Here is a 57,671-nt window from a genome sequence, read left to right as displayed (position 1 = left end):
GCATAATTGGTGGGACGAAATTACGTTTGATAATATTAAGTTAGTATGTGCTCCTGCAAGACATTTCTCTGGAAGAGGTATGACAGATAGAGATTGTTCATTATGGTGTTCATGGCTTATTCTTGGTCAAGAGACTAAAATTTTCTTTAGTGGTGATAGCGGTTATGCCCCTCACTTTAAGGAAATTGGTAATAAATATGGTCCATTCGACCTTACGTTAATGGAATGCGGGCAATATGATCCGAGGTGGTCTGCTATTCATATGTTACCAGAAGAGACGGTACAAGCTCATATAGACGTTAAAGGCGAACTACTTCTTCCGATTCATTGGGGTGCTTTTACATTAGCATTACATGAATGGAGCGATCCAGTTGAACGAGTTACGAAAGAAGCAAATCGTTTAGGAGTTCATATTACAACGCCACAAATTGGTGAAACTATTACATTAAAATCTACAGATTATCCGTCATCAAACTGGTGGAGAGAAATTTAATTATAAATAAAAAAGAGCGAACCTTCTTTTAAGGAATTCGCTCTTTTACTGTATTTAAACTTATTTCACTATATTTGCTTTCCCACTATCTAAAACTCTATTTATCGGTACAGAGGTAATATTAATCACTGTATTCATGCTCTTATTGGTTAGTTCAATAAGTTCGTTTTCATGTTTTATTTTATTCAAATCCCACACCATTCCATGAAACTCATTATGCTGTCCACTTACTCTTATAATACTTTTCGTTTTATTTGAAGGCTGTATTTGAAGGTTTATGAATTGATTTCCACTAGTTTCATTTGGCGTGGTTACTTGACTATCCATATGAATCATATTTACACAGTCCTCCAAAGAAAAATTTATAAAACGATTAGCGTTTATCCATGCATTTCCATCTCTCGGTTTTTTTGCTACTAATTTCAGTCCAGTTTCCATTCCTACAACTTTAATGTTTTCAAAGTTAACAAATGAAATCTCGTTTTCTTTTCCACTGGAGTATAATGAAATTCCTGTCCCTTTGTTTGTTTCTGCCCAATTGATAATATTTATATCTTTTATTTGTGTTTTGTTCCAAGTGTTATAGTACTTATTTTTGCCGTCCAAATAGATTACTTCTGAATTGAACTTGGGATCATCGATAGCTATATACGCTCCTTCTATAGAAGCATTTTTTTCTAGTTCAAGAACCCTAAAGTTTCCCTCAACGACAAATTGTGTTCCATAACCGAATAATAATTTCACACCCTTTTTCACTATGATTGGTGACGTGATTTTATATTTCTTATCATCAAGCAATACTGTTTTAACTTTACTAGACTCTGCTTTATTAATAGCAGATTGAATTTTGTTTGAATCATTTTTCCCTTTAAAGTCTTCTACATACAACTTATCATCTTTAGTTAAACCATCTTTATTATTGTATTGATAAAAAGCAAAAGTAATTAGAACTACACCTATGAGTAAAATAATTAGTTTCTTCATCACACTCATCCTCATATAAAATTTATCCTTAGTTACTTATCACACACTATGGCTTTTATATTTAGTTTGTAATTATTTTGCTAATCATTGCAGACTATAATTGATCCGCATTATGAATGAAGTTTATTGAAGTATCCTGCTTAATTAATTCTTCATTCCTATAATCTATTAATTTATGATTGGATAAAACAAAATTGTACTCTAATATCAAATCGTTATGAAGTACTTCAGGTAATAATTTAGGTAACATCTCTCCTACACCGTAATTATAGTCGCTTAATATCCAAGATACACTTTTCCAATCTAAAATCCCTTCGGATACTTTTTTAGGTGTTTCAAATGTAAAGTCATATGGAAGTTCTACTACATAAATATACATGCCGCCAGAGTACGAAGAGTCCTCCCACTTGATAATTCCCTTATATTGAATTTGCTTTTGTTTAACATCTATACTTGTCTCTTCTTTTATTTCGCGAATCGCATTTTCTAACGGTGATTCTCGTGGTTCTATTTTCCCCCCTACCCCGTTCCATAATCCTTTTACAGGGTCATATTCTCTATTTAACATAAGTATCTCTTCATTTCTTTTTATAAAACATAAAGTATGCTTGTACATTATGTGATTCCTTCCTTTTTTAATAAGTTCTTACTGGTGAAATAAGGTGCACTGCTACAGATTGCTCTCCTGCTTCAATCAATATAGGTCTCATTGAGCCACCAAAGCTTAAAGTAATTGTTTCTTCTTTTATTGCTTTCAAGGCTTCAACCATAAAACGTCCATCGAAAGATATATTTAATTGTTTTTCACCTTGAAGCCCATCTATTTGTTGCTTCTCGGATATTTTCCCAACCTGAGAAGCGTTAGAAGAAATCTTAATTGTGGATTCGTTTATGATTTCTAAGTTAACGTTGTTGTTTTCCCATTCACTTGCTAATAAACTTGATCTGTCTACACCTTGTAATATATTTTTTCTATCTATGGTAATAACCGTTTGAAATTCATTTGGAATGAGAGTAGAAATATTAGGATATTTCCCTTCGATTAGTCTTGAATATAAAGTAGTTGTGCCGTATGTAAAAACAATGTGACTTTCTGAAAGATAAATAGAAACGAATTCTAAATTGCTGTTCATTAATTTTAAAAGCTCATGAATGGTTGCGCTTGGTACAATACAATTTGCTTTCATATTAGTAGAAATTAGTGTTTCACATACAGCTAGTCTATGAGAATCAGTTGCAGCGCAAATTAATTTATTATGGTCTAACTTGATATGTACTCCGGTAAGAACGGGTCTAGATTCATTTTTTGCTACTGCAAAGACTGTTTGTTTAAACGCATCAAGCAATTGTTTTGTTTCTATTTGTATTTCTGCATGATCGTCAATTAGTGGTACGTTTGGAAACTCATTTGCTGAAAAGCCATTTAAGTTTAAAGTGATTTCTTCTGACTGTATGGTAATTGTTTGCTCATTCTTACTTTTTATAACTATATCACTTGGCATTTTCTTTATTATTTCAATGAAGTATTTTGCAGGTACAACAATTGTTCCTGCTTTTAAGATAGTCGTAATTTGTTCGTCATCTATGGAACTAGGTATAAATTTTTCGATGAAAATATTCGAGTTACTTGCGATTAAAGTAATTCCAGATTTTTATGCCAGATAATATAGGAATTAAAACTTTTGTCGATATGGCTTTACTTACATCTGAAAGTGCTTGTGTGAAATGTTTGTGATTAACGATAAACTCCATTTTTTCCCCGCCTTACATGAAATGATAATTTTATGAAGATTGATGAATGATTGTTCCGTTAAAAAAGTAAGGTACTGTTTCTTTCCTTTGTAATATATTTAATAAGTGTTTTGGTATACGTAAATGAGGTACTGCTCTATGTAATTCCATCCAAGTAATTTCTTCGATTTCTTTTGGCCTTGATATATATGTCTCTCCGCCGATTATTTCGCCTAAAAAATTAAAGAAAATTGCATGATGTCCTCTCTCTTCAAAAAAGGCTTCGCTAATGTAACAAATACCATTTACAGTTATATGTAATCCGGTTTCTTCTTTCACTTCCCGAATTACTGCCTCTTCTAACGTTTCTCCAAATTTAACTGCGCCACCTGGTAATGTATAATAAGAACCATTTTTCCCTTTGTTTTTTACCATTAAGATCTTTTCGTTCGTATTATCGTATAAAAGTGCATATGTAACATTTACTTTTTTCATCTAATTCCACCTCTAATAATGGGAATTTTCTATCTTTGTTACATTCTACCATTTATTCGTTTTAAAATATAAAAAAGTTAATTGAGTATTTCATTTATCTGCTCTTAGCAAAGTTAATAATCGATAGTCCTTCATTACAAAATAAAAAAGAGCGTATTTTGAAATTGATTATTCAACGTACGCTCTTTATGCTCTAATTGATTCATTTTTGGATTCTATATACTTCATAACCTTTTTTCTAAATAGTATCGATTGTGTCCCTTAGGATTATCTTCACTTACCCCAATTACTTTATATCCATACTTTTTATAAAAATCAGGTGCCTGAAAACTAAAAGTATCTAAATTGATTAACCTGCACTCTTTTTCAATTGCAAATTCTTCAATACGTTTTATTAACTTGGTTCCATAGCCTTCGTGTCTATATTCTTCAGAAACCCACAGGAAATCAACATGTACGTGGTGCCAAAATGTAATTGCAGTTATTCCGCCTACTATTTCTTCATTTTCATTTTTCACTATAAAACTAATTTTTTCTGAGGGCTTTTTCTCTTCATCCGAAATATGTTTTTGATTATATTCAATTACTTTTTCTCTTATATAATCACTATCTTCTTGGATCCATTGTTTTATTATTTTCACTTTAATAATCACGCTCCTTTTATGGTATCTATTCAATTTAATAATCGTAATGTCCTGTCTAACTTAAAAGTTGTAGGTCACTGTTTCAGTTCACTAAAATAAAGAAAAGCCCTACTACATTTCATCTGTAATAAGGCTTTATACGTTGTTCAATCCATTTTAATTAGAGCGTCCGTCAGTTCAACATTTTAATAAAATAATGCAATTGTATCGCTGCGAAAAAGAATGAATATTCCTAAACCAATTAGAACAATTGGAACTATAATATGACTATTTTTCTCAAGTGCTTTAGCTAAAATAGGCGCTCTTATCAATGTGTAGCTAATAAAACACCATATTGCTATCATGGAAAAAAAGATAATTAATGTAACGATATTTGCTTCCAAGGTTTGACTAGCGAACATTGGTATATAAATTGAGATATTGTCAGCTCCATTAGCTAATGTAATCGCAGCTACTTTAAATAATGAACCAGAAGCGTTATCAATGACTTCATTACTTTTGTTAGAACGAAGCGAGAATATTCCTTTAACACCCATATAAATTGGCACAAATCCTAATAATCCGATCCACGATATAGGAATGAAAAAAGAGCTTAAGGAACCAATAATACTTAGAAAAATAATTACACTAAATCCCAAAAATTGTCCAATAACAATATAAAGTTCTTTCATCTTAGTTTTTCCCTGGAAAGTTCTATCTTCTTCCTTGCATACTCCTGTCTTTACTTGTGAAAATAAAACAAGGAGTATAAAAATATCATCAATATTTGTTGTAGCGAATGCCACAACAGAAGAAATTATGGTTGTAACCAATATAAGCCAACTACCTTCATGATAAATTTATAAGTAAATAATGGTCTATAAATGACGTGCACGTTTCATTACAAAGTCGGTTAAATGTAATTTTCTTAATGTTTTTTAACAATATTTTAGTTCCTTTATGAAACGATATGAATATTCTGCTAAACTGCTACTTAGTTCATTAAGAAATAAATAACTTTACTGCTTCTCAAATCATTTCACTTTCAATTAAGTAACACCATTCTTCCTACACAATAAGGAAAAAGGGAAAATCAAATATTTCGTACTAAAAAAGAGCCCTATATGAGGGCTCTTTTTTAGAATTAAGCTACTTTCCGATGTAAATGTTTAAGTTCCTTTTCCTTCTCTGCTTTTGGCGGTCGAATTAATATCGAAATAATGAAGGAAATAACGCTTAAAACACCGATTATAATAAAGGTCGGTTGAAATCCACCAAGTAATGCTCCGATGAATGAACCTGCAAGTGCACCAAATCCGAAACCTTGATAAACAATTCCATAATTTGTACTATGGTTTTTCAAGCCGAAGTAATCTCCGACAATGGCTGGAAATATAGTAATGTTACCACCAAAGCAAAAGGCAACACTTGCTACACAAGCGAAATAAATTCCATAATTTAATGGAATGAAACTTAATGTAAAGACTGACAATCCAATAATAATAAACGTTGCAGAGACAATTTTCATTCGACCAATTTTATCTGATAACGTTCCAAGAACGATTCTACCTACTGTATTAAAAATTGCAATCATGGCGACGGCGTTAGCAGCAGTTGCTGCGCTTAGCCCAACAAGCTGTACCCCAATATCCTTTACCATACCGATTAAATACAGACCGCCCATACACGATGTAAATAGCATAAAAAACAAGAGATATACTTGTTTCGTTCGTATCATTTCACGAGGCGTATAATCATTGTGTAAAGTCTCAGTTACAGTGTTACTTACTGTTGCTTCACGTAAGAAGAACGATCCGGTTAATACTAAAAGCAAAACAATGATCCCCCAATATAAAAACGCTTGCGATACACCAAGACTATCGATAAGACTTCCGTTTATATATCTAAAGATTAAGCTGCCCATTCCATATGCAGAAACAGATATACCAGAAATAAGCCCTTTTCGATTTGGAAACCATTTAATTAAATTAGATAGTGATGTAATATAAGCAGTTCCATCTGCATAACCAACAACGACACCAGCTAATAAATATAGTAATGGTAAGGAAGAAACTTGCGAACTAAGTATTAGGCCGAGTCCCAGTACAATCCCTGCAGTAGCGATAAGTTTACGAAGTCCTAATTTTTGCTGTAACTTTCCTGCAAATAAAGTTGAAAATGATAAAGAAAAGCTTGTTATGGAGAAAGTTATCGCTACCGAATTGAGGTTCCATCCAAACTTACTGACAAGGGGCTGATTAAATAAACTCCATGTATAAATTGTTCCAAGGCCAATTTGAACAATGATTGTACCTAGAACAATTAGTAACGGATTTATAGAATTTTGTTTCATACTAACTGTCCCCTTCTTTTATCATGACATGAATTTTCACAGTTAGTATATCCATCATAAATTGCAAGATACTGTACGGAAAATGGTAATTAAGTTCATATACACAAAAAGACACTCCATTATGAAGTGTCTTTTTGCAGGTTATATACAGATATATTTCAAGAAAGCTTTGTTAAGATAAGACATTTTCAAATGCTTATGTATATATATTACCAAATAATTTCTTACATGTGATGGGACTTAAGATGTATTTTTCATTCATTATATAGTCGGATAAGGAATTAATATTCGATTTCATCAAAGTCCTTCGGCTGAGGTACAGTTTGCATATTAGCTGCGTCTTTAGGATCGCTATAAATCGCATTTTGTTCTGTATTTACATCTTTAATGTCTTGTTTTTTGTTTTTATTTATTTTATCTTTCATTTTCTTTCACTCCTTTTCATTATAGGAGTAATTATGCCCTATTACTGTTACGAAATGTATCAGCGACTAAATTGCTAAATTCACGTAAATAATATAAATAATTATCACCGCCGTAGTTGTATCTTTTATTGTACATTTTCGCAACAACTACATTATATTCAGGTATTACTAAAATAGTCGGTCCTGTAATTCCTAATATTTGATAAGATTCTTTTGGAACTCGTTCACCAAGCTCACTTAAAAGCGCAGGTTCATTTTGAACAAACCAAAATAACCCGTTTTGTGGTAATTCATTATTTATAAATGTAGGACTCTGCAAACTTGTCGCAATTTCTATCACTTCTTTTGGAACAATTTGTTTACCGTTTATCACACCTTGATTTAAATGAAGATTGCCCCAATAAGCAAATTCTCTAGCTGAGACAAACAGATTTTTTTCAGTACCGTCATCTATTGTACCAATTTCGCTGATTGCGATTTTATTTGGATCATCAACAACTGCAACTAAATTGTCATCTTGCTGTATTCTCCATCCTGTTTCTTGGAAATTAGCAGGTTTAAACACACGCTCTTTTAACAACTCAGGAAAACTTTTGCTATATAGCTGATAAATAAGATGGGTCATCATTCTTACATTAATATCTCTATAAGCCCAAGATTGTCCAGGTTCAAATTCACGAAAAATTTTTCCGTCATTCGTTTCTCCTAAACCGTGCGAATGAGTTACTAAATGTCTTATAGTTGTTTTACCAAGTAATACAGGATCGAAGTCTTTAAAATATTTTATCGCTTCATCATCAATAGAGTTTATTTTCCCCTCGTAAAGCGCATACGCTATCATTAATCCTAAATAACTTTTTCTCGCAGAAGCAACGTTGAACTGTGAAGATGTGGTTACTTTTTTATTACTCGATGTATTTGAATGATAGCCACTATAATGCTCTAGTACGATTTTGTTATCTTTTATAATACAAAGTGCTGTTGCAGAACTATGATTTTTTTCTTTAATATTCTCTACCCAAGAAATCAACTTATCATATGTATACAAATAATTCCTCCTTAATACGCATAAAAATTACAACTTGAAAGAAAAGTGCAAAATAGTTCTCACACCTTTCTTTCAAGTGAAATAGCTTTAATTTTCAATACTTAAATGATCCACCAGTTCCAGCAATTAAAGCAACCGAAACATCCTGCACAGCCTACACAACCTCCGCAACGTCCCGCACAACCACCACATCTGCCGCCACATCCTCCACAGCGTCCACCACAACCTCCGCATCCGCCGCAACGACGTGCATCGTCTTGAATGTAGTAGTATGGATATTGACTTTGTTGTGGATCCCAATACACAACATTACCAGTTTGATAATCATTAAGGTTCAATGATTGTAGTTCTTGTTGAAACTGATTCATTATGAAACCCCTCCATTTATAAATATAAATTCCGTCCAAATATTGAAGTTGATAAGTTTTAATAAACAAAGTAGAAACAAATGGCTATATACTTAAATGCGTACATCAACAAAATATGAACTTACACTAGGTGATGTACCTTGTTTTTTAGCCTATTTTCTTAATCTCTTTTTACTGGACGAATTTACTATTAATAGAGGTTTTTAAAAATTACTTATCCAACAGTTTAGTAGTTCATCACTTAATTTTCTTTCTAGTAACTCTTTAACTAAAGGTGCTGGCATGATTTTATAAGTATGTAAAGCTTCTTGATTATAATCTATCCAGTGAAATGCTAAATGAGATTCTTTAGATTTTGGTACGAAATCAATATGTAACTCTTGTGAATCTATCTCAAAAATATGATTGATTTCATGGTGAAGAACTTCTCGATCTTGCCATTGGTTTTCTATGACTCCTAAAAATTGTTTTATACTACAATCTACTCCGAGTTCTTCTCGTAGTTCTCTTATTAATGCATTCTCAGCTGATTCGCCAACTTCAACATGGCCACCAGGTAAAAAATAATGATGGACAATATATTCAGCCACTAACAATTTTTTATCCTTAATCATTAATCATTACAGCTCGTACAATATGATGAAATTTATTTTTCAATTGCTATTCCTCCCATTCATTTATTTTATATTTAATTAAAAAATTCATTTCACACCTTTACTACATCATAGTTAAACGAATAAACGATATACTTGCTCACCATCATAATCATGTCCCAATGATTGAAAACCATAACGTTCATATAGCTTCTTTGCAGAGATATTATCTTTATGTACGGTTAATCTAATTTCTTTACACGCCTTAAACGTATTTTTTATTAAGTATATACTTTCTTGTAATGCCGCTTTTCCATAACCGTTACCTTGCTGCTTTCGATCGATAATAAATCCGTTTATCCAATACATATCAGTTGTTTCTTTTACAACAGCATGCATAACAAAACCAACCATTAGATTGCCGTTGTATATCGCAAATGGTTGGTATTCTACAGCGTCCCCATCTGGTTTTATATATACTTTAGCAAGTGAAACTGCTACAGATGGAACAAATTTCGTCTGATTATCTTTAACTTGTAGTTTTAAAGCATCTTCCCAATTCTCTCGTAACAACCTTTAACTGGACATTCAATATTTTAAACTCCTTTATTAAGAATATATTTACATATTCAACGCAGTGAAATAATTCCCTGTTTCTTGATTATAAAAAACAGGGAATTATCACTTCTAAATAGAATTTATCCAGTTATATCGCTGTACTTTTCACTTCGAATATCTTTCTTTAATGATACATGCGCTATTAAAACTCCAAGTATAGTAATTACTCCACCAACTACTGAAATAAAAGTAGGTACTTCACCTAACCATACCCAAGCTATAAAGCACGCAGTTACTGGAGTTAAATATAGGGAGCTCGTCGCCTCAGCAGCACCAGCATGAGATATAATATACACTAATGCAATATACGGAAGTACTGTTGGAAATAAACCTAAATATATAACGCTCAAATTAACTTCAAGAGGAGCTGCTAGTATTTCTTGATACATTCCCGGTAAGAAAATAAGCATACATACAGTACTAGACAAAATTGTATATATGGTAAATGGTAAGAATCCGTACTTTTTTAAGTAAGATGATTGGAAAACGAAAAATAGGCTTTCTGAAATCGCTGCTAATAATATAAATAATCCCCCGCTATTAAATTGAATAGCCCCCCCCTTGACTAAATGATATGAAAGCAATTCCTATAAAACTAATTACACCACCGATCCAACCATTTAATTTCATTTTTTCATTCATAAAAACAGAAGCAAGTATTGCCGTTACTATAGGTGTTACTGAAATAATTAAACTTGCAGATCCGGCATTTACTGTTTTTTCGCCGTAGTTTAATGCAATGTGATAAATAGTAAACCCTAAAGCACCAAATATAAAGATTGCTGGAATATCTTTTAAACCCGGTAGTCGTAGTTTGTATATACAGGAAAACACTAGAAGTATAAATGAAGCGATTAATAAACGTAGTAAAGTAAGATGCTCAGGTGTGTAAGATTCAAGACCCATACGAATCGCCGGAAAGGCAGTTCCCCAAATTAGAATTGTAAAAGCATGAGCACATATAATTCGATAATTCCATTTTTTATAATTCATATTTTCTCTCCCCCTTCAAACCAACCATTTGATAATTACCAATTATTTCTTTTCATCATATTTAATAGTTGATACAATGTCTTCAACCAGTTATTTATCGTAAAAACCAACCACTTGGTATTTTTAAAGTGAACGAGGGAGTTTTTTTATGACAATTAATAAAAAACCGCCTAAGTATCGGCAGATAATAGACTATATGAAAGAGAAAATTGAAAATGGAGAATGGCCAATCGGAAGTAAAATTCCTAGTCAAAGGCAGTTAGCAAAATTATTTCATGTAAATCGAAGTACTGTAATAACCGCACTAGATGAACTTATGGCAGATGGCTTAATTCAAGGTCAAATCGGAGCAGGAACAATTGTAACAAATAATACATGGTCATTATTAGCAACAAATCCCCCGCCTGATTGGAATGAATATGTAAAGGCTGGTATTCATAAACCAAGCAAGTTAATGGTGCGAGAAATAAATGAAGCAGAAGCAAATAAAAAACTTATCCATCTTAGTAAAGGTGAACTTGCGCCTCAGCTTTTCCCGCTAGAAACTATGCAGTCCATATTGACAAGCGTATGTGAGGAATTAGATTATTTTGGATACGAAGAACAAAAAGGTTTTTTACCGTTACGTGAAGCAATAAGTAAATACGTAAAATCATTCGGAATACATGCATCACAAAGTTCTATATTAATCGTCTCTGGTGCGTTACAAGCATTACAATTAATATCAATTGGTCTTTTGCATAGAGAATCAACCGTTTTACTTGAACAACCTTCTTACTTATACTCACTTCACGTATTTCAATCAGCAAAAATAAATCTGTCTGGTATATCTATGGATAATTACGGTATATTACCTAACGAGTTATTAAAACGAATAAAATATAGTCAGAAGAAAAACATTTTATATTCAATCCCTTGTTTTCAAAATCCAACAGGGATCTTAATGTCTGAAGAGCGAAGAAAAGAAATATTAAATATATGTGAAAAGGAACAGTTACCTATTATTGAAGATGATATTTACCGCGAGTTATGGATTGATGAACCACCTCCAGCTCCTTTAAAATCGAAGGATAAACATGGACATGTATTATATATTGGTAGTCTCTCCAAAACACTTACCCCAGGACTTAGAATTGGATGGATTATCGGACCTGAACCAGTTATTGATAGATTATCAGATATAAAAATGCAAACAGACTATGGATCGAGTTCATTATCTCAAAGAGTTGCTGCTGAATGGATAAATAAAGGTTTTTATGAAGAACATGTAGCGAACGTAAGAATTCAACTAAAAGAACGAAGACAAATAATGATACGAGCTTTAAATAAGTATTGCGCAGACGTTGCATCGTGGGATATACCTAATGGTGAACTTTTTATATGGCTAAAGGTTGTACCTAACATTCCAATGAAAAAGTTATTTTCAGAGGCACTATCAAAAGGAATTCTTTTAAACCCAGGACGTATCTATGAAGAAGAATCCGATCAGTACATTCGTTTATCATATGGATATGCTTCTCCAGAACAAATCACTAACGGTATTAAATTGTTGAGTGAATTAATTCGTAAGCTAATGACATAACAAAAACTCCTCTTTTTTCTATAGAGGAGTTTTTGTGTATTTTATTTACCACAATCTCATTTCCTGCCCCAATAAAATCAGTTCTTCATAAGGATCTCCGTCAATGTGTAATACTTGAGCAAAAGCAGGTTCTGTTTTTAAACCTTTTTCTTTTAAATGAATTACTTCTTCCCTTATATGAGGATGCTGCATTAATATCATGTGCTCTACTATCATATGTCTATATGCATTTTGATTACGCACTGGCTTAGGCTGAGCGAATAATTCAAATTCAAAGCCTTCAAATTCAAAATTTACTTTTATCGATTCTGTATTTTTAATTTTTTTCTGTTTTATTTTGAATCCTTCATAAGAACCATATAAAGATCTCATTTCCTGTTCAAAAACATCAAAGTTATGTACTTCCATTACTATATCTAAGTCAGATTGAAGAGTATCAACTCTTATAGGGATTGTCCCGCAAAGAACGGGACTATACAAAACTAAATCCTCCATTATGTTTAATTTATTCAAAACATCATATACCTTTTGTTGCTTGGCATTCCCTGATTGTAAATATGTAATAGATGTAAACATGGAAGTCTCTCCTTCATTTCACGTAATACTTGACTCACTAAAAATTTGTCCGTTTAAACTCGTTCTAGGAGTACCTTTACTTCAATATATTAAGGTGAATAAACAATATGTTTCAACTTTTCTCCTACATTGCAATACTATAAAAATAAAAAAGGAGGAATTATTATGAGCATTTTTAACATTCTTTTAACCATTCACATATTATTTGGAACAATATGCTTAATCACCGGTATTGTAGCAATGGTTACTCAAAAGAAGAAAGGAAAACATACGGAATGGGGCGAAATATATCATGCATCCTACGTTGTCATCACCATTACTGCAATTATATTATCCATTATAAACTGGGATAAAATTGCATATTTATTTTATGTTGCAATTTTATCTTATGCATTTGCGATTTATGGTTACCTTGCAAGAAAAAAGCGTTGGAAAAATTGGCTCCATCACCATATTAGAGGTATGTTAGGCTCTTATATTGGTGCTGTTACCGCACTATTAGTAAACATCGGTATTCATATTCCTATTATTAATTTACTACCGCCTATATGGTTTTGGTTTTTGCCGACATTAATCGGTATTCCTCTCGTAGTCAGTGTATCAAAAAAATATAAAAAGCGTAGTTAAAATTCATTACATTTTCGTTACTTTCTAACTAATCTTATGAAAAATAACACTCAATATCATATTCTTTCACGTTTGGTTCATTAAACTAACAAAAAGAATCCAATATGTTTATTGGATTCTTTTTAATTTCTTTATCATATTTCATTTCAATTTCAGTTCTATGTATACAAAGATGTTACCATCTGGATGACGAACTATCATTTTCTTACTGGTGGGTACTTGTATTGGTTCAGTAATCATTACACCATTATAGTTTAAGATTATAATAATTAATGTAAAAGCAACTTTTTATAATTCATTCATTTTGCTCCTTTCATAAAAATTCGTATTCGAATCCTCCCGTATTAAATATAAGATATAAGAAATGTACCTATTTCTATAAAAATATTTCTTTAAATCACTCTTTGCACCCTAAAAGAATAAAAAATGATATAACGTTGTCGGAATGAAAAAAGTGGTATATAATAAATATTAACATTACTAGTAATTATTTTAGGTATTCCTAGAATAAAGGAGCGATACATATGAAAATTACTATTTATTTCGGAAGTCATGAAGATCAAGATGTTCGTACAATGGACTGTCATTTAGATGTAGAAGATACAGAAGAAATTGTTTCTGTATCATAATATAAATAATTGGGATGAACCCTCTTCCCTACAGTGTTTAAGGCACCTTTTACAGGTGTCTTTTTTATTGTTTTTTCGTCAAAAACCCTTTACTTTAGAGCGTTTTAATAGTAAAATATAAATATACGAACAAACGTTCTTTTAATTTTAATTGTACATGAAGGGATGATTTTTACAATGGCTCAAGCAAAGCGCAGAGGAAGAAAAAAGCAAACACCTATTATTTCAAATACAGGCTTTATCGGCTCTGTCTTTATTGATACATTGGAGTTACAAAAGAAATCCTATTATTTCGCCCGTAAAAAACTTCAAATTGTTCATCACGTACTAGATGCTCTCTCTGGGGCAACAAGTTCTCTATTTAAAGAACATAATATTTCAGCATATATGTCATGTGTGTATTTACATAAACAAAAGAAAATCGGCTTTGTTCTTTCAACGAAACCATTTGAACAAAGTGACGGTGTTGCTTATTTTGTAAATTATTTAATCGAAAAGAATTTTTACGGTAATCATGACGAAGACGTAGAATATCAAGAAGTATTTAATACTGGTTTTATCGGTGTAGTATTCGCCGATTTATGTAGTATAGATCGTTTTAATTTCGAATTTGAAATGGGTATGTTAACAAAATTAATGAAAGATATGATTATTCCAGTTAAAGAACTCTTTTTACGTCATAATGTTCCAGCCTATATCTCCACTTCTCATTTAGAGGAACAAAACAAATTAGGTTTCGTTCTATCTGTAAAACCGTATGATGAACGTGCAGAAGCAGATTTATATTTTGAGGCGTATTTAAAAGAGCGCGGGTTATTTATTGGTGATGAAGAAAATGATATTGATAAGATTGTTATTAGAAAAACAGCAGAATTACGATAGCTAAGCGCAGGATAATGATCCTGCGCTATTTCGATATTATTTAATTACCTTCAACACTATAACCTTTTGAATGGATTTCTAAATTCAACTTATTTGAGTAAGCCTTATTCAAAATAAGAAATACGATCCCTCCTCCAATTGGAAGCGTGTAGGCTGGAATATAATTTAATAATAGACCTGATAATGCGAGTGCTATCGGCTGCATCATTTTACCTATACTTAATCCAATACTAAGCACCCTTCCCCTATATTCATCTGGAATCTCTTTTTGCATAAAATAAATTAAAGGGATATCCATTAATGCTATCATTAGTCCTAAAAAGAACATAATAGCGCAATACATAGTAACAAATACAATATTATTCACTTCAATACTTTTAAATAGAACAGGGACACCTGAAACTATCATAAAAATTGCCAGCATAAAACTTATTTTTTTCAATAGATAGGAATAAGAAAAACGATCAGTTATCTTTTTTACTAATATTGCACCAACTATCATACCTATCGGAAAAGTCCCTTGAATCATACCAAATTGTTTAGAACTAAGATTGAGAACTGTATTAATAATGTATGGCAATGGAACAGTTACAGCAAATCCTAGGAAAAAATTAAGTGAAATTAAAATACTAAACGTATTTTTTAAGCTTTCCCGCTCCATTAAGTAAGTGTATCCCTCCTTTATATCTTTAATAAAATTAATTTCTCTAATTGAACATTCCTCATTTATGTATTGCTCGCACAACTTAAAGTTTATAAACAATATGGATATAGCAGAAAGGATAAATGAAATACCGTTAATCATTATAAAAGTTTTCATATCAAAGACTGCAAAAACAAAGCCCCCTAACATAGGCCCTAGAATTAAAGATATAGAGTCGATAATTTTACTTATAGAGTTAAGACTCATTAGTCTCTCTTTAGAGACGATATTTGGTTTTGCAGCCTCTAATCCTATTCCAAAAAATGTTGTAAATACTGTCATAAGAAAGGTAGTAGTATAAATGATGAATAAGTTTAACCCATAATAGCTATTTAATATATAAACCGTTATTAATAAGCATCCGCTTAGTACATCCATACAAACGACGAGTTTCTTTTTATCAATCTTATCAGCAATTACACCTGCAAATGGATTCATAACAATCATAGGAATCGTTCCTAAAATAAGCGTAATCGCGAAATTTAAAGCAGATCCAGTTATTTGTAAAACATATAATCCTAATGCGAAACTATAAATAGAGCTACCGGATATTGATACTGTTTTTGCAATTGAATATAAACAAATATTTCTTCGTTCTTGGTTGCTTTTTTTATTTTCTATATGTAATCGTAAACTTGCCATAACTTTTCCCCCTGCCTAATTTGTGTTACGTACATTGTAAGTTCTTGGGTCAACCCAATCGCAATATGTACTATTTGAATAGTTTTAAGGGAAAATAAATAAAAGATGGGGTTAACCCCATCTTTTTCCGAAAAATGAATATGTATAAATTTCTTCTCCTTGAACAAAGAAATTCTCGTACTTTCCGCCTCGTTTCAAATAATCTGAAGTACTTTCATCAATCGATTGAAACTGTAGATTTTGGATTTCTTTCGTTACTTTTGAAATTGTAAAATTTGCCCGAAAGTTATTTGTAATTTGGCTATTTGAGCTGAAATTTTTAAATAAAATAAATAAACTTAATAAATAACAATCCGTTTTAAAAAGCGGATTTAATTCGTGAAGTAAAAAATTCTCATGCTCAAAACTATAATTGCTTGTACCAGAATGATCAATTACAATATCAACAGACCGATTTTGAATAGGGATGTTCAAAAAATCCGCACAGATAAAGAGAATATTTCTTCTCGGATTTCTTCTCGCTATTACATCTTTTAAAAATATAAGTTTATTGAAATCTCGATCCACTGCAATGTATAGGCAATCTTCTGGTAGTTCTTCATAAATGTTTCTCAAAAAGAATCCAAGTCCCGAACCTATATCCAGTATTAATTTGTTATTTAAATCTAATTCTATTAGTTTCTTTTTCGCCCATTCACCTTCTCTATGCATATTTTCCAAATATGCATTATCAGTTTCATAAATATAATCCGAAATAGTATCTTCAAGTGACGTTTGCTCATTTACTTTGAATAATTTATCAGCAGTTATAATTCCTGAAGTAATATTGTATTCTTTACCACAATTACAAATTAACTTCCCCTCTGTAATTTGATTGTTATTAATAATTCCATCTTGAAGAATTAGTTTTTCATTACACTTAGAACATGTAAGTAAATGTAATACACTTAAATCTACCCCTATAATTGAATTAGAAGTTTCATTTGTTAATGATAAATCATGTAACACTCTCTTTAACTTATCCCGTTTCTTCTCCAAAATTTCTATTTCCTGTTCCATCTTGTCATATTTCAGTTTAAATAATGATTGGTAAAAAGTATCTTTTTCGTAATTCATAGATTTCGCTAAATTTTTATAAAAAAATAGTCCTTTAATTTCATTCAAGCTAAATCCTAGATCTTTGTAATGTAAAATAAGTTCTAAATCTGTTTGACAATACTCATCAAAAAAATAGTGTCCTCCCTTTTTTTCAGGAATAATGAGACTGAGATCCATATAATGTCTAATCGTATCAATACTTATGTTATTTACTTCTCCAAACTTACCGATTTTCATAATATCCCTACCATTTAAATATTTTTTTATATAGATTTCTATTTTTATCTTTAAAAATCCTTTCACCTTTTTTATCAACATTATTTACGGAATGAAAAAATGGTATTATTTATATTGGTGTGCCTAATAATATAACATGTAAATTTTGGTTTTATGCATGTCAAATTATGAGTATCAAAATTATTAAACCTCAATAGATTTATTATTTTCTACTTAATGAAATGTACCTATAAATGGACATTATAGCATTACTTTATTGAACTATTAGAGTAGGATTCTGTAGAAGATTACATAGGGGTAAAGTGATATGTTCTGTATTTTAAGTTGTATAATGTTCACATAACGTCTCATTATCAGTAGCAAGGACAAGGAGGAATCTTCCCCTTATAAGGGAACCTCCTTTCTTAGTTCTATCGACCTATGCATTTTTTTATACATTCCTATCCTGGCACGGTTTTAGGGTTCTTTTTTGTTGTTGAATCAACAAAAAACTGTATTAAATCTTGCATACTCCTAAGGGTCACTATATATGTGTTAAGTAATAATACAATTGTTTAATTACAAATAAAATTGTTACATTTACAATAAAGGTGTTTAAAAATGTCAGTCATTTTATTCGGTTAAAGGGACAGTTTCTTGAATAATAGAAAGGGATATTCATAAGTAAATCGAAGTTAATTCAGAAGCTGTAATTTAGTATAGCATCGGGACGTACTACTCAACATTAAGGAGGAAATCGATTATGAGTGACACACAGACATTACGAGGATTAACCACAGTCAGTTTTTGGACGGATGATCTAGCAGCGGCAAAGAAGTGGTACGCCGAACTGTTGGGCATCGAACCTTACTTCGAACGTCCAGGATATACCGAGTTTCGTCTTGGTGATTACCAGCATGAGCTGGGGCTGATTGATAGCCGCTATGCGCCCGATGGTCCAGCGACCGGACCGGCCGGTGCTGTAGTGTACTGGCACGTCGATAATGTAACAGAAACTTTCAAAAATCTGCTGTCTATGGGAGCGAAAGAATACGAGGCACCCACAGAGCGTGGCGAGGGTTTTATTACTGCTTCCGTGGTCGATCCCTTTGGGAACATCTTAGGGATTATGTACAATCAGCATTATTTAGAGGTTCTGGGTTCGACTAGAAAAACGTAACTTCACAGTTCACCGAGGCTTGGTAAGTTGCACTGTGGAGGATAGCGATTATTTATGCAGATATGCAGTTGCAGCTGTCTCGAGTTATGTGATGCTTACCTCAATTGTTCGAAATTCTGCTACTACTCTGGAGACGAAAAGAACAAGAAAAGTGAAAAGGGTTTCACGAGGTAATAGTAAAGGACTATTTTAGAATAGAGCACGTTTGTACAATAACACTTAGATTTAAACAACTTTATTGTTGCATTTTTAAGTGTAGTAAAGTATTTCACATCAAAAATTAAAAGACTTTATTTTAACCCCTTCTTAAAGTCAGAACGGGGTTATACGTGTTTTAGATATTAAAATTAAATAACGTTATTGTCATTTTACAATATGAACGCTACGTATTCGACTTTCTCAATGACCAACATTACTTAACGTGGTAAAATAGTATTCGGATGGGAATCCAATGTTATTAAAATTAAAGTGGTTATCAAGTCGGAGGAAGGCACCTTAGGGTGTCTTTTCTTTTTAAAATATATAAGCGCACCATCCCTTTCCTAATAGAGGCCTCCCCTCATACCTCCTTACAGGGAGAATGATAAGGCTTTTTTATTTACCCAATTACCAAGCTCTCATATGTTTTAAATAGTTACAATACATGTATTGCTTCAATAACATATGATTATTCTTAAGAATGTCATTGAAATGTACCAATAGATGTTAGTGCAGCAAAATAAATTGTGTTATGATGTGAGCAAATATAAAGCTATCTAACGGAGGGATTCATATGCCGCATGTTGTGTTTCGTGGAATTACTACTGAACAATTAAAAAGCATAAGCAAGCCATTAGTAGAAGAGCTTGCAGAGATTTGTGAGTGTGGTACGGATAATTTTACCTTAGAACTACCAAGTTCTACGTTTGTATTCAATGGAGAAGAAATAAAAGCGTTTCCTCTTATTGAAGTGAAATGGTTCGAGCGTGGACAGGAAATTCGTAATCGATTTGCCAAGGCCATTACTACATATGTAATGAATTTTGGACTTCCAGAAGTAGAGGTTGTATTTACGGTTTTCACAGAATCAGCGTATTATATTAACGGGAAGCATTGTGCAAGTTAGAGCTATTTGAAAGATTTTTGTAACATTTATAAGGGGTAGAACCACATCGCTATCAAGCTAAGCTTATGTAACTTCAATATATAAGCGAGATTGTTTCTTTTTTCGAAAGTCTATATGTAGATGCTTTAAAGATTTGCATACGAAATAAACCCTGATGGGTTTCCTTTTTTGAATTAAGCCGCTTGATTATCAGACACAGTACAATTGTAAACGACACCTAATATATCAAAGACTGTTTTCTTCTCATACCTATGAGATTTTCGCCCGTTTTGCTGTAGGAGGTTGAACAGACGAATTAGAATCTTTGATAGCTCTTGGGTGTCTTTCTGTATAGCTTGGAAAAGAAGAAGGAGTTTGTCCTGGTTGAAGAGAGTTCATTACAACCTCCATATCTATCTGGATATACTCTGTACCTTCCTTGATTCGGCCATCTTGAAAATAATCAGGGTTGGGATTTTTTTGATAAATACGTGTATTCGATTTGATACATGAGATATAATAAGCCTTTTTCTCTTGTATATGTTGAAGATCTTTCAAATGAAAATAACCTAAATCTCGGATACATAAATCATTCGCTGTTACAGTTGGGACACACAGGGAACCATAGGTTCGATCATGTTGTTTACCTGGACCTGTATGAATATGAAGGAACTGTCCACTTAATAAATCATACTCAAGCTGAATCTTTATTCCCGCTGTATGACTGCATCCTCCTGCACCTGGATAAACGAATGAAAAAGGATCTGGAAGTTGAAATGCAGTTGTATCTAGGATGCGAATACCCTCCTGGTAGCTTCATGAGATGTAATAATTGGCGTTTAAACTTAATTTCCAGTAAATAGCCTTTTTCAACTAACAGAGGCGTTAATTTAATATCCAAGTATTGTTCTAATTCTTCAGTGTTACCTTAATCTGTGTGCCAATTTCAATATTTTTTGTATATCCGAAAAATTATAACATATCATTAATTTATGTAAGACTATCACTCAAAAATCACCAGTCCAAAAAGGACGCTTGTGAGAACGTCCTTTTTTATTCCTTTAGAAGGTAGGTTACCTTGTTTAAAATAGCTTCAATTTGTTGTGCATTTTTACTATACATTTCACTTGCCGTTTTTGATTTCGTTTCTAAAGAAAATAGTTCAAGATCAGCATGACATTTTTTTAAAGATGCTAATAATAAAGGTTTGTTTTGAGGAGAAGGCATTTGTAGTTTGTCATTATAAATGTCGATAGTAAGTTGTCCGTATGAATCCACTTGACCGAGAAAGACATTTTCAATAACAACACCGAGCTTTTCTAGTTCGGAATGCAACCAAGCGCGGTTATGCCCGCTTGCTGAAAGAGGTTCATCTAGTACATTGCCATCCATAATAACAGTTTGTGTTTCCTTTTTATTTGGCACTTTCAAGCCAATATCTTTTGCTGTTAGTGGTTGAGATTCTTTCTTTAATAATACATTTAATTCTCCGCTTGGTTCTAAGACAGCAAATTCTACTTCGGATATACTAAAAGCTCCGTTTCCTCTGAGAAGTTCAAGTAATTCATCACTGGTATACTTTTCTTTCTTTAAATTATCCTCAAGTATTTTTCCATCCTTTATTAAAACTATAGACTTACCTTCAAAGAAATCTCTCGCGGCTTTGTTTTTTAAGGAAAGAATTCCTACGAAAAAAGGTACCGAAGCGAAAATAAGTATGGCAAAGACGCCATGGAAAATTTTTTGGTTTAACCCCGTAGATACTTGAGCGGCGATACCACCAATTGTCATTCCAGCTACGTACTCGAAAAAGGAAAGTTGAGAGATTTGCCTTTTTCCTAAACATTTTGTGATAGTAAATAAAACAATTAATATGAATATAGAGCGGAGAATGACAAGTGCCCATTCGGGTAGGTAAGACATAGTAATTTCCTCCAGTCTACTTAAAACCCTTTATATTGAGGTTCTTCAGGTTCTAATACAGAAACCCTATCCTTTAAATCAGCAATGCATGTTTTTACATTTTTCTGGTGCCGTTGGAGGTACATTGTTATCACTAATTTAAATAAGTCATTTATTTAGTAATCTCTACCATAATTTAGTAGTTTTTTGCTTTATTAAAGTGGATTGTAACCACCAATCAAAAATATTTTTTATCCTTATTAACCTAATTAGCTAGAAGAAAATAGAAAATAAGATTACTCAAACATACAAACACCACTGTAAGTGGTGCTTGTATGTTTGAGTAATTATTTATTGAGGTAACATATAAACCATTAATGTTCTATTAAGTTGGATAAAGGGATTTCTTGTTCATTATTAGGTTCATTAAGAGGATATATTCTAGCTGTTTCATTATTTTCAGCCACATTTTGAATATAAATTGGAATTCCATTATACGTTACATTAGCCATGACTGGTGAAGCGGCAATCTCTTGTGCTCTTTGTTTGTTCATTATAATGACCTCCTTTTGATTTGTAACAGTCATAATATTTACTTCAAACCACTTAAGTATTCTTATTACTTAATAATAAGTAAACAGGGAGCAAGTTTTAATAATTAAGGGATTGGCTACATTTCTGTAGTTTATTCCAAAATATATCTCAAGAAAAAGTTACTTTAGTAAAAAAATGTGAAAGATTATGTACTGCGATTTATCAAAGATATCGTCAGAAATGTTTCAAATCTACAAAAAATATTTTTCTATATACATTTATAATCCAGGTAACAAAAGAATTAAATAAATATGAAGTATTGCCAATAACTATACTGGTTAAGATTCCCATAAAGGCACTTCCTATGATATCAAATGGATAATGATGCCCTAGCCAGATACGTGAGAACCCTGTCAAAATTGCTAAAAACCACATGATCGATCCAAATAAACGTTCACGAAGTAAGACAGAGGTTGCTAAGGCAAATGCTACTGCGGTATGTTTACTAGGAAATGAAGAATTATTCTTTGATGGAATAAGTAAACGCACACGGTGTATAACAAACGGACGAGGTTTAAAATAAAAGAACTGGATAAAACGATTTATACATAATGAAAATACTACTGATACCCCTGCAAATAAAATAATTTTTTTATAAGAATTGTTTCTAAACCACATTAAGGCTAATAAAAAAATGTACAGGAATCGAGTCTTTTGTGAAATAACTATCATAAATGTATCTATGGTTGAATTACGACCAGCTAGACGATTGATAGCCCTAAACATTTTGTAATTCATGCAGACGCTCTCCTTTGTTTTTGAAATGTTTATATAAATATAATGCCCTCACAAAAAAGAAATATGTAGTGTGCATGTCCTTTCTTATTATTCTACTCGGTATAAATAGATAAATAATATATAGTTGCAAATCGAACATGTTTAACGTGATAATGCTCCTTCTACTGGTTATGTACATTTTTAGTTTAGACACAAAAATTTATAGAAAGCACACTTCCCTATATTCTCTTCGCATTCTTAACTTGACATTGATATAGAGCTACACCTTTTAGAGCAGTTTACGCAGGCTGTAAATGTTATTCTTATTTAAAAATAATAGTTAAGTTTAGGTACGCGAATCATGCTGTGAATATAGCTATTTTCTTTGTGAATATCTACTAGGCAAGATCACTTTCCTTATTAAAAAAGCTGTTCTTAAGTGTAAACTAAGGCAAACAGTTCTAAATACTCTGTATACGAAACTACGATTTTTCAAATACTTTAAGTAGAAAGTCTTTCAATAGGAGTGAAAAAAGTGATAAGAGACAAAAGTAAAATGATTCATCTATTTTTATTATTAATTTTTACCACAGTTTTTATATGGTCCGTTATTAAGCCTGCAAGATACTCGACATGGGCAGCGGAAGCTATTCCTGCCGTTCTCGGTCTAATCATTATAATTGCAATATACAATAAGTTTCGCTTTTCCACTCTCTCTTATATCATAATTGCAATACTAGCCATTATAATGTTCATCGGTGGTCATTACACATACTCAAAGGTTCCACTTTTTAATTGGATAAAAGATGCTTTTGATTTAAATCGGAATCACTACGATCGATTTGGACATTTGATAAAAGGTTTTTTTACAATTGTGATAAGAGAAATATTATTACGGAAAACTCAACTAACCGAAGGTCCTTGGTTAGTTACGATTAGTATAAGTATTTCGCTTGCTATTGCTGCATTATACGAAATCATCGAATGGTTAACTTTTAAAATAGCAAAGGGAGGAAAAGGGGCAAAAGACTTTTTAGGTATGCAAGGCGATATATGGGATGCACAATGGGATATGTCACTTGCCTTAGTAGGGTCGATTCTTGCGTTACTCACCCTTTCGACATTACATAACAGATTATTAAAAAAGAAGTCATAAAGTTCCAATCTAATAATACATAACTTTTCATCTCCTTTTTGAATTTTTTATAAAACTATTTTGCACATTTCAGTAAAAAACACTTAGGTAATATTAGGAGATTCCGATTTAAAAATCAAGAATTATTAGTATAAGTTGGCATCATAAATTTCTATAAAATATCGCATCATAAATTATGTGAAATTGAACCTAGTGTTTCTTTTTACGATTTTTTTACAGGGGGGGACAAAAATGAATATTCTTAACTTTTTGATTTCATTATTCAATTCTAAAAAAATAACCCAACAAATGTTTGAGTTATTAGGAAATAAAAAGAAGAATAATAAAGAATGGATTTGGGCTTCTTTACTAGGATTAGGAACAGTTTTGGGATTATTAGCAACACGTAATTCAAGTATGATGAGACCTATGAAACATACGTTCCAAGGTTTTCAAAATAAAACAAGAATATTTATTCCATCCAAAGTAAACTTGGCAAATATAGAGTTTGCTGATGAAATTAAGCCTATCACACAGAAGAAACAAAGTAATCCAAACTAGTAACTGTTACTATTAAAAGACAACAACCCTATAAAAAGCAGATAGCCGGTTTCTTGTTTTACAGGAAATCGGCTAATCTGTTTTAATACGTAAAATTTTCTTTTTTGGATATGGTGATCCGAATTAATTTTTCAACATCCCCACTTGTTAATTGTTATGTATCTTCCTCTAACTCATACCTTCATTGTCCATTAGGTTCATGGGGTACTTTTTTAAATCTTCACTTTTAGAAATCCCCTATTTCCACAATTTCATTTCTAATTGATTTACTGCTAATCATAATTTTTTTAAGTTAGAAACAAAACTTATACCGTTATCCTTTTTGAAAATATAAATTTCAAATCCCCTTTAGGATTTGAGATAATACTTTATGATTTAAGAACTTCTTTAAGCACCTTAGAATGAGTACAAACAAACTGCTCAATCATTTGATTTAACTCTGTAGCCGCTTTTGTTGGTATTTGATGTTTTGCACCAGTAATAAATCTTAATTCATTACATGGCAATTCTTCATGTAGTAAGTTTGCATGACTATAAAAAGTTTTGTCATTTTCTCCATAAACCAACAACACAGGTAGATGAATGTCTTTAAGTTGATTGGTACAATTATATTGCAAACTGTAGCGATAATATTGTTCAATATTTTTGGCATTACCTTTCCGAGCTTCTCAAAACATTTTTTTGAATAATTTATTTGTATTTGAATTCCCCCAAGAAATGGAAAATGCTAAAAATGAAATTGCTCTTGCTTTCGCCAATTGGACACCAAGAGAAATCTTATTTTTTAAATAGCCTTGACGCACTTCTGACATTCCACCTATTAGAATCCCACCTAAACTATTTTCGGGATATGTTAATAAAAATTCCAAGGCAACTGAGCTTCCTATTGAATACCCACATACAAAAGACTTTTTTATTTCCAAATAATCCAGTAAACTCTTCATATCTTTAGCAATTAGTGAATACGTAATTGGCTGACTTGAACTCTAACTGTTGCCATGTCCTCTAACATCAAAAGCGATTACTTTAAAATTTCTAGATAATTCTTCTAGTTGATATTCAAAATTTTCACAAGTAAGTGTAGGTGGGTGGATAAAAATGATAGGCGTCCCTTTTCCTTTTACTATGTAGTAAAGGTTACACCCCTCTACATCTAACTTTGGCATGTATTCAATCACCTTAACAATTTATAATCTCTTAGTAAAAGCTACTTATTTCATAAGTATTTCACCCTTAATAATTTGTATAAAAAGAAAGAAATATACTCCCTTTCTCTTTTGTTAAAGGACTCAATATCCATTTCCCTCTTCACAAAACATAAAATGTTTAAAAAAGTTCATTTAATCAACGAAACATTCTAAACATTTAAGACAGATATATAGCTGTTTCGCTAGTCACTTTTGGAATAAAGCTTTTAATATTTTTTATTCCTGCATAGCTCTCCTCAACTCGCTTATACTATAACTGTAACTTAAGCTTAATGAATTAAAGAGAAAGCGGATTTGTTTCTTTGATATAAAAAAGGCACTTACTGAAAAAGTAAATGTCTTTTTTGAATGAATTAAAATCAAATAGCGTACATACTTTGCATGAATTACTTACGTTTTTCTGCTTGTAGACTGTTTCCCTTTGCGTCTGTCATCTTGAACGAATTGTCTTTAAAGGAATCAACCTTGTAGTCTACTGCTACTTTTAACTGGCTTGTATCAATCTTATTCCCGTTTTTTACAACTTCTTTCGCCGTTAAAGATACTTGGTTTTTTTCTTGAGTGTAGAACCAGCTTCCTTCCATATGGTTTTGCTCATAGGGTGTTTTACCTTTGTCATCATAAGCGATATATGTACCATCCTCAAGAAACTCAACTGCTTTGATGAATTCAGAACCTTCATAGCTGCCCCATTCCCCTACTAACTCTTTACCACTTATTGATAGTTGCACATCTTTATTACTAAGAGTAGAAGTATCAGAAATTGAAAGACTATCAGTTTTAGAGTCAGAGTTATCCTTAATTTCATTCGTTTTACCTACTATCGCATCTTGAATTGGCTTGTAACCAGATACCCAAAGTTCAGAACCTTTTTTTAGTAAGTCTTTTGACTTTACTGCTTTATCCTTAAGTTCTTTCTCGTCTGCTTTCTTGTCTGATGTTAATATTTCTTCTTGAATCGAATATGCTTCTTTATAACAATCTACTGCTTTTAATATGTCTTTATGGGCATCTCGATACTCTACTGGCGGTTCAATAGTATCAAACTTCTTAATGATTTTCTGTATATCCTTTACTTGTGCTAATATTTTCTTAGATACTTCATTATCACTGGTTGTTCTATCCTTTGCTGTTTCAGACATTTCAGTGACTTTCTGCAAGAATTCGGTAGATATAGCTGTTATTCGATCAGGATACTTGTCTTTCGATAACTTCTCTTTTGTTTCTGCTTTTGATTCCACTTTTTCTTTCGGCTTTGCATCTGTTTTCTCAGATCCACAACCTACTAATAGCATAAATGGTACTGCAAGCGTAACTAGTTTCTTTACTTTCATATTAACCCTTCCCCCTTAAAACTAAAAAGATACATACCTATGCATATATAAAGATATATCTTTTATATGCTGTTGGTTAAATTTGGATGAACGAATATTATTTTATATTGAAAAAATAAATACGTCAAAATTATTTTACAAAAATTATAAAAATCATATGATTTATTGATTGCTGGCAATTTATATATATATTAGTAAGCTAATGAAACAAAGCCCCCCTAAAAAAGAAAAATGTGTTTCTATCTGTAAATTTATAAGAAGGATGACGGTTTTATTTCTATTTGTATGTGTGATTTCCTTTAGAATTTTAAAGATTCTCATCCCCAATACCTTACAAGTTATTGCTACAGATCTTGGTTTTGTACAAAAAATCGCTAACCCCCCTTTCATACGCATGGAATATACAGGGATTTATAACTTAATATAGAACATAAAAAGGAGAAGTTTATATTGTAAATAAAGGGACATACATATGGAGTTAGAATCAGTTGTTAAAGCAATTTTTTGTTAGAAAATTTAATTGGTAACGTTAACAACAGTAATGGGGGAGTAGAAAATGAAAATTGCAATAGTCTGTTTCGATAACTTTACTGATATAGATGTTTTTCTACCATGGGATTTATTAAATCGTGTACGTTTAGTTGGCGGTATTTCTGATTGGAATGTCCAACTATTAGGAACGGAAAAAACTCATATTTCCATGTCTGGTTTGCGTATTCCGATGACAGGAAGCCTATCTGATATTCCATCTGCTGACGCTGTAATATTTGCAAGTGGTAAGGGTGTACAAGATTTATATAAAAATTAAGAATATCTTCATAGCATTCATGTAAATCCTCAAAGACAATTAATAGGATCTATGTGTTCTAGTTCACTACTATTAGGAGCTAAAAAATTGTTAACTGGCAAAAAAGCAACTACATATCCATCCGCAGTAGAACAACTTAAAGAATTTGGTGTAGACGTTATTGAAAAAAGTTTCGTAAATGAAGGAAATATTTCAACTGCTGCGGGTTGTTTTGCTGCTCAAGAACTCTCAGCTTGGATTATAAGAACCCTAATTAATCAAGAAATGGTTGATATTGTACTAGAAACTGTTCAACCAGTAGGCAAAGGGTTATATTTTTAATTTCAAATCAAGTCAAGGGATTGTGCTTGCTCCCTAAAGCGATAAAATAAAATTTTTGTTTCGAGTTAACACAAATTTCGTTCTAAAGCGCTATAAAACTTCCACCTGATGGCGGCGTGGTGTGCACCATTTTTAAATAAAAAAACCCGCGAATTATTCACGGGTTTTCTTCTTAATAACTAATTGCTATTGTACCTTCACCTGCATGAACCGCAAATGAAATTGGTAATGGATACAGTTTAAAATCCATTTCTGGGAATGATTTTTTAATATCTGTAATCCATTCTTCAGCTCCATCTTTATCGTTAGCATGGAACATATGAAGTACTCTTGGTAACTCTTTTTCAAGTTCATTTTTAATGTATTCTCGACATTTTTGGATTTTGCGAACTTTCTTTTCAAGTAAAAGTTCTCCACCTTTTACTTCTAATATTAAGTTGACACTTAATAAACTTCCAAGTAAAAATTGAACTCCCTTTACACGTCCACTTGCATAAAGGCCTTTTAAACTTTTCGGGAATACGTGGAAAGGTCTTCTTTTTTCATCTACTAATGTTTTGTGTATATCTTGTAAAGTCATACCATCATTGTATAACGATTTCGCTTTTCTAATTAGTTCATCCATTGGATAGCTTGTTGTTTCACTATCTAATACCGTTAATGGGAAACCTGCCATTTCTGCAGCTAATTTCATGTTTTGATAGGTTCCACTTACTTTTCCGCTAATAGCAACTGCAAATCCCTCTTCATATTCTTCTTTGCACTTCGAAAATAAATCTACCATTTCCCCTATGTTAGGCTGTGATGTAGTGACAGTTTTACCTTCGTTCACAGCATTATAAACGCGCTCACGCACACCTTCTTCACAATCTTTGTACGACACACCATCAATAATAACTTCAATTGGGATAACAAAGTTATCTCCTTCTGTTGTAAAACTCGCAGTTGTACTATCAGTAATCCAAGCAACACGCTTCATGTTGTTCCTCCCTTAATTCAATTCCTCTTTTCTAATTTTTCTATATATTTATGTTATGAAAAGAGAATATCCCTGTAATAGTAACAGGACTTTATTGTTTTGGCTATAGTAGATAGATGATAAATGTGAATATTTCTTGTCTTTTTCACAAATTAAAAAGAAAATCAAGAAATTTGCTCGATTTTCTTTTTATCATACATTATTTAAAAGTTTCATTATCTAAAATCACAACATAATCATTTGTTAATCGTCCGGCTTCTTTCGTATAACTAACAAGTCTTTGTACATTATCACAACTAAGTTTTGCTCCCCATACAAGTAGTGGTACACCAATAAAGTCAATATGAAATCTTCTAGAAAACAGACCGCCAAAAGTCATTGGTAAAGGCACTGTTGGTGATGTATTAGAAAAAATAATCTTTTCATGACTTTGATAATGCTTTTGCAGAATTTCTCCTAAATGCTTCATCGCAGGTACAACGACTTTTGATGCGCCGCATCCAATTGTATAAACCGGGTTACCATTTTCATCTATTCCATGAAAAATAATTTTCCCCATATCTTCAGTTTTCAATTTATTAAAGTATTCTACATTTAATATTTCTTCTTTTGTTAGCTTGCGATCCGTTGGTAATTTATTTAAATGATAAGCTGCAGCGAGTGCAGTTGAATGTGTTCCGCCGAAATCTGTGTAAATGAATATCATATTATCATCCCTTGTTATAAAAGTTCAATGTTATTTAGTATTACCGTTCACAGCATTGATAAACAAGTGATGAATGTATTTACACTTTTTTGTTAGTTTATTATATGTTTTTCGATTATACTACCATCTATTAATTACGTTACATAATGTAATAGTTATTAGTATTATTTACAAAAGTAAACAGACGTATTTTTGACTCGTACGTCTGCTATCATCTTTATTCAAAACAAATATATCCTTTAACCCGTATGAATTGTTAACTAAAATACTTTTCAAAACAAAAACAATCATGAACCCGTTTAAATTGTTTTCTTATGTCTTCTTTATTTTCACCTGTATAATGAGCAAATGTTTGAACTGGATATAACTGATCTATATTACTTTTCATTACACCTTTCATCTCGTCAGTATGATCGCTATATACGTGTAAATAGGAGTCTACGTTTACAAATCCGTTCTTTTCATACCATCCATGAACTCATAAATTGTCCCTAGTCCATGCTTCCAGGCGATTTAGGTTATGTTCTTTTACTAACTTTTCTGCTTTATATAATAGTTGATCACCAATTGTCCTTCTACGAAAATCCGGATGAACTGCAATATGCCAAATCATACCGCCAAGGCCAGTTCCTCTTGAACAAACTGTACGTTCTTCTAATTCATATTCGATATCTATTAAACCCACAATTTGATTTTCATATACAGCTACTAATTCAATAGCAGGATGTTCATATTTTTCTTTCTCTCTAAACACATTATCGTAATAAGCTGTATCTAAAAAAGATAACACACGACAACGTACCCAACCGGTTTCATCCTCTTTTTTATACGCTCTAATTTCTATATCCATATAATTAAAAAGCTCCTTCTATTTCTTTCATTAATTTTTCGGGTCCCGCCCCTTTATTTGACGGAATAACTAATGTAATTCCTAAGTCTGGATATACGGCTGAGCGAAAACTGACGCCTGGATCATATCCCATTACATGATATTTAAATACCTTGTTATCTCTTGTTTCAATCCATACTCCATAGCCGTAAGACTGATTCTTATTTACTTGAATGTGAGGAGTTAAAAGTATTTTTGTATATTCTCGGCTTATGATTTCATAGTTAAATAACGCTTCCCAGAACTTCAGCATGTCTGGCGCAGTAATAAAGGCTCCACCATCAGAACCACCTTTTATCGGAATAGAGTAAGCATTTGTTCTCCATGTCTGGCTAATTTCATCTTGTATATATCCAATTGCTGTGTGTCTTGGTAATCTATCTAAAGAAAAATAGCCAGAATCATTCATATCGATTGGTTTAAATATGTTTTTTTCTATATACTCCGTAAATGTAAGTTCTGTCTGTTCTTCGATTATTAATCCAAGTATGATAAACCCTGCATTATTGTAGTGAAACTTACTTCCTGGTGCAAACATCATATCTCTGTTTTGAAATAATGGTAAAAAGTCTTTTAAACTTTTTAATAGATACATAGGAGTTTCTTTCCAAAGATCCTCAAAGTTATCCAAAATACTTTCATCAAAATAATCTGGAATACCCGAACTATGCGTCAGAAGGTGATGTATTGTAATATCTTCATTGAAATTTGGGAATTCAATACTTAAACAATCTTTTAACTTTGTATGAAAAGTAATTATACCCCTTTCAACAAGTTGACAGATTCCAATTGCTGTGAAGATTTTACATCCCGAGGCAATTCCGAATCTAGTTTGTAGTGTATTGTTTATACATTCATTTCGATTTGCATAACCAAACGCCTCTTCATAGACTAAGCTTTTTTCCTCTTTCACTAAAATTACCCCTGAAAAATCTATATGCCGATGTATTTCTTTTACAATATTGTCTATTTGATCTTTTGTTTTCATTATAAAAATCACCCTTGTTCATCAATATTGTTCACCCTTCTTATATTTCCATGTATAGGAGGGTGAACCCTCCTATATAACACCGTAAATTCTAAAACTATTTCGAATGTATTGACTCAGAAGAATGCGCCTTAGAATGTAAAGGCAATAAAGTAAACACACACAATATGATAGTAATAAGTAGCATTACTAAAGATCCTATAATAACTACAAGTTGTATAGAAATAAATTGGGTTGCAACTCCAAACAAAATCGTAATTAAAATGGTGATACCTGCAATAAATAAGCCATATATGCTCCCAATCCGTCCCATTATATGGACAGGGACATTATTTTGATAAAAAGTGTTAAACCCTGTATTTGCATACGCCATAGAGAAAGATAAAAGAAAGAATCCAATTGCAGCCATTAAAAACTCATTTGAAAAAGCATAAATTATATAACCGATTGCGATGAATACTGATCCTATTCCAATTAAAAATGAAGGTGTTAATTTTTTTGATAAAATTGTATTTGTTATTGCTCCTAAAATAAAGCCGGCTCCAGCGATACTAACTAAAAAGCCATATTCACTATCTGTTAACAATAAAACTTCTTTTGCAAATGACAATTCAAGTGAATCAGTAGCGGCCACTAAAACCATCATTCCTTGAAATAAGAAGTACACAAAAACGATATATAAAGATTTTTTACTGAAATTTAAAACGATGTTCCAATCTTTTTTTAGTACAGCTAAAGATAACTTATCATTTGAGGTAATAATATCAGGTTTTTTCTCAAGATTAGGTAACAGTAATGTAATTACTCCTGATAAGAGAAATGCTATAGCATTCATATATATAGCAAACTCTGATGTATTTGCTATTAACAATGCTCCCGCTATCGATGGACCAATTACAGAAGCACCAGATCCTATTAAACTACGCAATGAGTTGAAACGTTGTCTTTTCTCAATTGGAATTAATTTAGTCATATATGTCATAGCAGTTGGTTTATAAATCGCACTGGCCATACTTATAAAGAATACGAACACATAAACCATCCAAAGTGATGGAAGTAAAGGTAAAATAGCGATAAATACCGCGCGATATATATCGAGGTGAATCATTAACTTCCGTTTATTTAAACGATCAATCATACTTCCTGACCAAGCGTTTGTAAATAAAGCGGCTAATGGTTTAATTACATATAAAGTAGCAACTGCTAAGGCTGAGCCACCCATATGATAGACAAGTACATTCAGTGCTATTAAGTAAATCCATGCCCCTAAATTCGCAATACCAACTCCGAACAGTAGTAATAAAGGATATTTCCAATTTTTTAGTAAGTTTTTCATTTTAGGCCTCGCTTTCCAAATTGTTTTAAACCAATAAAAAAATCCCACCCCCAAGACTTTTAGTCTTAGGGACGAGATTTATCATCGCGGTGCCACCCTAGTTTGTTAATATGTCACCATATTAACCTTATCAGGTACTGCATTTTGATTCATGCTTATACCTTATCTCTATAACGGGAGCTCCCGTCACACCATCCCCTAATAATAGGTTCCGATGCGCTGCTCAGAGGCTTGGTTCAATAAAGAATTTTTACTCCTTTTCAGCTAAATGGAGCTCTCTGTGAAAAATTCATTTTATTTACTCTTCTCTTTACCGCATTTATTTTTTCCATATTATCACAATTATTTTTAACTGTAAATAAAAAATAATCAGATATTTAGTGATACGTAACTGTTAATTCTCTTATTTATTATTTTTTTCTAAAAATTACGGTGCGTGAAATTACTTACATCTATAAAAAAGAGCCTATTGTATATAGACTCTTTACATTGCCCAAATTAATTTGTATTCGCCTCTGCTAACGGTTGTAATGGTGGTTCTAATTCTAGTTCTAATATATCGCCTTCTTGTATATCTTGTCCCTTTTCAATGCTTTGACTCGTTACATAGCCTGTCCCTGAAGTTTTTAAATCTAATTTTAATAGTTTAGAGAAATACATAACATCACGCATGGACCAACCTTTTAAATTTGACATTTTGGGGTTGCTTCCTAATAAAAATATACGATCCCCTTCACTCATTACTTCACCAGACTGCGGATATTGTTTTTTGATTTTTTCTTCTCCTAAAATTATCGGCTGGAGTTTCTCTTTTTTTACACTATTCTCTACTGCATCTATTGATTGGTTGACATAATTTTGTACTTTTAATTGAGATCGTTTCGTTGCATCTGTCATTTGTTGTTCTGTAAATGGTTTCACTTTTAAATATTCAAGGCTATTTTTGATAACTGGTTTAAATATTTCAGCAAGCGGCTGAGCTCCATACTCGTCTCCCTTTAACTTTGGCTGCTTAATAGCTAAGTATACAATTAACTCTGGGTCATCAATCGGAGCCATACCTAAAAATGAAAAAATATAATTTTCTTTCCCTTCCATATATCGTCCATTTTCAGGATTCGGAATTTGCGCTGTTCCTGTCTTACCTCCAATTGGATAACCATCCACTTTATACATTGTACCGGTCCCTTTTGAAGACGTAATAACACGTTCCATTAAGTCTCTTACCTTGTTCGCTGTCTCTTTTTTTATCGGATTCCCAATTTCTTTCGGTTGATTTTCCATAATAACTTGTTTGTTTGTTGGATTTACAACTTTGTCAACGATATATGGTTGCATCATTTTCCCATCATTTGCTATAGCAGTAGCAGCTTGGATTAATTGAATAGGAGTTACTGTAGAACCTTGTCCAAAAGAAGTTGTGATTTGTTGAATTTGTGTACTTAATAATAAAGTATTTTTACTTTCACCAGGTAAATCTATTCCGGTTTTTTGGTTAAATCCAAATTTATTCATATATTGCTTAAATTTATCGGGTTTTAATAACTGATCTTCTAAAATAGAAAAAGCTACGTTTGATGATCTTTCAAAGCCTTCATCAAATGTAATAGATCCCCATCCAAATCCACCATTATGATCTTTTATATCCGATGAACCAACGGAATATTTTCCGGATTGAAAATATTCTTTCCCGTTGTATACACCTTCATTAATTGCAGCAGCTAACGTAAATATTTTCATTGTTGAACCTGGTTCATATGCATTTGCGATTGGATCATTTAAAAAGTATTCAATATCGCCTTTATTAGGATTAAAACTGGGTTTACTAGACATTGCTAAAACTTTCCCTGTCTTTGGATCCGCTATGATTCCTACTAACATGGAAGGATCATAGTGCTCTTGTGCCTTATTCATCGATTCTTCTAAAAAACTATTAATTTGTTTATCAAGCGTAAGGTAAACGTTATTTCCATTTTTAGCGGGTTCTATTTTCCCTATATCATTTGTAAGCGGGATACCTCTTCGTGCTCCTACATATTCTATTTCCCCATTTGTCGAGCGCAAATATTTATCCAAACTTTTTTCAAGTCCAAATTTCCCTTCTGTATTTCCTTTATCGTCTGGTCTAGCAAAACCAAGTATATAAGATGCAAAATCTTCATTCGGATACACTCTTGCTTTCTCTGACATAAAAGATACACCCGGGATTTTTAATTTTTTAATTTGTTCTTTCTTTTCTCTAGATAAATTCCGACCAACTTTTCCAATTTCAACTTGCGTACGCCCCTCATGAAAATTTTTTAGCACATCTTCTTTATCAATTTCAAGCGCATCTGCTAATTGCCCTGCGGTTTCATCTTTATTTTTCACTTTATCTGTTCCTTTTAAATTCACAACAACACGATACGTTGTGGAATCTTGGACTAGTACCTTTCCAGTTTGGTCATATATTGTGCCACGATTTGCTTCCAAAACACCATTTTTATTATGTTGTTCAGTTGCAAGATCCTTGACGTTTACATTATGCACGACCCCTACTGCTTGAATATAAAATATACGCAAAATCATAGTAAGAAACAAAATAATAAAAGCAACCATAAAATACCGCGCGCCTTTATTCGTTTGAAGTTTATGCATATTTCGCTCCTTTCTTTATTAATTGATACATGCACAGATGCGCTTTCAAATAAGTAATTTTTGCTTTCGATACTATATGTTTCGAAGTTTTCTTATTAATTCCTTTAAAACAATGTGAAACTAGTTATTGTTATTTTATTAAAATACTTAAAATACAGTACGTGAAATTTAAGAATATTCATTCTTTTTACTCTTACTGCCTAACACTCGAATTATTATTGCAAGCAATCTATTCACTTGTATACAACAAAAAATCCTCCTCTGGATTTCCAAAGGGGGATTTTTTTCCTAATCTATAAAAGGCTAGTTATAAAATTTAAGCTACATGGTTATATTTCTCTAAAAAAGGAATTCGTTTCGCTACGAGTGCATACACCTTGAAAACAAGTTTTGCAATTGGTTCAAATATACGTTTTTTCTGCAACAATAAACTGCTTGTTATAATTGTTATTACAGCTGCACCCATTACATCTAAAGGGAAATGAACACCTACATACAAACGTGATATACAAACTAAAACCGCCCATAAAAGTGCAATATATCTTAACTTTTCTCCTCTAAGAATAAAAATAAATGCAATCGATAATACAAGTACAGAATGATCACTAACAAAAGATGAGTTTTCTGCATGTGGTACTAATTGATTCACATCATATGATACAAAAGGACGTGGATGATAATATACTACATGAATAAAAACATTTACTAGTAATGCAATTATCACTGAAAGTGTCGTATACAACACTGTATATTGTTTTCTTATCGCATTCTCTTTCTTTCCGTTATGAAACCATAAGATAAACATGAATAGAATAGCCACATATGCAGCGCTATTTGTAGTAGCAATCATTACCTCATCTAAGAGCGCAGATGTACCTGCTATATTGTTTATCCATTGAAATACTGTGTAATTCACATTACTCTCTCCTTATAATTTCTTGTTTTACTTGAAATAAAGATACAAGTTTACTTGATTTACACAGTATACAACATTTACACACATTTAGATTTTCACTTTACTATTTTTCATTTGACAATTATGTAACTATTTATATGGATTAAAGATATATATAGTTGAAAAAGCTTTTAAATCAAATGATCCACAAACTATAAGTGTGTATATTACATAACATATCCATATAAAAACATTGGTTATTAAATCATATTTTTATTCTATACGTAGAGCGATATTACCGAACTGTTCTCCCTGTTCCATACGGCTCAACGCTTGAATTACTTCTTCTAACGAATAAACTTTATCCATAATTGGTTTAATCTTATATTTCTCTATAAACTTAATCATTTCATTAAATTCCTCACGGCTACCCATAGATGTTCCCATAATATCAATTTGATTATAAAATAACGCTCTTAAAGGCAATTCTATTTTATCTCCTGAACTTGCACCAAAATTAACAATTCTTCCATTTGGTTTCAATACATCAAAATAGTTTAAGAATGTTGCTGGACCTATACTATCGATTATTAAATCTACTTTCTCTCCTTGTAAAATCTCTTCCCAATTTCCAGAACTATTAAAAGAAAAGTCTGCGCCATATTTTTCTGCAAACTTTCTTTTGTTCTCAATCCTTGAAGTAACACTTACTTTTGCGCCAATTGCTTTCGCAAATAACATGGCAAATGTCGCTACACCGCCGCCTATTCCCGGAATTAAAACATGTTCTCCACATTTCAATCTACCCTTTGTAAAAAGTGCTCTAAATGCAGTTAACGCCGATAAAGATAATACGCCAGACTCTTCCCAAGTAAGATATGACGGTTTTGCTACTACATTTTCAGCTGGCACAATCACATATTCAGCAAACGTCCCATCTCTCGGTCCACCTAGCACCTCTGGTAACTCTGGTACTTCGGCAATATTTTCCCATCCAATGCTAGGATTTATAATAACCTTGTTATTTAATAATTTTTTTGAAATACCTTCTCCGACTTCTGTAACAATTCCTGAACCATCTGACCCTATTACTAACGGCAGATCCATTTCTTTTCTATTGTTTATAATAAATAAATCCCTATGATTTAATCCTGCAGCTTTTAACTTTATTTTTACTTCACCAGCATTAGGATTTGTTTCAGATAAAAATTTATATTCTAATCCCTCTGCCCCTTTTTTATATTGATGTACAATTGCTTTCATTGCTTAATTCCCCCTTAATATTTTCAATGTACTAGAAATATCGAAATAAATAAACTAATCTGTCTCCAATAATTAGAAATAATGTATATCGTTATGACAAAATAAAAAATCCCTTCCTATAAATAACGTAGGAAGGGATTTTAAAAATTTTTCAGATAAGAATCTGTAATATTAAATTTTTTGAGTTTTGGCCAATTCTAATATCTTTTGAATAAACGGCCCTTTTGCACTTGTATATGAAACTCGATCAAAAGGATATGTAGCTGCAAGTTTCTCTTTTAATTCTCTATATTCATTACGTGCCCATTCATGTTTTGTTAGAAAGTCTCGAAATAAAAGATTATTTTTCCATTCGTCACTATTATAAATATAAACGTGCAAATGATGGGTACCCGCTCTCCATTTTCCCTTTCTAAAAAAGCGCCAATTAGTTGATTCCTTTGGTACATACTCATATCCAATTTTTAATAGATCACCAATCCACTTTTCGATAATTTGCAAATCCGTTACACCAATCATCATATCAATTAGGGGTTTCGCTCCTAATCCTTGTACGGATGTGCTCCCTATGTGTTCAATAGCAATACATTCTCCTCCGAATAAAGAAATAAATTTCTCCTTTTCTATTAAATACTCTTCATGCCACTCTTTTTCATATGGTTTAATAACGATTTGTTGTTCCATTTTATTCACCCTTCTATAAGTACTCATCATTATATTTATAAAATTCCATGTGAGTAACATAGGATTTTTACAAAATATGTCGAATACTGAAATATACAACTTAATTATAATAAATGTGAGGTATATTATGGAAGCTAAACCAGTTGAAATTCAGTTGAATCAAATAACATTCCAATTAAAAGAACATCATAATTTTGATTGGCTATTGAAATTAGGAACCGTATTTGCAGTTTTTGACCAGCAAGATTCAGGTAATATAAGTTTTGGTGTAGAAAAAAATGGGCATAAGAAATTCATTAAATACGCAGGGGCACAAACAATTGCATACGAAGGAACAATGAACGACGCTATTGAACGATTAAGAAATTCAGTTTCCCTATACGAGGAATTAAAACATGACTCGCTTATAAAACTAATTGAACATTTTCCAGTTCAATCTGGATATGTATTGATTTTCGATTGGTTTGATGGTGAATGTCTTCATTCACATTGGAGTTTCCCGCCTCCTGAGAAATATAATAATCCAAAGTCTCCATTTTATAAATTTAAGCATTTATCTGTTATGAAACGAATTCAATCCTTAAATTCCATTTTTTCTTTCCATACGTATGTCGAAAAGAAAAACTATGTAGCAATAGATTTTTATGACGGTAGTATTTTATATGATTTTCATACAAATGAGACGAAAATTTGTGATATTGATTTATATTCTAAAAAACCATACGTAAATAAAATGGGAAGATTATGGGGTTCCTCGCGTTTTATGTCTCCTGAAGAATTTGAGCTAAACGCTATGATTGATGCGAAAACAAATGTATTTAATATGGGTGCAATGGCTTTCACAATTTTAGGGGGTGGAAAAGATCGCTCCTTTACAAAATGGGAAGCAAGTATGGATTTATATGAAATAGCGTATCGCGCTGTAAATGAAAACCGAACTGAACGATATGCATCAGTTGAAGAATTATATGAAGAATGGGTAAACGTGGCAGATACTAAAAAAATATAAACCTATATTATTTAATCAAATATATATATTATACTATAATCATGTATAATATATATGAAAAGGAAATTCAAAATAATGAGGCAAATATTATGGACTTTGTTTATATTAATCAAAACGTATTAAATAATCTTCTTTACATTTTAATTAGTATCTTTATTTTTTATTTTATATATGATAGCGGGCACTATTTGAAGAAATATAAAAAACTACTTATTATACTTTGTACGAGTATCCCTCTTATTTTATGTATGCGCTATCCTATCTATATGGATGAAAATTGCATTCATGATTTAAGACAAATACCAGTTATAATAGGTACACTTTATGGTGGCTTCCCTGTCGGTATCATATTGTTTGCTATTTTATTAATTACAAGATTTTCATTTTATGGATTTAGTATGTTAACAATACTAGTTTATGGCACAATGTTTATCATTACAGCATTCGCATCCGCAAAATTTAATACGTATAATAGAAAAATCAAAGTAGCTTATACAATGTTTTTAACATTTTTTCTAGGAATATTTACAACTGTAATTGTATTAACTTTATCAGATTTTGAAGTGAATAATTTGTACATTATTTATTTCATAATATTACCAACTACTTTAATGTTGTTTGTAGTTTATTTTAATGAAGTTTTAAAAGATGCAGTATGTATGCGATCGAAGTTGATTAAAATGGAAAAAATGGAAATCGTCAGTCAACTAGCTGCCAGTATATCGCACGAAATAAGAAATCCCTTAACTGTTGTAAAAGGATTTACTCAACTTTTAAAAACACCAAATTTAACTCCAGAATCAAGAGACGAGTATATTAAGCATATACTTGAAGAATTACATCGTGCCCAAGGAATAATTGATGATTATTTAACGTTTGCCAAACCTGCTTCAGAAAAATTAGATGAGATTTCAGTAGAACAAGAGTTAAATCGAGTGATTAATATGATCTTACCTTTATGTAATATGAATACAATACATATTACAAAAGATTTCTCTACGGCAACAATAGTTGGAAATAAACAGCACTTTCAGCAATGTTTTTTAAACTTAATAAAAAATGGTATTGAAGCAATGCCTAATGGTGGCACTTTAAATATCTCCTCATCTATTAGTAATAATAAAGTTATAATACGAATTGAAGATAGCGGAATTGGTATGTCACAAGAGCAAATAAATCGATTTGGCGAACCGTATTTTAGTACAAAAACGAAAGGTACAGGTTTAGGTACAATGGTTGCTGTTAAGATTATTGAAACGATGCAAGGTAGTTTAAAAATCCGAAGCGTTGTTAATAAAGGTACCACTTTGACAATTACATTCCCAAAATGTAATCAGAACTCATCTGAGAACAAATAAAAAAGGAGCATAATTGCTCCTTTTTTATTTGTTTCGATACATAAGTATCTTTTATGTTTTTTTAGTTTACATTTGTGGAGACTAATTAAAAATTAGTACCCTCCGCCCCAGCAGCTGCATCCAACGATAATTAACAAAATAAATAATACAACTAATAAAGCGAAACCTCCACCAAAACCACAAGAACCACCGTAACTCATATTTTCTCCTCCTTTTGGTTTGAAAACTAATAGGTAGTTGATCATTTTAACTGGTTCGTATTATACATTATGTAAATATCCCTTTTTTGAGCATGTCTATATAAAAATAAGTAAAAGCACTCATTTGAGAGTGCTTTAAAATGGATACCAAAAGTTTTGAAATACATGTAATTTTAAATATACTGCAACAATTAAAATAAAAACACCTACAAATAAAGCAAAGAAATCCCCACTTTTCGCTTTATTTGTATAAAACCACGTACGTGTATCTTTCTTTCCAAATCCTCTTAAATCCATTGCGTTTGAAACGGTATCAATTCTCTCTAGAGAATGAATAATTAAAGGCCAGAAAATTAAGACACGGTTTTTCATGCGAATCCATAAACTTGCTTCTCCTTTTTCAAAAGCTACTCCTCTCGCCTCTTGCGCATGTTTAATAACTTTATATTCGGACTGAATATTAGGTATATAACGTAATGCAATATTTATTGCATATGTAATCTTATAATGAATTCGAAATTTACTTAAGCTACTCACGAATTCGCTTGGATCAGTCGTATAAATAAAAATAAGTGTAAATGGTAATAACGTAAAATATTTTAATGAAAGTGTAGCTGCATAAAATAATGTTTCATATGTAATTGTTGCATATCCAATATGCACAAACGAAGTATATGATTCGGTTAATTCAGATCCATGGGTTGGTGTAATAAATAAAATCATGACAGAATTTAATAAACTGAATGTAAATATAACACTAAAAACAATAAAAATTTTACGGAGTGGAATTTTAGCAACTATAAGTCCCATGCATCCAATCAAAAATACAACTAGCAATACGCGAAAATCAAAAAATAAAAAGGTAAACGTCATACAAAAAATAAATAATAACAATTTCACTGCTCCATCCATGCGATGAAAATATGTACTATACATCTTCCTCCCTCCTAATAACATCAAAATAAAGTTCTATAAACCTTTCAGGATATGCAATCCCACTAAATTTAACTAGTTTGAATAAAGAACTTTCCCTTAGGTTCGCTCTTTGTAACGTTTCTGGATGCCCTAACACAATAGACGCGGTATTATTCGCAATAATTTTCCCTTCATATAAAACTATCGCTCTGTCTGTATATTCCAATGCGAGATTCATATCGTGTGTGATCAAAATAAACGATATTCCCTTTGCAGCTAATTTTCTAATAAACGACATAAATTGTTTATAATGATAATAATCTTGTCCCGCTGTCGGTTCATCTAACATGATAAGTTTCGGATTTGTTGTTAGTACAGATGCAATCGTTAATCTCTTTTTTTGTCCATAACTTAACGCCTGAATTGGCCAATTTCGAAATGGATACAAACCACAAACTTTTAACGCTTCTTCCGCTCTAAGCTTAATTTCTTCCTTTGAAAATTTTTTTAATTTTAATGAAAACGAAACCTCTTCCATAACAGTAGGTTGAGTAATCACATGATTAGGATTTTGCATCACATAAGATATAACCTCACCGCGTTTACGAATAGACCAAGAATTAATATTTACTCCATCAATTAAAATCCTATCATTTTTTGTTTTGTTTATCCCTATAAGACTATGAGCTAATGTTGATTTTCCAGCTCCATTATGGCCTAAAAGTGCTACTATTTCCCCTTTATATATAGAGAAATTCACATTATCTAATACTTTTTGTTTATTAGAATATGAGAATGACAAATTCTCTACTTTCAATAATTCTTTTTTTGTAGGAGTGTCTTTACAAAAAACTTGCTTCTCCATCCACTCATTTATTACGCCACTAACACTTTCCCTATGAAGATTTTCAAGTGGGTATATTACGTCATTATTACTATCAAAATGTAATCTCTTTAATACTTCTATATACATAGGTTCTCTTAAGCCTATAGATGGTAATATATTTGACGCTAAAATCTTTTCAGGTGTCCCAATCGCAACAATTTCACCTTCATCAATTAAAATGATTTTATCTAAATCCAGGTTTAACATTTCTTCTATTCGATGTTCAATAATTACAATTGTTTTATTATATTGTTTATGTATATCTTTAATTAGTTGTATTGTATGTATGGCGCTTAGCGGATCTAAATTTGCTAACGGTTCATCGAACAATAATATATTAGCATTTGTTGTTAACAGACCTGCTAGAGAAACAGTTTGTTTTTGCCCTCCTGATAATTCATGTGGACTTTGTTTATGAAAAGCATGCATCTTCACCTTTTTTAATGAATCCGAAACAATCTTTTTCATATCATCTTGATTTACACATTCGTTTTCTAAATAAAATGCTACATCTTCTTCTACTGTAAGGCCAATAAATTGAGCGTCTTGATCTTGTAAAATTGTTCCTACCTGTTTACTCTGTTCAAAAATACTCTCTTTCCTTGGATCTTTTCCGGCAATTAAAATATTACCAGTACTAATTCCTTCATAAGAAAATGGAATTAGCCCATTGATACAATGAGCTAACGTTGATTTCCCTGAACCACTTCGTCCAGCAACTAGTACTTTTTCTCCAGGATATATATGAAATGAAATGTCTTTTACAGTAGGCTGTGCTGTATGCTCATATTGAAAGCTGAATTGTTCAAAAGAAATAATTGGTTGCATGTTAACATCCCTACTTTTCAATTTTTAAATGTGTATGTTTCTTATTAGATTTAGCTAAACCTATTGTAATTGGCAATCCAAGAACTAAAAATACAATAACATCAGCAATTGTTGCTCCTAATACTTGTATAACAATTTTGTCAAACGGTTCTCCCATCACAATAATATCGAATGCCCCAGCAAATATAATAGCTATGACAATTCCAATTAACCCAGTAATGGCTAAATAAGAAATATCTCCCTTATTATACGTCCCGTTTTTCACACTAAAGCCAACTCTTTTTTGAATGAGTCCCATTGCAAATCCGATAATGCCTGAGCTAATAACCCATCCCCACCAAATACCCCATCCAGCGATCGTATCTGTTACGGTATGACCGATAAGACCTATTAACAGTCCTGCAACTGGACCAAATAGAGCTCCAAAAACAGTTAAAATAGCTAATGCGGGTTTAATAAATGTATTTGGCGCAATAGAAAATCCCCAAAGTCCTAATATCCCATATAATGCTGCCCCAATTCCGATTGCTACTACTAATTTTGTTGATAATTTGTTCATTACAATTCCCCTCTCATATTAGTCAACTTTTATTACTCTATATTTATTTTGAAAATGAATTATGCATCGACACTCCCTTTCTATACAACAAAAAATGACCTCTTATATAAGAGGTCATTTTCTTTCACGTTCAAGAATCCTCTTATCTTCCAAAAAACACATCGTGTCCTCTGCGGAATTAGCACCTTCCTATAAATTTATATAGGGGTTGCTGAGGTTTCATAGGGCCGTTCCCTCCACCTCTCTGGATAAGTATTAATTTGTAATTCGTATTATGGCACTAAGAATTGTAAATTTCAATACTTTTCTAATTATTTTTTATTTAACGGTACATTCAAATCATTGTATTCTTATCGGAATTATGAAATAATAAGTTCAAAATAGTTACGGGAGGAATGCACGATGAAAGTAATCGGTTTAATTGGTGGACTAAGTTGGGAATCTACATCGTTATACTATAAACATATTAATACACTTACACTCTCTCAATATGATCAAAATGCAAAGCTTGTTTTATATAGCATGGACTTTGGTGAGGTAACTACTTTATTACAAAATCATCAATATGAAAAAGTGAAAAACGAATTAGTCACAGTTGCAAAAAAAGTTGAAAAATCTGGAGCTGAATGTTTATTAATGTGTTCTAATACGGTCCATTTATTTGCTGAAGAAGTAGAAAGTGCAATATCCATCCCGCTTCTTCACATTGGTGATGTAAGTGCTAAAGAAATGGTAGAACAGAATATAAAGCGTATCGGACTATTGGGTACAAAACAAACGATGGAACAAGACTTCTATAAATCACGTCTAGCAAACTATAACATTGAGACAATCATTCCAAATGAAGAGGAAAGAAATTTTATTCATCACGTTATTTTAAATGAATTAAGTAAAGGAATTATTTCAGAAACCTCAAAAGAAAAGCTATTACAAATTACAAAATTATTAATTCAAAATGGCGCAGAAGGAATATTACTAGGATGTACTGAAATCCCTTTGCTTATTTCACAAAACGACCTTACTGTTCCTGTGTTTGATACTGCTTTTTTACATGCAAATACTGCTGTGCAGTTTGCGGGATAACAATATACAAGCATAAAGGTAGAACCTCTATGCTTGTATATTGTTGACACTATTTACTTAAAAGAGATTCAATAACTGCAATGGCTTCTTTTGGACCACCACATTCTAAAAAACTATCATTAAGTTTTCGTATACCATGTTTATACTTTTCATTTGAAAGTACGTTTGTTACCGCTTCTTTCAAAGTTTGCACATTAACATACTCTTTTAATAACCGATGCGCTGCTTCAAGCTCAGTTAACCTTTGTGCTATCATTGGCTGATCTTTATCATGTGGAATTATTACAAATGGGACTTTAAAATATATAGCATCGTGTACGCTATTCATGCCGCCATGTGTAATAAAAACATCTGTTTCACTTAATATTTCTGATTGGGGTACGTATGAAGCAATTATAAAATTGTCTGGCGCTTTTTTAATTTTAGAACGATCATTTCTATCACCAATTGCCATTACAACTATCCCATCAAAATCTGAGAAAGTATCAATACAAGTATTAAAGAATGGTTCGAGTCCTTCAAGTAGTGTTCCCATTGAAATGTAAATAACTTTCTTCTCTTTAAGCATTTCAAATGGAAACTCTACATTTGTTTTACGATTTGAAATACTCGGCCCAATAAAAATGTTATTTTCTCCAAACGAATTGCTATTAGGTTGGAAATAACGACTTGTGTACACGAGAGAAATATCTCCCTTATTATGCATAAATTGAAGATTATTTTTAGGTTTTACGCCAAATTCATGCTCCATTTGATATAGTAACTTTTCAGAAAGTTCATCGGGTTGGAATTGTATTTCTGCATTTGGATGAAAAGGTAACGTCTCTAAAAATTCTGGAGGAATTAAAAATATAGGAGAAGAAACTACACCTGGTATTTGTAAATACTCCTTTACTAACTCTCCAGCACCAAATATATCATAAATTACAAAATCAAAAATTATGCTTTCACATAATTTTTTCGTAATTTCTAATATATATAAAGAAGTTTGAACATGTACATGAAAGAAAGAATTCAACCCATATGAAGTTTCAGTATCAATAGAAATCTCCTTTAATAAATCTGGATGGGTATAAACAGTAGCTCCCAAATCTTCAATTCTGCCTTTAAAATGTTCTGTTGTAATATAATGTACGTGATCACCCCGTTCAATGAAGGCTTTGACTAAACTTAATGTAGGATTTACATGTCCCTCTGCTGGAAAATTAACCATTAAAATATTTAGCACTTCTTTCTCACTCCTTACATTTCAATTCACTTATTAAGCATACTGTAATTATTACCGTCAATCTTCCCCTAATAGTCCCAATAAACTTGCTACTTTAGATTGATAAATAATTGTCCGTCATTAAATTAAAAAAGGCATCTACATAAGTAGATGCCTAACCGTGATAAGGAGTGTTCTGTGAGGTTAGAATAAGCTTTTCAGCTTGTCCTATGCTATCAATATATGATTTATTTTATAAAACGTGAATAATTGATAGAATGATTTTACCTCTCTATCACCCATTTTGAATCTATCCCTAAATAAGACGACTCTAGTTTCTATAACATTTCATATATTTTAATCTTCTTTAGAGCTATCTATTTTTGTAGTTTCTCCAGTCAATCACTTATTTTTCAATTCAAAATAAGCATCTAAAATTTCTTTTCCAATATCAGAATTAATACCAGATTTATCATTAATAACCCACGGTACAACTACAGAGAATGCTACTTCAGGATTATCATATGGTGCATATCCTGCTAACGTTAAATTATAACATTCTCTTCGCTCACCTTTTTCATTTCTTCCAATATCACTTTCTCCACCGTATACTGTCTGTGCAGTCCCTGTTTTACCTGCTGGTTTATAAGATGCTTTTTGGAACGCCCTTACACCTGTTCCATCACCTTCTTGGAACACTCTTCTAAATCCTTCTTTTACTTGATTTATATATTCCACTTTCATATCTATTTTATTTAAAACGATTGGTTCTACTGAATGCACCACTTTACCAATCTCATCTTTTTGCGACGTTTGCTCTCTTACCTCTTGAACAATTTGTGGCTTCATTCGATATCCACCGTTTGCGATTGTTGAAATATACTGTACAAGCTGAAGTGGCGTATAGGTGTCATACTGGCCAATTGAGTAGTCTAGTAAGAAACCAGGTTGATTATCTTTTTTACCAATTTGTCCAGCTGTTTCATTCGGTAAATCGATACCCGTTGGAACACCTAATCCAAATTGCCTGAAATAATACCTCATTTTATCAAAGTACTCCTGTTTAATATTTAATGAACTATTTTTCACATAATCCACACCTGCAATTTTTAATGCTGTATGAAACATATAAACGTTTGAAGAGACTTGTAACGCTCTTAAATCATCAATATTTCCAAACTCTTTCCAAGACTTTTTTTCCTTAGTTCCTTTAAACTTCATAGGTGCATCATAAAAATAAGTACCTGGTGTTATAGCTTTCGTTTCAAATCCAGTTAAAACTGTTGCACCTTTAACTGTTGATCCGAGCTCATAAGAACTAGTCATTGTGCCTAAAGCATAGTCTTCAACTTCTGTTTTTCCGTCTTTTTCTACAAGTCTTTTCCCAGCCATGGATAATACTTGTCCGTTTTTCGGATTCATCATCACCACGAAAGCACGGTCTAACATGGATTCTGATCCTTTATATGCCTTTAATATTTTTTCTATACTTTCTTCTACTTTTTTCTGTAATTCCATATCTATTGTTAAAGTTAAATTCTTACCGCTCTTTCCCTCAGAAACTGTTTCCGTTCTAATTGTATTACCTTGTTTATCTGCAACGCTTCTTACTTCTTTTTTTGTACCATGAAGTGCATCTTCGTATTGCTGCTCGATATAACTTTTTCCAACTCTATCATTTCGGCTATAATCACGTACCAAGTAGTAATCTAATCGTTCACTTGGTAATCCTTCATCGGAATTAGAAACATTTCCAAGAACAGATCGGAATAATCCATCATTTACATACACTCTCTCCCAATCAACCGATACGTCTACACCTGGGAGATTCGCTAAACCTTCACTAATTATAGTGAATTCCTTTTCACTAACATCTTTTTTAATAATTTGAGGAGCCATTCGATAACCAGAAGTCATCTTACTTTTAATAGCTAACACCTTTATATCTTTATTTGTTAATTCCTGAAGATTTTTATCTGTTACACGCTTCCTTTTTAACTCTTCTATTTTTTTATCTAAATTTTCCCCGGTAATATCTTTATCTCTGAACTTATTTATTTCTTTTTTAGATACTAATTTTTCGGTAAGTTTCGGATTTAATTGCATCCAAAAATCTTTCTTATCCGTTTCAGTTAGCTTATTTATATCTTCTTGCGGCATTTCAATTATGTCTGCAAGTTGTCTTGCAGTTTTTAATATCTCTTCTGATTTTACACCTTTCATCTTTGTATATGTAATTGTACGTAAAGATTTATTATCAACTACTGGATTCCCTTCTCGATCAAATATTTTTCCGCGCGGAACAGAAAGACTTACGGTTGCATTTTCTCTCTTCTCTATTTCATTTTTATACGTTTCTCCATCGATAATTTGTACTTTACCTAACTGTATGATCATGGCAGAAAATAATAAAAATACACAAAAAAATAAAATGTTTAACCGCATCGGTATTGCTCTACCTCTTGTTTTCTCTTGTTTTTTCACTTCGTCTTAATCTCCTCCTTACAACATTTCAAATAATATTTGGTTTCTATATTAAAAGTAACGTGCGACTTCCATACATTACCTTGTACAAATATTAATATAATGTTTAAAACTTAATAGAAATTAAAACAAATCTAAAGAAAAGGTAAAGTTTACTAAATTAAATGTAAAAATACCCAATACCCAAAAACTAAGCTTTTGGGTATTGGGTATTTAGTAATTTAAGAATTAATAATTGGACGCATTGATTCGAATCTATCATCATAATTTGATAAAGATTTTTTACTCTGAGCTTTTGGCAAATAAATATTCACTGTTGTCCCGACACCAACCTCACTCATAATACTTATTTTCCCTTGATGACTTTCAATAATTTTATAACTTAGCATTAATCCGATACCAGTACCTTTTTCTTTCGTACTATAAAATGGCTCACCTAATCTCTTAATTCTTTCTTCAGGTATCCCTATTCCTTCGTCAATTACATGAATAATGACACCCTCATCGTTTATCTCTTTTATATGAATTGCAATTTTTCCACCATCCGGCATAGCTTCGATTGAATTTTGCAAAATATTAATAAATACTTGTTTTAATTGATTTTCTGAGCATTCAAGGATTATATCTTTGGAATCTGTATATAATTCAACTTGAATATTTGTCATAATTGCTTTTGTATTTATTAATGATACGACATTTTTAAATATTTGATAAATATTTTTCTTTTCGGTACTTATTTCATCTGTTTTAGCAATCGACAAAAACTCTTGCAGAATTGCTTCTATTCTTTCAATTTCAGAAAGCATTAGATCAAAATATTTTTCTTGATCTTCTATATTAATTTGGAATAACTGTATAAACCCTTTAATGACTGTTAATGGGTTCCTTACTTCATGAGCTACACCAGCAGCTAATTGACCGATTGCTGCAAGTGTATCTGATTTATTTAGCAATTCTTCTGTCTTTTTCCGCTCTGTAATATCCCGTACAATAATCATAATTTTATCATGCAATAACGGTAAACATCTAGCTTCAAAGAAATCGATACTTTCATTAATTGTAAGTGGATATTCAATAATTGTATTTGTTCCTTTTTCTTTCACTTGACAAATTGCTTCTTGAAATTTTTGTGCTACTGTAGATGGTAATACTTCGTAAAACTTTTTTCCCATAAAAGCTTCTGCGGGTACGTAAAATTTTGTAGGGGATCCTGCTTTATAATCAATAATTGTTCCATCATCTTCTGTTAAGAAACATAAATCTGGTAAAGCCTTAAAAATTAATTCCAATTCAGACGTTTGTTGTTTTAATTTCTCTTCTATTGCTTTTAAATGTGTAATATCTACCCCAACAGCCCAATAACTAAATCCACTTACAGGAAACTGTTCTGATATATTGGACCACATTATCGTTTTAATTTCACCATTTTTACATGTTAAGCGCATTTCCCAATCTCTAAAGTTCTTTCCGCGAGTCAAAAATTTCTTTTGTATCTCGTGACGATAATTATGATCAGGATACAGTAATCGAAGTGCGTTTGGATTTCCAATTACCTCTTCTGCAGTATAGCCTGTCACAATTTCACATTCGCGATTCCACAAAACAAAATCTCCATTATAATCAAGTGCATCAACCATAACAGGCATGTTTTGTAAGATTGTATGTAGTTCCTCCTCTTTTCGAGAAAGTAACGTTGTATTTTTACTTTGGAATCCTTTCATTACTCCATCTATAATTAGATTTGAAAGCATTTCAAAATATTTTTGACAATTGAAAATTTCACTTTTGTTTGACCATACTACAAAAGATCCTAAATATTGATTGTATATGAAAATGGGGATTTCAATTTTGGGAAGTTTACATATTTTCGTCTCATTTATTCCAAAAGAAAATATACATTCTTTTTCAGCATCAAGAAGTTGATGTGATATGTTGGTTAATTGATAAAATTGTTCTGCCATGGTTTCTATTGTACTCACATCAATAAGTTCCATTAGCCGCGCATTCATTCTTTTTTCACCTCAATATGTAAAATTAATACAAATTCAAAATTTATACTTCTCCATTATACGAAGAATGTGCCATTAGGTATATAGCTGTAGAATAATTATTCGAACAAATTTTATTTTTCAATTAAAAAAGAGAGGGATTCACATATAAAATGAAACTTTAATCAGTATGCATTTTGTTCATCACATATCAATTCTGATTTGACGAACAACATAAATCGCGCCGACATGCATACTTATAATTTTGATGTTAGAGTTTTACGCACCGATTGTTGCAGTATAAAAATACAAAAAATATAAAGTTCATAAAATTTTCACAATTTTTATGAAAAATATAAACATTTATTCCAATATATTCTATATAATAAAATGTAATAAGGCTTCTATGAATCTCATAGAATACCTTACCCCTAATAAAAAGAAAAAAGAATCTATGTAGATTCTTTTTTCTTTTTTTATTACATTACATATTTATATAAAGCATGTGCAACACCATGTTCTTCATTTGATAAGGTTTCGTATTGACACATCGCTTTTATTTCTTCGACTGCGTTCCCCATTGCAATTGATATATTTGCTTTTTCCATCATTGATACATCGTTTAGCCCATCACCTATCGCTACAGTATTTTCAACTGGAATATTCAGGTGTTCTGCTAAAGTATATAATCCATTTCCTTTTTGGGCGTCTCGGTGATTAATCTCTAAATTATGCCAATACGAAGATGTAATGGCTAAATCAGTATTATGCAGAAACGTTTCTTTTAACTTTTTTAATTTTTCTATATCATAAGAAAATGGCAAAAGTTTATGCACATGTATATCTGTTTCTACAATCGGTTTACAGCTTTCGGCACTATGAAATGCTGTATGTTCAAGGTATAATGCTGCAATCGTTTCTAACTCTTTCAAGTCGATATTTTCATTTGAATTCTTCACATATTCGATTTCATTACGTACACTTTCTACTCCATATTCCGGCACGTACACACCTTTATCAGTATAAAGCTGATAATATAACCCATTTTCTTCAAGATAGTGCACAATCTCAAGTGCTTGCATATTTTGAATTGGATATCTCTTCATCATTTTTTTATCTTTATATATAAGCGCGCCATTTTCGGCAATAATTGGACACTCTAAATTAACTTCTAACAATAATCGCTCAATGTCGACGATAGAACGTCCAGTACAAATTGCTACAACATGACCTGCTTCTTGACATTTTCGAATTGCCTCTGCATTCTCTTTACTAATCATTTTATTCCCCGAAAGAAGAGTTCCGTCTAAATCAATTGCAATTAATTTCATTATTTCTTCACCACTTTCTATATATACACGCGTTCATATTAAACGAAAGGTATCGTTTTCATACTTATTTCGTGAAGTACTCCTTATTTATAATTTATGAAAAGCGTTTCAGGTCAAGAAATAATTATAAATAAAATCCAAAACTTTTTAAAAAAAGCTTTGGATTTTAAACTATGAATTATAACTAATATATTTTGTCTCACACATGTACACATTCTTTTCTTCAGTTGGGACGAATACTTTAAACTTTTCCAAACGTTTTCCGTAAACATGAATTGTGATAACGCTTTCACTTTTTCCTATTTCAAGAATATGACAATCAGCTGGTGGAATTACTTTATCTGTTTCTCCTTCTCCCAAATAAAGATTTCCTGTATGTGTTAAATACACAAGTGAATTTTCAAGTTGCTTCGTTTGTATAAAGTTCTGCACCATTATCCTTCCTGTAAAAACGCCTTCTACTCCCCATGTACCATCATGATCATGTAAAGGTGTAGATTGGCCGTCTTTCCATACGAGAGCTAATACTTCGAAACGCTTTAAAGGGTCTTCATATAGCAAGTGTCGTGCATATTGAGCCGAATTCGCCTTCTGTTTCTCTATCGGAAGCCATGTTTTCTTTTCTAAAAGTTCTTCTAGTAACTTTTCAATGCCACACACTATTTCTTCTTCGAATAAACAATTTTCCATAAGATCTGTAACACCTTTAATAAACTTTTGAAATGATTTACTTCCATTACAAGTCAACATAAGAATCCTCCTCTACATTTTATACAATTCCATATTAAGGTAATTTTATAAAACTCACAATTGAGAAACAAAAAACAAGATGCAAATATATACATCTTGTTAAGATTTTTATTTAGCTTCCAATCGAATAGGTAAATGTTTTAATGTTTGTTCATTTTCCAATATACATTCTTCTAAACAGAAGGATGAAGATAACTCTATTTTTTCAAAAGTCTTTATAAAAGTACTTAATGCAATCTCAGCTTCTAAACGTGCAAGTGGTGCCCCTAAGCAAAAGTGAGGGCCCTTACCAAAGGTTAAATGCTTTTCATTTCCTATTCGGTGTATATTAAATTTAGATGCTTGTGAAAACTTTTTCTCATCTAAATTTGCTGCGCTTACCCATGCAACAATCATTTGATCCTTTTTCATAAAAGGTCCAAATATATTTGTGTCCTCTGTAATTCTCCTAGCTAATGTAACTGGAAAGCGATAGCGTAATACTTCCTCAATTGCTTTCGAAATTAATTTAGGTTTTTCTCTTAATTCTTTATATGTTCCAGGTGAGTCCACTAAAAAGCAGTAGAAACTATTAATAATTAAATTTGTAGTTGTTTCATTACCAGCGGCTAATAAACCTAAAGAAAAAGTAACAATTTCTTCATCAGTTAATCTTTCGCCTTCATATTCCGCTCGTATTAAATCTGAAATAATATCGTCGATTAAATGATATCTTTTATCTTGAACGATTGGAAGAAGATATGCTTTAAATGCATTTAACGCAATTCCTTTTTCTACATCCAAATCGTTAAATTTTTCTTTACTATACGGCATAAATAAAATATCCGACCATTCTTTAATTTTTTTACGGTCAGTTGTTGGCACTCCTAATAAATCGGATATGACGGTAACAGGTAAAGGTGCAGCAAACTCTTCAACGATATTAACTTCACTATATTTTCCGATATGTTCTACAAGTTCATTTGCGATAGACTGTATTCGAGGTTTCCATTGTTCTAAACTTCTTGGAGTAAATGCTTTAGAAACAATAGAACGTACATTGCGATGTTCTGGTGGATCAGTAGAATTGATGTTTATCCTAGTTTCTAAAGGTGGGATTGCAAATTGTCTTCGTTCCCTTCTACTTGAAAATAAGCGATAATCCGATAAAACTCGATTTACATCATCATATAAAAAAACATTCCATACATCCTGCTCCTCATCATAATGAACCGAATGATTATCCCTCATAAATTGATACCACTCATATGAATTCCACAATTCTTCTTTTGTTTTCAGCTTTGAAATTTCATGAACTAAAATCACATTTTCAGGCGAAGTCATAGTTCTTTCCTCCCTTTTCTTTTACAATAAAAGTGATAGGTCGGTAGTTCAAAGTTGTATAATCTAACATATGTTATTTTAACATATACTAAAGGAGATTTTTCATTGAATAACTTGAGAAATATATAAGGAGGATTTTTATGTATGTTGATATTTTATTACTGGCAGAATTAACTTCAGGGCCAAAACACGGTTATGAAATAAAGAAAAATATCCAAAATCGGTTAGGAGAGAATTTTGAATTAAATCATAATATGCTTTATCCTTCTCTTCGGCGTTTTGAGAATATGGGGGCTATAACGAAAAAAGTACATACACAAGTCGGAAAACCAAACCGAAATATGTACGACATAACAGAAACCGGAGAAAAAATGTTTTCTGAAATGTTACGCGAGTTTCCCGAAAAACTCGCGACAAACAATGCAGAGTTTCTTGTTCGTGTCGCGCTTTTTGAAAAACTTGATTGCGAAGCTAGAAAAGAAATTTTAACAATGCGCCAAGACATACTACATAAACAGCTTACTGCTATTCAATCTTTAGATATTACCTCCTCTTTTATTACAGAAATCATTGAATTTAGTAAATCACGTATTGAACATGAATTACTCTGGATTACATCACTTATGAAGAAAATATGAAAAAATAACAAGAAAAGTTAAAAATAATGAATGAAAATGAGATTTATTATCAATACTATAATTAATAAAAGGGCAACCACGATTTGGTTACCCTTAAAAAAATTTATACTTCTGGATCAAAAGTTTTGCAATCTGTTTCTTCCGTTGTAGATGCTTGTTTACCTTTATGACTTACAACATAAATTGCATCTGCACTACATTTATTGCCGTTAGCCCAAAATTTACAGTTGTTTACTTCACATAAAACGTCTTGTGCCATAGTATCACACCTCCTTGTTCTATTATCATTAACAAAATTCGGAGGTATGATACTCTTTGTTATGCATTTTTTATTCCCTTTTTAGCTTTCTTAATGGCTCTATATTCCCTTGTACAATAGCACTTATATTTTCAGTTATTTTTTCAATATCAAAATGCCACCATTGAATTTGCAATAATTCTTCTATTATTGTATTTGTAAATCGTTCCTTTATTTTATTTGCAGGGTTTCCACCAACAATTGTATATGGTGCGACGTCTCTAGTCACAACAGATTTAGCTGCTATTATTGCACCATTCCCTATTTTTATTCCAGGCATAATCGTTGCATCCATACCGATCCAAACGTCATTTCCTATAACTGTATCACCTTTGTAAGGTAAATCAGACAAATTAGGTGTATACTTCTCCCACCCATTTCCAAATATATTAAATGGATATGCCGAAAATCCATCCATCCGATGATTCGCTCCGTTCATAATAAAGGTAACTCCATTTGCAATACAACAAAAATTTCCAAGAATAAGGCGATCTCCAAGAAATTCATAATGATGTAATACTCGATCTTCAAATGTTTCTCCATCTTTCGCATCATAATATGAATAGTCTCCAACAAGTATATTAGCTTTTGTTATTGTATTTTTTATAAAATGGACGTTTTGATTTCCTTCAATAGGGTATTTAACATTTGGATTAGGATTCATTTTGTATAGCACTTCCTTTACCACTTATTTCACTTTCTATTGCTATCGTTGGCTTTAAATTGTATATAGGTAAAATAAACAATAATCCAATTATAAAAAGGAAAGCCGTTCCTTCATACATCATACTTAATGAAAACATCTCCTTTAATGAGCCAGCAATACTCATCGTTACTACCATTGAACCTGTGAATAGTGGACTTAAAATACCATTTACACGACCAATAAAATCAGTATCGCTATTTTGAATGATGAGCGTATTAATACCAATTTGGATACAAGGAAGAACTAAACCGCTAAAAAGTTGTGCTGTAAGTGTCACCCATAAATTTGTCGAATAACCTATAATACCAATACCAATCGCCTGACCGAGCATCCCTACAATTAACATCTTTTGCGGAGCAACATTCTTCGCAAATACCATCGCTAAAGCTCCACCAACAATCATCCCTGCACCATTGACTGTCAGTAACCATTGTAAACTCTCTTTTGACAGCCCTAACTGCTCCGTCACAATAAATATACCTAATGGCTGAATTAATCCTATACCTAGTCCTGCTGCCATAAAACAAAGCCCTAGTAAAGTTAATGCTTTTTTCTTTTTCACGTATTTAATACCGTCCAGCATTTCCTGTAATAGAGTGATTTCTTTCTTCTCATTATCATTCTCAAGATCTTTAGGAAGAAATAACAACACAGCTGCCGCAAGTAAAAAAGCGATACCTGTTATGATGATTGAAATATAAATTCCAAAACTATGAAAAATAAATGTTCCAAGAATCGGTCCTAACACCATAAAAATCGCAAATATTGTTTGATATATAGACATCGCTAATTGGATTTGTTCCGTTGATAAATGTTGTTTAAATAATTTCATTCCAGATGGTTGAGAAAACTGCGAAAGGATTGCAGAAATAAGCGTGACAAAAAACACAATTTTCCACGTACCAAACATAAGAGTAATTAATACAGCAAATACTGAAATAGAACTTAACATTTCACACCATATCATTGTCTTCTTTGGCTTCCACCTATCAGCAAAAGTTCCGCCAATAAAGGAAAAGATGAAAATTGGAGCAAACTCAGCAACTGAAATCATTGAAATAGCAAAAGCATCACCTTTTGTCATTTCCATTACGTATAGTAATACCGCAAAGTTTCGAACCCATATTCCTATTTGCAAAAATAATGCTGATGCTAGAATTCCTTGCACAAACCGATTTTTTAATACTTGCGATACCCCGGTATTTTGT

The 57,671-nt window shown here is 31.8% G+C and carries 49 protein-coding genes, 8 pseudogenes, 1 riboswitch and 1 other annotated feature (2 of these 59 running past the window's edge); of the genes and pseudogenes, 13 read left to right on the top strand and 44 right to left on the bottom strand.

Translation table 11 applies throughout. The features are described from left to right. Positions 1 to 493: the 3' portion of an MBL fold metallo-hydrolase gene (locus ACQVV1_RS02420; RefSeq protein ID WP_242253496.1), read on the top strand. The gene continues 470 nt to the left of window position 1, outside the view; the window shows 493 of its 963 coding nt (coding positions 471-963); its start codon lies beyond the left edge, outside the window; its stop codon occupies positions 491 to 493. Positions 494 to 553: 60 nt separating this feature from the next. On the opposite strand, the gene ACQVV1_RS02415 is transcribed toward ACQVV1_RS02420, so the two are convergent. The 13 genes and pseudogenes from ACQVV1_RS02415 to ACQVV1_RS02355 form a co-directional block, all read right to left on the bottom strand. Continuing rightward, positions 554 to 1,492: a hypothetical protein gene (locus ACQVV1_RS02415; RefSeq protein WP_309260209.1), complete on the bottom strand. Its 939-nt coding sequence runs from the start codon at positions 1,490 to 1,492 to the stop codon at positions 554 to 556. A 79-nt stretch (positions 1,493 to 1,571) separates the two neighbouring features. Continuing rightward, positions 1,572 to 2,093, bottom strand: a complete 522-nt coding sequence (locus tag ACQVV1_RS02410) for an NUDIX hydrolase (RefSeq protein WP_431168559.1) — start codon at positions 2,091 to 2,093, stop codon at positions 1,572 to 1,574. A 19-nt stretch (positions 2,094 to 2,112) separates the two neighbouring features. Beyond that, positions 2,113 to 3,229, bottom strand: a pseudogene (dnaN, locus tag ACQVV1_RS02405) (DNA polymerase III subunit beta). A 30-nt stretch (positions 3,230 to 3,259) separates the two neighbouring features. Next, positions 3,260 to 3,703, bottom strand: coding sequence for an NUDIX hydrolase (locus ACQVV1_RS02400; protein WP_431168558.1), 444 nt, complete (start codon positions 3,701 to 3,703; stop codon positions 3,260 to 3,262). 224 nt (positions 3,704 to 3,927) lie between these two features. Further along, positions 3,928 to 4,344, bottom strand: a complete 417-nt coding sequence (locus tag ACQVV1_RS02395; RefSeq protein ID WP_309260207.1) for a GNAT family N-acetyltransferase — start codon at positions 4,342 to 4,344, stop codon at positions 3,928 to 3,930. Positions 4,345 to 4,532: 188 nt separating this feature from the next. After that, positions 4,533 to 5,159: a cadmium resistance transporter gene (locus ACQVV1_RS02390; RefSeq protein WP_431168557.1), complete on the bottom strand. Its 627-nt coding sequence runs from the start codon at positions 5,157 to 5,159 to the stop codon at positions 4,533 to 4,535. Positions 5,160 to 5,470: 311 nt separating this feature from the next. Next, on the bottom strand, positions 5,471 to 6,679 hold the full coding sequence (locus ACQVV1_RS02385; RefSeq protein WP_063223474.1) for an L-lactate MFS transporter: 1,209 nt from the start codon (positions 6,677 to 6,679) through the stop codon (positions 5,471 to 5,473). A gap of 281 nt (positions 6,680 to 6,960) precedes the next feature. Next, positions 6,961 to 7,104: a hypothetical protein gene (locus ACQVV1_RS02380; protein ID WP_242253481.1), complete on the bottom strand. Its 144-nt coding sequence runs from the start codon at positions 7,102 to 7,104 to the stop codon at positions 6,961 to 6,963. A gap of 31 nt (positions 7,105 to 7,135) precedes the next feature. After that, positions 7,136 to 8,152: a serine hydrolase domain-containing protein gene (locus tag ACQVV1_RS02375; RefSeq protein ID WP_431168556.1), complete on the bottom strand. Its 1,017-nt coding sequence runs from the start codon at positions 8,150 to 8,152 to the stop codon at positions 7,136 to 7,138. A 101-nt stretch (positions 8,153 to 8,253) separates the two neighbouring features. After that, positions 8,254 to 8,520: a heterocycloanthracin/sonorensin family bacteriocin gene (locus ACQVV1_RS02370; RefSeq protein ID WP_001071382.1), complete on the bottom strand. Its 267-nt coding sequence runs from the start codon at positions 8,518 to 8,520 to the stop codon at positions 8,254 to 8,256. A 203-nt stretch (positions 8,521 to 8,723) separates the two neighbouring features. Next, positions 8,724 to 9,177 (bottom strand): annotated as a pseudogene (locus ACQVV1_RS02365) (NUDIX domain-containing protein). A 71-nt stretch (positions 9,178 to 9,248) separates the two neighbouring features. After that, a pseudogene (locus ACQVV1_RS02360) lies at positions 9,249 to 9,705 on the bottom strand (GNAT family N-acetyltransferase). A gap of 106 nt (positions 9,706 to 9,811) precedes the next feature. Then, positions 9,812 to 10,724 (bottom strand): annotated as a pseudogene (locus ACQVV1_RS02355) (DMT family transporter). A gap of 148 nt (positions 10,725 to 10,872) precedes the next feature. Between ACQVV1_RS02355 and norG the strand changes: the two are divergent. After that, complete coding sequence (gene norG / locus ACQVV1_RS02350) at positions 10,873 to 12,306, top strand: efflux pump transcription regulator NorG (protein ID WP_431168555.1); 1,434 nt, start codon at positions 10,873 to 10,875, stop codon at positions 12,304 to 12,306. 45 nt (positions 12,307 to 12,351) lie between these two features. On the opposite strand, the gene ACQVV1_RS02345 is transcribed toward norG, so the two are convergent. Continuing rightward, positions 12,352 to 12,882 (bottom strand): DUF4269 domain-containing protein, encoded by a 531-nt coding sequence (locus ACQVV1_RS02345; RefSeq protein ID WP_242253474.1) that lies wholly within the window; start codon positions 12,880 to 12,882, stop codon positions 12,352 to 12,354. Positions 12,883 to 13,047: 165 nt separating this feature from the next. On the opposite strand from ACQVV1_RS02345, the gene ACQVV1_RS02340 reads away from it, so the two are divergent. Further along, a complete protein-coding gene (locus ACQVV1_RS02340; RefSeq protein ID WP_063223482.1) occupies positions 13,048 to 13,509 on the top strand; it encodes a DUF2306 domain-containing protein in 462 nt (153 codons plus the stop codon). A 794-nt stretch (positions 13,510 to 14,303) separates the two neighbouring features. After that, entirely contained in the window at positions 14,304 to 15,020 is a 717-nt protein-coding gene (locus tag ACQVV1_RS02335) for a hypothetical protein (protein WP_242253472.1), read from the top strand. Between the two features lie 40 nt (positions 15,021 to 15,060). On the opposite strand, the gene ACQVV1_RS02330 is transcribed toward ACQVV1_RS02335, so the two are convergent. Further along, entirely contained in the window at positions 15,061 to 16,365 is a 1,305-nt protein-coding gene (locus ACQVV1_RS02330) for an MFS transporter (RefSeq protein WP_431168554.1), read from the bottom strand. Between the two features lie 111 nt (positions 16,366 to 16,476). Then, positions 16,477 to 17,700 carry a methyltransferase domain-containing protein gene (locus ACQVV1_RS02325; protein ID WP_431168553.1) on the bottom strand — a complete coding sequence of 408 codons (1,224 nt, stop codon included), beginning with the start codon at positions 17,698 to 17,700 and terminating at the stop codon, positions 16,477 to 16,479. Positions 17,701 to 18,442: 742 nt separating this feature from the next. Here ACQVV1_RS02325 and ACQVV1_RS02320 point away from each other — a divergent pair. After that, positions 18,443 to 18,859 (top strand): VOC family protein, encoded by a 417-nt coding sequence (locus ACQVV1_RS02320; RefSeq protein WP_242253466.1) that lies wholly within the window; start codon positions 18,443 to 18,445, stop codon positions 18,857 to 18,859. 772 nt (positions 18,860 to 19,631) lie between these two features. Beyond that, positions 19,632 to 19,964 (top strand): DUF1904 family protein, encoded by a 333-nt coding sequence (locus tag ACQVV1_RS02315; protein ID WP_242253465.1) that lies wholly within the window; start codon positions 19,632 to 19,634, stop codon positions 19,962 to 19,964. A gap of 173 nt (positions 19,965 to 20,137) precedes the next feature. Here the strand turns inward: ACQVV1_RS02315 and ACQVV1_RS02310 are convergent. From ACQVV1_RS02310 to ACQVV1_RS02295, 4 genes and pseudogenes are all read right to left on the bottom strand, one after another. After that, positions 20,138 to 20,744: pseudogene (locus ACQVV1_RS02310) on the bottom strand (IS4 family transposase); the annotation flags it as partial. Positions 20,745 to 20,996: 252 nt separating this feature from the next. Next, a complete protein-coding gene (locus ACQVV1_RS02305) occupies positions 20,997 to 21,866 on the bottom strand; it encodes a DUF421 domain-containing protein (protein ID WP_431168552.1) in 870 nt (289 codons plus the stop codon). Positions 21,867 to 22,219: 353 nt separating this feature from the next. After that, positions 22,220 to 22,399 (bottom strand): small acid-soluble spore protein H, encoded by a 180-nt coding sequence (locus ACQVV1_RS02300; RefSeq protein WP_242253462.1) that lies wholly within the window; start codon positions 22,397 to 22,399, stop codon positions 22,220 to 22,222. Between the two features lie 214 nt (positions 22,400 to 22,613). Next, positions 22,614 to 23,177, bottom strand: a complete 564-nt coding sequence (locus ACQVV1_RS02295; RefSeq protein WP_431168551.1) for an undecaprenyl-diphosphatase — start codon at positions 23,175 to 23,177, stop codon at positions 22,614 to 22,616. Positions 23,178 to 23,691: 514 nt separating this feature from the next. On the opposite strand from ACQVV1_RS02295, the gene ACQVV1_RS02290 reads away from it, so the two are divergent. Beyond that, positions 23,692 to 24,312 (top strand): DUF2238 domain-containing protein, encoded by a 621-nt coding sequence (locus ACQVV1_RS02290; protein WP_336376444.1) that lies wholly within the window; start codon positions 23,692 to 23,694, stop codon positions 24,310 to 24,312. Between the two features lie 231 nt (positions 24,313 to 24,543). Then, the gene (locus ACQVV1_RS02285; protein ID WP_431168550.1) at positions 24,544 to 24,852 is read left to right on the top strand and encodes a hypothetical protein; all 309 of its coding nucleotides are present in this window, start codon (positions 24,544 to 24,546) and stop codon (positions 24,850 to 24,852) included. Between the two features lie 368 nt (positions 24,853 to 25,220). On the opposite strand, the pseudogene ACQVV1_RS02280 reads toward ACQVV1_RS02285, so the two are convergent. Further along, a pseudogene (locus tag ACQVV1_RS02280) lies at positions 25,221 to 26,018 on the bottom strand (alpha/beta fold hydrolase). 428 nt (positions 26,019 to 26,446) lie between these two features. Further along, positions 26,447 to 27,394, bottom strand: coding sequence for a DUF7018 domain-containing (lipo)protein (locus tag ACQVV1_RS02275; RefSeq protein WP_431168549.1), 948 nt, complete (start codon positions 27,392 to 27,394; stop codon positions 26,447 to 26,449). A 556-nt stretch (positions 27,395 to 27,950) separates the two neighbouring features. Here ACQVV1_RS02275 and ACQVV1_RS02270 point away from each other — a divergent pair. Next, a pseudogene (locus ACQVV1_RS02270) lies at positions 27,951 to 28,523 on the top strand (DJ-1/PfpI family protein). A 172-nt stretch (positions 28,524 to 28,695) separates the two neighbouring features. Here ACQVV1_RS02270 and ACQVV1_RS02265 read toward each other — a convergent pair. The 9 genes and pseudogenes from ACQVV1_RS02265 to ACQVV1_RS02225 form a co-directional block, all read right to left on the bottom strand. Continuing rightward, a complete protein-coding gene (locus ACQVV1_RS02265; RefSeq protein WP_431168548.1) occupies positions 28,696 to 29,502 on the bottom strand; it encodes a DegV family protein in 807 nt (268 codons plus the stop codon). Between the two features lie 199 nt (positions 29,503 to 29,701). Further along, the gene (locus ACQVV1_RS02260; protein ID WP_242253453.1) at positions 29,702 to 30,208 is read right to left on the bottom strand and encodes a DUF3189 family protein; all 507 of its coding nucleotides are present in this window, start codon (positions 30,206 to 30,208) and stop codon (positions 29,702 to 29,704) included. A gap of 256 nt (positions 30,209 to 30,464) precedes the next feature. Continuing rightward, a pseudogene (locus ACQVV1_RS02255) lies at positions 30,465 to 31,058 on the bottom strand (GNAT family N-acetyltransferase). Between the two features lie 4 nt (positions 31,059 to 31,062). Continuing rightward, complete coding sequence (locus ACQVV1_RS02250; RefSeq protein ID WP_242253451.1) at positions 31,063 to 32,085, bottom strand: serine hydrolase domain-containing protein; 1,023 nt, start codon at positions 32,083 to 32,085, stop codon at positions 31,063 to 31,065. 97 nt (positions 32,086 to 32,182) lie between these two features. Then, positions 32,183 to 33,421: an MFS transporter gene (locus ACQVV1_RS02245; protein ID WP_431168547.1), complete on the bottom strand. Its 1,239-nt coding sequence runs from the start codon at positions 33,419 to 33,421 to the stop codon at positions 32,183 to 32,185. A gap of 64 nt (positions 33,422 to 33,485) precedes the next feature. Then, positions 33,486 to 33,744: a binding site (T-box leader), on the bottom strand. A 175-nt stretch (positions 33,745 to 33,919) separates the two neighbouring features. Beyond that, positions 33,920 to 36,058, bottom strand: a complete 2,139-nt coding sequence (locus ACQVV1_RS02240; protein ID WP_242253449.1) for a penicillin-binding protein — start codon at positions 36,056 to 36,058, stop codon at positions 33,920 to 33,922. Positions 36,059 to 36,374: 316 nt separating this feature from the next. Then, a complete protein-coding gene (locus ACQVV1_RS02235; RefSeq protein WP_431168545.1) occupies positions 36,375 to 36,974 on the bottom strand; it encodes an undecaprenyl-diphosphatase in 600 nt (199 codons plus the stop codon). Positions 36,975 to 37,226: 252 nt separating this feature from the next. Then, on the bottom strand, positions 37,227 to 38,216 hold the full coding sequence (locus ACQVV1_RS02230; RefSeq protein WP_431168544.1) for a zinc-binding dehydrogenase: 990 nt from the start codon (positions 38,214 to 38,216) through the stop codon (positions 37,227 to 37,229). Between the two features lie 171 nt (positions 38,217 to 38,387). Further along, positions 38,388 to 38,900, bottom strand: a complete 513-nt coding sequence (locus ACQVV1_RS02225; RefSeq protein WP_431168543.1) for a GrpB family protein — start codon at positions 38,898 to 38,900, stop codon at positions 38,388 to 38,390. Positions 38,901 to 39,027: 127 nt separating this feature from the next. Here ACQVV1_RS02225 and ACQVV1_RS02220 point away from each other — a divergent pair, with 127 nt between their 5' ends. Beyond that, a complete protein-coding gene (locus ACQVV1_RS02220; protein ID WP_242253444.1) occupies positions 39,028 to 39,909 on the top strand; it encodes a protein kinase domain-containing protein in 882 nt (293 codons plus the stop codon). Positions 39,910 to 39,998: 89 nt separating this feature from the next. Then, entirely contained in the window at positions 39,999 to 41,267 is a 1,269-nt protein-coding gene (locus ACQVV1_RS02215) for a LytS/YhcK type 5TM receptor domain-containing protein (RefSeq protein ID WP_431168542.1), read from the top strand. A 92-nt stretch (positions 41,268 to 41,359) separates the two neighbouring features. Here the strand turns inward: ACQVV1_RS02215 and ACQVV1_RS02210 are convergent, their stop codons facing one another. The 4 genes from ACQVV1_RS02210 to ACQVV1_RS02195 form a co-directional block, all read right to left on the bottom strand. After that, positions 41,360 to 41,467: a YjcZ family sporulation protein gene (locus ACQVV1_RS02210; RefSeq protein ID WP_000120182.1), complete on the bottom strand. Its 108-nt coding sequence runs from the start codon at positions 41,465 to 41,467 to the stop codon at positions 41,360 to 41,362. Between the two features lie 135 nt (positions 41,468 to 41,602). After that, on the bottom strand, positions 41,603 to 42,403 hold the full coding sequence (locus ACQVV1_RS02205) for an energy-coupling factor transporter transmembrane component T family protein (protein ID WP_063223499.1): 801 nt from the start codon (positions 42,401 to 42,403) through the stop codon (positions 41,603 to 41,605). Beyond that, positions 42,396 to 44,096 carry an ABC transporter ATP-binding protein gene (locus ACQVV1_RS02200; protein WP_431168541.1) on the bottom strand — a complete coding sequence of 567 codons (1,701 nt, stop codon included), beginning with the start codon at positions 44,094 to 44,096 and terminating at the stop codon, positions 42,396 to 42,398. The genes ACQVV1_RS02205 and ACQVV1_RS02200 overlap by 8 nt, the downstream gene beginning before the upstream one ends. A gap of 10 nt (positions 44,097 to 44,106) precedes the next feature. After that, entirely contained in the window at positions 44,107 to 44,655 is a 549-nt protein-coding gene (locus tag ACQVV1_RS02195) for an ECF-type riboflavin transporter substrate-binding protein (RefSeq protein WP_001038201.1), read from the bottom strand. A 139-nt stretch (positions 44,656 to 44,794) separates the two neighbouring features. Then, positions 44,795 to 44,910, bottom strand: a riboswitch (SAM riboswitch). 147 nt (positions 44,911 to 45,057) lie between these two features. On the opposite strand from ACQVV1_RS02195, the gene ACQVV1_RS02190 reads away from it, so the two are divergent. Continuing rightward, a complete protein-coding gene (locus ACQVV1_RS02190) occupies positions 45,058 to 45,738 on the top strand; it encodes an aspartate/glutamate racemase family protein (protein ID WP_242253441.1) in 681 nt (226 codons plus the stop codon). Positions 45,739 to 45,787: 49 nt separating this feature from the next. Here the strand turns inward: ACQVV1_RS02190 and ACQVV1_RS02185 are convergent, their stop codons facing one another. From ACQVV1_RS02185 to ACQVV1_RS02160, 6 genes are all read right to left on the bottom strand, one after another. Beyond that, entirely contained in the window at positions 45,788 to 46,966 is a 1,179-nt protein-coding gene (locus ACQVV1_RS02185; protein WP_309260190.1) for a macrolide family glycosyltransferase, read from the bottom strand. A 381-nt stretch (positions 46,967 to 47,347) separates the two neighbouring features. Then, positions 47,348 to 49,429, bottom strand: a complete 2,082-nt coding sequence (locus ACQVV1_RS02180; protein ID WP_431168539.1) for a peptidoglycan D,D-transpeptidase FtsI family protein — start codon at positions 49,427 to 49,429, stop codon at positions 47,348 to 47,350. A 221-nt stretch (positions 49,430 to 49,650) separates the two neighbouring features. Then, positions 49,651 to 51,438 carry an ATP-binding protein gene (locus ACQVV1_RS02175; RefSeq protein ID WP_063223505.1) on the bottom strand — a complete coding sequence of 596 codons (1,788 nt, stop codon included), beginning with the start codon at positions 51,436 to 51,438 and terminating at the stop codon, positions 49,651 to 49,653. 458 nt (positions 51,439 to 51,896) lie between these two features. Then, positions 51,897 to 52,748, bottom strand: coding sequence for a Cof-type HAD-IIB family hydrolase (locus ACQVV1_RS02170; protein WP_063223506.1), 852 nt, complete (start codon positions 52,746 to 52,748; stop codon positions 51,897 to 51,899). A gap of 171 nt (positions 52,749 to 52,919) precedes the next feature. Beyond that, positions 52,920 to 53,498 carry a cysteine dioxygenase family protein gene (locus tag ACQVV1_RS02165; protein ID WP_242253432.1) on the bottom strand — a complete coding sequence of 193 codons (579 nt, stop codon included), beginning with the start codon at positions 53,496 to 53,498 and terminating at the stop codon, positions 52,920 to 52,922. Positions 53,499 to 53,606: 108 nt separating this feature from the next. Next, on the bottom strand, positions 53,607 to 54,821 hold the full coding sequence (locus ACQVV1_RS02160; RefSeq protein ID WP_309260188.1) for a cytochrome P450: 1,215 nt from the start codon (positions 54,819 to 54,821) through the stop codon (positions 53,607 to 53,609). A 140-nt stretch (positions 54,822 to 54,961) separates the two neighbouring features. Here ACQVV1_RS02160 and ACQVV1_RS02155 point away from each other — a divergent pair, with 140 nt between their 5' ends. After that, positions 54,962 to 55,459, top strand: coding sequence for a PadR family transcriptional regulator (locus ACQVV1_RS02155; protein WP_242253430.1), 498 nt, complete (start codon positions 54,962 to 54,964; stop codon positions 55,457 to 55,459). A 103-nt stretch (positions 55,460 to 55,562) separates the two neighbouring features. On the opposite strand, the gene ACQVV1_RS02150 is transcribed toward ACQVV1_RS02155, so the two are convergent. The 3 genes from ACQVV1_RS02150 to ACQVV1_RS02140 all read right to left on the bottom strand — a co-directional run. Continuing rightward, positions 55,563 to 55,718, bottom strand: a complete 156-nt coding sequence (locus ACQVV1_RS02150; RefSeq protein ID WP_000046091.1) for a DUF1540 domain-containing protein — start codon at positions 55,716 to 55,718, stop codon at positions 55,563 to 55,565. 70 nt (positions 55,719 to 55,788) lie between these two features. Further along, entirely contained in the window at positions 55,789 to 56,421 is a 633-nt protein-coding gene (locus ACQVV1_RS02145; protein WP_431168538.1) for a Vat family streptogramin A O-acetyltransferase, read from the bottom strand. Next, on the bottom strand, positions 56,411 to 57,671 hold the 3' portion of the coding sequence (locus ACQVV1_RS02140) for an MFS transporter (RefSeq protein WP_431168537.1). It continues 23 nt past the right edge of the window; the window shows 1,261 of its 1,284 coding nt (coding positions 24-1,284); the start codon falls outside the window, past its right edge — the gene reads right to left on this strand; it ends in the stop codon at positions 56,411 to 56,413. Before ACQVV1_RS02140 ends, ACQVV1_RS02145 begins: the two co-directional genes overlap by 11 nt.

The organism is Bacillus basilensis (genome assembly GCF_050630465.1).
GTDB classification, from domain to species: Bacteria; Bacillota; Bacilli; order Bacillales; family Bacillaceae_G; genus Bacillus_A; species Bacillus_A basilensis.
This window is presented reverse-complemented; position numbering and strand designations above follow the sequence as displayed.

What these genes read in the sequence shown, in the direction of transcription:
- ACQVV1_RS02285 (WP_431168550.1), top strand. Translation starts at nt 24,544, where the DNA reads ATGAATATTCTTAACTTTTTGATTTCATTATTCAATTCTAAAAAAATA.
- ACQVV1_RS02330 (WP_431168554.1), bottom strand. Translation starts at nt 16,365, where the DNA reads ATGGCAAGTTTACGATTACATATAGAAAATAAAAAAAGCAACCAAGAA.
- ACQVV1_RS02260 (WP_242253453.1), bottom strand. Translation starts at nt 30,208, where the DNA reads ATGATATTCATTTACACAGATTTCGGCGGAACACATTCAACTGCACTC.
- ACQVV1_RS02195 (WP_001038201.1), bottom strand. Translation starts at nt 44,655, where the DNA reads ATGAACAAATTATCAACAAAATTAGTAGTAGCAATCGGAATTGGGGCA.
- ACQVV1_RS02415 (WP_309260209.1), bottom strand. Translation starts at nt 1,492, where the DNA reads ATGAGGATGAGTGTGATGAAGAAACTAATTATTTTACTCATAGGTGTA.
- ACQVV1_RS02150 (WP_000046091.1), bottom strand. Translation starts at nt 55,718, where the DNA reads ATGGCACAAGACGTTTTATGTGAAGTAAACAACTGTAAATTTTGGGCT.
- ACQVV1_RS02325 (WP_431168553.1), bottom strand. Translation starts at nt 17,700, where the DNA reads ATGAAAATCGGTAAGTTTGGAGAAGTAAATAACATAAGTATTGATACG.
- ACQVV1_RS02160 (WP_309260188.1), bottom strand. Translation starts at nt 54,821, where the DNA reads ATGACTTCGCCTGAAAATGTGATTTTAGTTCATGAAATTTCAAAGCTG.
- ACQVV1_RS02370 (WP_001071382.1), bottom strand. Translation starts at nt 8,520, where the DNA reads ATGAATCAGTTTCAACAAGAACTACAATCATTGAACCTTAATGATTAT.
- ACQVV1_RS02170 (WP_063223506.1), bottom strand. Translation starts at nt 52,748, where the DNA reads ATGAAATTAATTGCAATTGATTTAGACGGAACTCTTCTTTCGGGGAAT.
- ACQVV1_RS02205 (WP_063223499.1), bottom strand. Translation starts at nt 42,403, where the DNA reads ATGTATAGTACATATTTTCATCGCATGGATGGAGCAGTGAAATTGTTA.
- ACQVV1_RS02320 (WP_242253466.1), top strand. Translation starts at nt 18,443, where the DNA reads ATGAGTGACACACAGACATTACGAGGATTAACCACAGTCAGTTTTTGG.
- ACQVV1_RS02340 (WP_063223482.1), top strand. Translation starts at nt 13,048, where the DNA reads ATGAGCATTTTTAACATTCTTTTAACCATTCACATATTATTTGGAACA.
- ACQVV1_RS02175 (WP_063223505.1), bottom strand. Translation starts at nt 51,438, where the DNA reads ATGAATGCGCGGCTAATGGAACTTATTGATGTGAGTACAATAGAAACC.
- ACQVV1_RS02155 (WP_242253430.1), top strand. Translation starts at nt 54,962, where the DNA reads ATGTATGTTGATATTTTATTACTGGCAGAATTAACTTCAGGGCCAAAA.
- ACQVV1_RS02145 (WP_431168538.1), bottom strand. Translation starts at nt 56,421, where the DNA reads ATGAATCCTAATCCAAATGTTAAATACCCTATTGAAGGAAATCAAAAC.
- ACQVV1_RS02240 (WP_242253449.1), bottom strand. Translation starts at nt 36,058, where the DNA reads ATGCATAAACTTCAAACGAATAAAGGCGCGCGGTATTTTATGGTTGCT.
- ACQVV1_RS02400 (WP_431168558.1), bottom strand. Translation starts at nt 3,703, where the DNA reads ATGAAAAAAGTAAATGTTACATATGCACTTTTATACGATAATACGAAC.
- ACQVV1_RS02300 (WP_242253462.1), bottom strand. Translation starts at nt 22,399, where the DNA reads ATGAACAAACAAAGAGCACAAGAGATTGCCGCTTCACCAGTCATGGCT.
- ACQVV1_RS02335 (WP_242253472.1), top strand. Translation starts at nt 14,304, where the DNA reads ATGATTTTTACAATGGCTCAAGCAAAGCGCAGAGGAAGAAAAAAGCAA.
- ACQVV1_RS02190 (WP_242253441.1), top strand. Translation starts at nt 45,058, where the DNA reads ATGAAAGTAATCGGTTTAATTGGTGGACTAAGTTGGGAATCTACATCG.
- ACQVV1_RS02315 (WP_242253465.1), top strand. Translation starts at nt 19,632, where the DNA reads ATGCCGCATGTTGTGTTTCGTGGAATTACTACTGAACAATTAAAAAGC.
- ACQVV1_RS02215 (WP_431168542.1), top strand. Translation starts at nt 39,999, where the DNA reads ATGGACTTTGTTTATATTAATCAAAACGTATTAAATAATCTTCTTTAC.
- ACQVV1_RS02385 (WP_063223474.1), bottom strand. Translation starts at nt 6,679, where the DNA reads ATGAAACAAAATTCTATAAATCCGTTACTAATTGTTCTAGGTACAATC.
- ACQVV1_RS02165 (WP_242253432.1), bottom strand. Translation starts at nt 53,498, where the DNA reads ATGTTGACTTGTAATGGAAGTAAATCATTTCAAAAGTTTATTAAAGGT.
- ACQVV1_RS02230 (WP_431168544.1), bottom strand. Translation starts at nt 38,216, where the DNA reads ATGAAAGCAATTGTACATCAATATAAAAAAGGGGCAGAGGGATTAGAA.
- ACQVV1_RS02265 (WP_431168548.1), bottom strand. Translation starts at nt 29,502, where the DNA reads ATGAAGCGTGTTGCTTGGATTACTGATAGTACAACTGCGAGTTTTACA.
- ACQVV1_RS02225 (WP_431168543.1), bottom strand. Translation starts at nt 38,900, where the DNA reads ATGGAACAACAAATCGTTATTAAACCATATGAAAAAGAGTGGCATGAA.
- norG (WP_431168555.1), top strand. Translation starts at nt 10,873, where the DNA reads ATGACAATTAATAAAAAACCGCCTAAGTATCGGCAGATAATAGACTAT.
- ACQVV1_RS02220 (WP_242253444.1), top strand. Translation starts at nt 39,028, where the DNA reads ATGGAAGCTAAACCAGTTGAAATTCAGTTGAATCAAATAACATTCCAA.
- ACQVV1_RS02210 (WP_000120182.1), bottom strand. Translation starts at nt 41,467, where the DNA reads ATGAGTTACGGTGGTTCTTGTGGTTTTGGTGGAGGTTTCGCTTTATTA.
- ACQVV1_RS02200 (WP_431168541.1), bottom strand. Translation starts at nt 44,096, where the DNA reads ATGCAACCAATTATTTCTTTTGAACAATTCAGCTTTCAATATGAGCAT.
- ACQVV1_RS02250 (WP_242253451.1), bottom strand. Translation starts at nt 32,085, where the DNA reads ATGAAAACAAAAGATCAAATAGACAATATTGTAAAAGAAATACATCGG.
- ACQVV1_RS02245 (WP_431168547.1), bottom strand. Translation starts at nt 33,421, where the DNA reads ATGAAAAACTTACTAAAAAATTGGAAATATCCTTTATTACTACTGTTC.
- ACQVV1_RS02275 (WP_431168549.1), bottom strand. Translation starts at nt 27,394, where the DNA reads ATGAAAGTAAAGAAACTAGTTACGCTTGCAGTACCATTTATGCTATTA.
- ACQVV1_RS02345 (WP_242253474.1), bottom strand. Translation starts at nt 12,882, where the DNA reads ATGTTTACATCTATTACATATTTACAATCAGGGAATGCCAAGCAACAA.
- ACQVV1_RS02305 (WP_431168552.1), bottom strand. Translation starts at nt 21,866, where the DNA reads ATGTCTTACCTACCCGAATGGGCACTTGTCATTCTCCGCTCTATATTC.
- ACQVV1_RS02410 (WP_431168559.1), bottom strand. Translation starts at nt 2,093, where the DNA reads ATGTACAAGCATACTTTATGTTTTATAAAAAGAAATGAAGAGATACTT.
- ACQVV1_RS02380 (WP_242253481.1), bottom strand. Translation starts at nt 7,104, where the DNA reads ATGAAAGATAAAATAAATAAAAACAAAAAACAAGACATTAAAGATGTA.
- ACQVV1_RS02295 (WP_431168551.1), bottom strand. Translation starts at nt 23,177, where the DNA reads ATGAATTACAAAATGTTTAGGGCTATCAATCGTCTAGCTGGTCGTAAT.